Genomic DNA, 52909 nt, shown 5'->3' with positions numbered 1-52909 from the left:
GCCTCAAATACTGATTCGGAATTCAGTATTTGTCTGCCTTTTTCCGCTCTTGCCGACCAAGTATCACTAAGGGTCTGCACACGATCCCCTGTCTTTCTCTAGTTCCGCCGCCCGCCCAGTTTTCCCCTTCTTTCCGGCTGTTGCTTGGCTGGCTGAGGAAAAAAGATTTGGTGGATGGAAGAGTAAGTTTTTACATCAAGGGTGAAGGCATTTTCGGAAAAGCCTTGAGGATTTAATGTAAAGGGTGAGGTCTTTTTGCGAAAATCTTTGACGTTTAAAGTAAAACATGAAGGCATTTTTGAAAAGCCTTTGACGATCTATATAAATGTGGCTCTACGTAAGTACCTAAGCACAAATATTGTTTTTAACCAGGCTAGCGGAAACCAGCAGGGAATGGGGAGGCGGGGCCGAAAGGAAACGGTCTGAGAGGGAATCCGGGCCGGGGAAGGAAGATACAGCCAATTGGGATCGTATGGAACCCCTTTAGAACTACTTAGGCCCGTAAGGACAGAACGAGGCAGGTAAAAACTGATTTCCGTCTCAGTTTTTAAAGCGCCGCTGAGCAGCGAAGTCATCAAGAGTTCACTGCGAATGGCGCTGGCCTGCCTCGATCTGTCCTTACGGGCCTTAGTAGTTCTTAGGGGCGAATCCCGAATCCCAATTGGCTGTATCTTCCTTCCCCGGCCCGGATTCCCTCTCAGACCGTTTCCTTTCGGCCCCGCCTCCCCATTCCCTGCGTACCTCTCGCAACCCCGTTAAATAACAATTTTGGAGCAGGAGATTCGCCTTTGGTTTACTTTAGGTTATCCTTATGTTAGAATACAAACAAAAGGAGAAAGGTATCGGTGAGGGAACTATGAGAGATACAAACGGATTAAAGGCGAGAATACAGGCGGCTGCCGGGGCTTCAAAACCGCAGCTTGTGCTGAAGAATGCCAAAGTGCTGAATGTATTTACGAATGAATTGGAACATGCGGATGTGGCGGTCACGGATGGTTATATAGTTGGAGTGGGGGAATATGAAGGAGTGGAGGAGAAAGATCTTTCCGGTTGTGTGATTTGTCCCGGGTTTATTGACGGGCATATTCATCTGGAAAGCTCCATGATCCCGCCTTCGGAATTTGAAAAGGCGGTTGTGCCCCATGGAACTACAACCGTGGTTACTGATCCCCATGAAATCGCCAATGTGGCGGGGACTCAGGGAATTGAGTATATGCTGGCGGCTACGGAAAAACTGAAGCTGTCGGTTTACTTTATGCTTCCTTCTTGTGTGCCGTCTACCGAGCTGGATGAATCAGGCGCCGTGCTGCTGGCGGAGCAGCTGCGTCCTTATTATAATGAAGAACGGGTGCTTGGGCTGGCGGAACTGATGAATTCGTTCGGTACGGTTCAGGCAGATCCGGATATTCTGGATAAGCTGTATGATGTGGAAAATTTTGGGAAGCTGACGGACGGCCATGCGCCCGGGCTGAACGGAAAAGAACTGAATGCTTATGTGACGGCAGGAGTGATGTCGGACCATGAGTGTTCCGATGCTTCGGAAGCGGTTGAAAAGCTGCGCCGCGGCCAGTGGATAATGATCCGGGAAGGTACGGCTGCTAAGAATCTGGAAGCTTTGATGCCTTTGTTTAATGATCCTTATTATCAGAGGTGTATGCTGGCTACGGATGATAAGCATCCGGGGGATTTAATTCAGGGAGGCCACATTGATTATATTATTCGTAAAGCGGTGAAACTGGGGGCAGATCCGGTGAAGGCGGTCAGGATGGGAACGCTCCATGCCGCCCAATACTTTGGGCTTAAAAAGCTGGGGGCGGTTGCGCCGGGATACCAGGCGGACCTCACCGTCCTTTCCGATTTGGAACAGGTTCAGGTTAAATGTGTTTATAAAAAAGGCAAATTGGTGGCTGACAATGGCAAATTCCTTGGTGAATCGGAGGACAGTCCAAAGGTCTTTCGGGAAGTCCATGACCGGGTGCTGCATTCCTTCCAGCTGGATGAAGTGAAAGAAAGCGATTTTCAGTTGAAAGAGCACGGAAGCCTTCAACGCGTGTTTACTTTGGTTCCGGGAGAAATACTCACCACAGAGCAGATCGTGCCGTGGAAGGAGATGGAAGGCGTTGCGCCGGGAGTGGATCTGGAACACGATATTGTAAAGATGGCAGTATTGGAGCGCCATCTCCATACCGGTCACATTGGAATCGGATTTATCGGGGGATATGGGCTGAAAAAAGGAGCTGTGGCAACCAGCGTGGCACATGATTCCCATAACCTTCTGGTTGCGGGAACCAATGACAGGGATATGGTGATTGCAGCCAATGCGGTCAGGGCCAATGAAGGCGGTCTGGCGATTGCAGCGGACGGGAAACTGATCGGCGAGCTGAAGCTTCCGATTGCCGGGCTTATGAGTCTGGATTCCGCAGAAGAGGTGGAAGAAAAGCTGGAAGAATTAAAAGCCTGTGCGAGAGACTTGGGAATCCCGGAAACGATTGATCCGTTTATGACGCTTGCCTTTACAAGCCTGCCGGTAATTCCAAAACTCAGGCTCAATACATATGGATTAATCGACACCGATATGCAGAAAGTGGTTCCTGTTTTGTGGAACCCGTCAGAAGACTAATATGATTTAGAAAACAGGAGAATTACATCAGATGAGAAAGAGAATTTTGACAGCCGTACTTGCTGTGGCAATCAGCCTTGGAAGTTTTGCAGGAACAGCCTTTGCAGATGAAATGCCGGACCCGGTGGTAGCTGTGTCCGAGGTTGGAAAACTGAAAGCTGCTGAGAATACGGATCAGTTGATCCTGGTGGAGGCAACCGGACTTGACAAGGTGAAGGTGAGCTATTATAAGAAGGCTGCCGCTGAAAAAGGGCCGGGGATGAAAAAAGACTGGGATGAAGTATTTACAACAGCCGGTGTTTACGGAAAAAACGGCGGTACTGCGGATAAAAAAGAAGGGGACGGCAAGACTCCTTTGGGCGTTTACCAGTTTACGATGGCATTTGGCCTGAAAGAAAATCCGGGCAGTATTTTAGATTATCATGAGATAAAAAAAGGGGATTACTGGGTGGATGATTCCCAAAGCCCATATTATAATCAGCTGGTTAATACCGATGTGACAAAAAAATCATGGAACTCCGCAGAGGATATGTCTGCGGCAGCCCCATTTTACAACTATGGTTTGGTATTGAATTATAATACGGAGTGTGTTCCCGGCAAAGGTTCCGCCATTTTCATGCACTGCACGCAGTCAGCCTCAGATACCGGTTCCGCCGGATGCATCAGGGTTCCGGAAGAGCTGATGAAACAGCTGGTTCAGTCTGTTGATGAAAAAACAGCGATTGTTATTGTTTCGGATTTGTCACAATTAGAATATTGAGTATTCCAAAATTCATTGGTAAAAGAGCTGGCTGAACTAACTGCTTCGTTTAGCCAGCTTTTTTGAAAGCATTTTTAAGGTGTCAAGTTTGTTGCGGTCAGCCTGGCTCATATTTGCGCTTAAAATACTGACTAGGAGATCGGTTTCCTGGTCGGTGAACTGAATGCCTTTTTTCCCGGCTTCCATGTTGATTGTCATGAATTTCATGAGAAGCTGGTCTTTTGGAGTGGTCTCCAGCTGCTGCGTGAGTTCGGTCAGAAATCTGATCTTCTCCGGATTCATCATTTTTACTTTTGGATCTTGTTTCCATGAATCGTTCATAGGTTCCTCCATTTTTATGAAATAAATTAATTAAGTAAATTGCTGCATGGTCTGCATCACCATCTGCATGGTTTCCATCCGGGATTGCTGTTCCGGGCTTAACAGGGACTTTAACTGTTCCCACGGCGGTTTTGGCGGCATGGAAGCGCCTGGGGTATCCGGCGGCACATCGCTTTTCTGCGCGGTTTCCTGATAGGAACGGTATAGGCGGAAGCCCTGCATAACGTTGACGATCACATCGATAAAATCCTGTTCATACGTGGAGCCATATGGCTTTATGGTGTTGAGCAGTTCTACCGGTGAGAGCGGTTTTTCCTCCGGCGGTTTTAATCCCATAGCGCTCATTTCCCCGCTGTTAAACAGCTGCATGGTGCGCTGCAGTTCATTTACCTTTACCATAAGGGATAAGAACTTTTGTTCCGGTACGTTCATATATGGCAAGGCGGCCTTTACCATCTGAGAGTGGGGATTTCCGATCAGATAGTCCAGTTCAGTCAACTTAATATCTTGTTTTTGTATCATGTGAGATGTCCTGTTTGGTAGTCTTGTTTGAATATATGCAGGATTCAATGGAATCATGTCTGTTGCATATATTACTATTAGAAAAGAATTTAAGGAGATACTCATGATTTATACCAGACTTGTAATTGAAGGAAATGCGGTTTATGAAATAGATGACGAATGTTTGAAAAAAAGAGAAGAGAGGAACCGGGGAAAGAGTTCGGAAAAGGGGAACCGTCCCTCCAGGCCTTCTAAAGGAAAATAAACGGCAGGAAAAAAGGGCATCTTCGAAAAGATGCCCTTGCCTGTTTTAGCAGAAGCTGTTGCCGCCGCCACAGCAGCAAAGAAGAATGATGATCCAAAGCCAGTCGCATCCGCCGCTGCCGCCGCATCCACAGCTGTTATGTTCACAGCATCCGCCGCCGAATCCGCCGCCGCCGCAGCATAAAAGGATCAAAATTAACCAGATACAGTTAAATCCGCTTCCTCCGCTTTCACATCCGCATCCACAACCACAATTTGTTGCTGCTAAATCACTCATTTTAAATCCTCCGAAATATTTTCTTTACACTCCATCATATGAGGCCCTGCTTGCCACAGTTTCCAACTATTTCAAAAAAAATTAAAATTATTTTGATTGAAGTTACACAAGACTTGTGTATAATCTAAATAATAGAATGATTCATGCGTTCAGATTACCAGGAAAGAAGAGAAAAGATGGAAAAATTATATTACAGTACACCCTATGTCAAACAATTTGAAGGAACGGTTCAGCGATGTTCGGAAGGAAAAAACGGGCAGTTCGAAGTGGTGCTGGATAAAACTGCGTTCTATCCGGAAGGCGGAGGCCAGCCTTCTGACATGGGAACGCTGGTAGAAGCCAATGTTTTGTCGGTGCATGAAAAAGGAGGAGAGATTGTTCATTATACGGACCGCCCTCTGAAAGAAGGTCAGGCTGTAACCGGCATTTTGGATTGGGACAGGCGTTACCGCAATATGCAGCTTCATTCCGGAGAACACATTCTGTCCGGATTAGTAAACCGGAAATATGGGTACGATAATGTGGGCTTTCACATGGGAAGCGAAGAGGTGACCGTGGACTTTAACGGCGTATTAAGTGAAGAGCAGCTAAGAGAGATTGAACTGGAGGCCAATCAGGTGGTATATGACAATGTCCCCGTTCATGTCACTTATCCTGATGCGGAAGCGTTACATAAGCTGGAATACCGGAGCAAAAAAGAGCTGAACGGACAAGTCCGGATTGTGGAGATTCCGGGAGGCGATGTCTGCGCCTGCTGCGGAACCCATGTGGAGCGCACCGGGGAGATCGGGATTATCAAGACTACGGGAATGATAAATTATAAGGGCGGAGTGAGAATTTCCATGCTGTGCGGAAAAGACGCCCTGTTAGATTATGAAAGACGGCTTCAGCAGATTCGCAGCATTTCCCATCTGCTTTCTGCAAAACCGGATTCGCTGGCAGAAGCTGTGGAAAGGCTGAAAAAAGACAGTGAGAGAAAAGACGGACTGCTGATGCAGGTTTATCAACAGCTGTTTTCAGCCAAGACGGCAGCTTTTCCGGCATCAGACCAGCCGCTTTTGGTAGTTGAGCAAAATCTTATGCCGGTTCAGCTGCGCCAGCTCTGCACCATGCTCTATGAGCAGGGAAAGGGAAGTGTTGTGGCAGTATGCTCCGAAGGGGATGGAAAATGGCAGTATGCGATTGGAAGTTCCTGTATGGATATGAGAAAAGCGAGCAAATGGCTGAATCAGAGGTTAAATGGCCGGGGCGGCGGAAGCAGCCTGATGGCACAAGGCACGTGGTCAGCGTCAAAACAAGAGATATTGGAAACATTTAAACAGATAAAAGGCGGAGAATGTGAATGGAATTAAACCAGGAAAATGTTAGAAAAATAAAGGGAATTATCATATTTACAGTTGCAGCCGTGGTGGTTGGCGTCAACTACAGGGGAGTGCTGGGACTGCTGGCGGGACTTATGAAAATGGCGCTGCCGTTTTTGATCGGCATGGTGATTGCATTTATTTTAAATGTACCGATGAGAAAAATTGAAAGCTTTATCTGCCCGGGAAAAGAGAAGAGATGGAAAAGGCCTTTAAGCCTGACTTTATCCATCTTAGGGGTGCTTGGCATTATGCTGATCGTTCTGTTGGTGGTTGTACCGGAACTGTTTCAAACGCTTGTTACACTGCAGGAAAGCGTTCCGGTTTTTCTGGAAGAAGTGCAGAGACAGGCGCAGGAGATATTTGCCACTTACCCGGAAATCGTGAATTATATCAGCCAGATTGAAGTGGATTGGAGACAGACACTGGAAGGAATTTTAAGTTTTCTTGGAAATGGCGCCGGAACCGTACTGTCCACCACATTTTCAGCGGCGATGAGCATCGTCAGCGGGATTGCCACATTTGGCATCGGCTTTATCTTTGCCGTTTACATTTTGCTGCAGAAAGAGACTTTAGCGCGTCAGATTAAAAAGTTTTTACGTGCATTTTTGAAAGATAAGGCTGCCAACAGGATATTTGAAATTGCTGCATTGACGGAAAAGACATTTTCCAATTTCCTGACCGGACAATGCTTGGAAGCTGTTATTTTGGGACTTATGTTTTTTGTGACGCTCAGCATATTCCGGATGCCATATGCGGTGCTGATCGGCGTACTGATCGCATTTACCGCGTTGATTCCTATGTTTGGGGCATTTATCGGGCTGGCTGTGGGGGCGTTTCTCATGCTGATTGTCAATCCGGTACAGGCATTTATCTTCATTATTATGTTTTTTGTGCTGCAGCAGATTGAGGGGAATCTGATCTATCCTCATGTGGTGGGTAATTCCGTAGGTCTTCCATCCATATGGGTGTTGGTGGCGGTTACTGTGGGCGGAAGCGCTATGGGGATTGTAGGTATGCTGATCTTTATTCCTTTGTGTTCCGTCGGATATTCGCTTCTGAGAGAGGAAGTAAATAAAAGAACCAGATTGAAAAATACAAGAGTAAAAAAGGAAGCCCCCCATCCGTCAAATGGTCAGAGGAAGCGATCCTGAATTCCCTGGCGATGGCTCAAACTGTGAGCGGATACCAGGGAACTGTGAGATACAGCCTTACGGATTTGTATTTAAAAGATTTAGATCAGCTTTGATGTCATCTAAGAGCAGGGAAGAAATTCTAAGCCCGCCCCGTCCGCTGCCCAGATCGATATCCGGTTTATTGGTACCGTGAAAATCAGAACCGCCGGTGGGGCGCAGCTGGTACTTGGTACAGATATCTTTCAGCTTCCCGCTTTCATATTGGGTGTTGGAAGAATGATAAACTTCCACGCCGCGAAGCCCCAGAGATTTTAGAAGAAGTATCAGCTCTTCCGTCTTTTCATAGCCCAGTTTATACTGGATGGGATGTGCAAGAACCGGAAACGCATGGCTTAAAGAAAGAATGGACATGGCCTTTTCCGGCGAGATCTTATCCTTTCTAAGACAGTATGGCCCACCGTACTGAAGGTATTTTTTAAAGGCCTGATCCATGGAAGAAGCATAACCTTTATCGAGAAGTACTTTGGCAAAATGGGCCCGGGTGATGACTGTTTCCGGGTGGCCATTTCTTAAATCTTCATAAGAAATCTGAATGCCTCCGTCATTGAAACGCCTTATCATCTCAAAATTGCGCTCCTCGCGTATCGTGCGTATTTTTTCTAACTCTTCCAAAAAAGACGTTTGCGTCCGGTCCAGATAGAGGCCTAAAATATGGATTTCCACTTCCTGATAAACGCAGGACAATTCGATGCCGGGGATGACTTCTATGGGATATTTTTCGGCGGCGGACAGAGCTTCGCCGATTCCGTCTATGGTGTCATGGTCGGTAAGCGCAATCGCCGTTAAATGTTTGGAAGCGGCGTATGTTACAACCTGGGTTGGCGTAAAGGTGCCGTCGGAGGCGGTAGAGTGTACATGAAGGTCAATGAGGTTCATATAAAAATCTCCTTTTCAAAATGAAATTGTGCAATTAGTAATAGTTTGGTAACACTATGGTAACACGATTTATCAATTATGTAAAATGCGAAAAAAACGTCGAAAATTTTTATATAATTTAATAAATATGTAATTCCATTTTCCACAAATTATGGTATACTACCATTTGTAACGCTACATTATAATGTGAATATAGGTGAAACAGATGAGTGCAAACAGCTACAACAGAAAGAATTCAAGCAGAAGAAAAACATCAGGATCCGGCAGGAGCTATTCGTCGAGAGGATCGGCAGGATCATCCAGAAGGGGCGGCAGAAGAAGAAAACCTGCTTATGACTATACAAAGATTGCAATTGGCGGTGTGCTGTTAATTATTGTTATTTTATGTGTGGTATTGGTTGCCAAGACGATGGGGAAGAAGAAGGCGGAAGAGACTTCAGAAACCACGACAACCGTCATAGCCGAAACAGAGCTTCAGAAAGACGTGATAGTGGATGGAATTACGATCACAGGAATGTCCATTAACGAAGCTAAGGATAAGATTCTGAAACAATATCCATGGAATATGAAAGTGATCTATGAAGGAAAAGAGCCGTATGAGGTAAAAGACCTGATGGCTGAAAAGGTGGATATCCTTTTGAACGAGATCTATCACGGAGAACCTAAGGAAACATATACTTTGGACACGACCGGACTGGAAGATGCGGTAAAAGAAGAAGCGAAAGCGGCTGCCAAGGTATTTGATGTACCCGCTAAGAACGGTTCCATCTCCGGTTTCGATAAAGATACGGCCAAGTTCATCTATTCCGGCGAACAGAACGGTCTGGCCATCGATCAGGAAAAGCTGGCTTCCGATATACAGGCTGCTTTGGATAAAAAGGATTTCAGCGCGACGATCAAGGCAGACGGCAAGGTGACAATCCCTGAGATCACAGAAGCTCAGGCCAAAGAGATGTATAAGGTGATCGGCACCTTTACAACAACGACCACATCGAACAAGGACAGAAATACGAATATCAGAATTGCTTGTGAGGCATTAAACGGTTTGATTATTCAGCCGGGTGAGGAATTCTCTTTCAACAATACTACCGGAAACCGTACCACAGATAAAGGCTACCGTCCGGCGGGCGCTTATTCAAATGGTATCCTGGTAGAAGAGCCGGGCGGCGGCGTATGCCAGGTGTCCTCTACCTTATACAATGCGGTTGTATTTTCAGGACTTACCACAACGGAGCGCCATGCCCACAGCTATGAGCCTTCTTATGTAACACCGGGTGAAGACGCGATGGTCAGCTATGACGGTTATGCGGGTCCGGATATGAAGTTCGTTAATAATTCTCCAAGCGCGGTGGCGATCAGAACGAAGTTTGAAAGCCAGAAACTGACGATTTCCATTGTCGGCATTCCAATTCTGGAAGAGGGAGTCGTGCTGTCCATGCATTCTGAAAAGACAGCTGAATTAGATCCTCCGGCTCCTGTTTATGAAGAGGACCAGACGCTTCAGCCTGGTGTAGAAGTGGAAGCGAAGAAGGCGACCAACGGAAGCCGTTGGATTACCAACTTAATTGTCAAGCGAAACGGTGTGGTGGAAAGCGACGAATTTTTCCACAGCAGTACTTATAAAGGCAAGTCGGCAACCATAAAGAGGAATACGTCAGGCGTTGTTATTCCGGCAGAAACCTCGGAAGGCAGTTCTGAATCAGGTTCCAGCGTCCAGTCCAGCGAAAGCGGAACGGCTGAGACCAGTGAAGGAGTTCAGCAGGCGCCGGGAGAACCGGATACACAGCCGTCAACTACGGCTCCTCATGAGACTGCGGCTCCGTCAACCAGCCCGGCAGGTCCGGGACCTGGAACAGAAACGAACAGCCCGTCATCTCCTGTTATAGATCCCAATCCTATGACTCCGGGATCGTCACCATCAGGCCCGGGTGTCTGATTAATTTATAAAATATACGGCGATTATTGCAGTGCAATGCAATAATCGCTGTTTTTTTACGGATTGTTCGTAAAATAATACGTTATTTTGGCGTTTTATCGTTTGCAAATTAGCGAAAAATTGGTATAATGAAATACAGGTCAGTCTTCCCTTGGAAGGCTCAACAAATCCGGTGATGTAATTCATTTCCGGATCATGCAATATTCACATTTGTAGGAGGAAAATCAAATGGCAAGAAAAATGAAAACCATGGATGGTAACCATGCAGCAGCTCATGCTTCATATGCGTTTACTGATGTAGCGGCTATTTATCCAATTACCCCATCTTCACCAATGGCAGAAGCTACTGATGAATGGGCAACAGACGGAAGAACTAATATCTTCGGACAGAAAGTACAGATTACAGAAATGCAGTCTGAAGCCGGTGCAGCAGGTGCTGTACATGGTTCCTTAGCAGCTGGTGCGTTAACAACCACTTATACAGCTTCTCAGGGTCTGTTACTGATGATTCCAAACTTATACAAAATTGCCGGTGAACAGCTTCCAGGCGTGTTCAACGTTTCCGCACGTGCTTTAGCAAGCCATGCATTATCTATTTTCGGAGATCATTCCGACGTATACGCATGCCGTCAGACTGGCTGCGCTATGATGTGTGAATCCAGTGTACAGGAAGTTATGGACTTAACTCCGGTTGCTCATATGGCAGCTCTTGAAGGAAAAGTTCCTTTCATCAACTTCTTTGACGGTTTCCGTACTTCTCATGAGATCCAGAAGATCGAAACATGGGATTATGAAGATTTAAAAGAGATGGTAGATATGGATTCCGTAGATGCTTTCCGTAAGCATGCATTAAATCCAAATCATCCATGCCAGAGAGGTTCTGCACAGAACCCGGATATTTTCTTCCAGGCTAGAGAAGCATGTAACCCATATTACGATGCACTTCCTGCAATCGTACAGAAATATATGGACAAGGTTAATGCTAAGATCGGTACCGATTATAAATTATTCAACTACTACGGTGCAGCTGATGCTGAGCATGTAATCATCTCCATGGGTTCTGTTAATGATACCATTGAAGAGACAATCGACTACATGATCAAGAATTCAGGCGCTAAAGTTGGTGTTGTTAAAGTTCGTCTTTACAGACCATTCAGCGCAGAAGCTCTGATCAATGCTATTCCGGAAACTGTTAAACAGATCTCCGTATTAGACAGAACAAAAGAACCAGGTTCCTTAGGCGAGCCGTTATACTTAGACGTTGTTGCTGCATTAAAGGGAAGCAAATTCAATGACACACCTGTATTCACAGGACGTTATGGTTTAGGTTCCAAAGATACAACTCCGGCTCAGATCGTAGCTGTATTCGGCAACAAAGAAAAACAGAAATTCACAGTTGGTATCGTTGATGATGTTACAAACTTATCTCTTGAACTGGGCGCTCCTCTTGTTACAACACCAGAAGGAACTACAAACTGTAAGTTCTGGGGTCTTGGTGCCGACGGTACTGTAGGTGCTAACAAGAACTCCATCAAGATCATCGGTGACAACACAGATATGTATGCTCAGGCTTACTTTGATTATGACTCAAAGAAATCCGGCGGTGTTACAATGTCCCACTTACGTTTCGGACATACACCAATTAAGTCAACATACTTAATCCGCAGAGCTGACTTCGTGGCTTGCCACAATCCTGCATATGTTCGTAAATACAACATGGCTCAGGAATTAGTTGACGGCGGTACATTCTTATTGAACTGCCCATGGGATATGGATGGACTGAACAAACATCTTCCGGGACAGGTAAAGAAATACATCGCTGATCACAACATTAACCTGTATACAATTGATGGTGTTAAGATCGGTATTGAAACCGGTATGGGACCAACACGTATCAACACAATTCTTCAGTCAGCATTCTTTGAATTAACAGGAATCATTCCTGCTGAAAAAGCAAACGAACTGATGAAAGCAGCAGCAAAAGCTACTTACGGACGTAAGGGTGAAGATGTTGTTATGAAGAACTGGGCAGCTATTGATGCCGGTGCTAAGGGAGTTGTTAAAGTAGAAGTTCCGGAAGACTGGAAGAACTGCGAAGACGAAGGCCTTGACTATAAGACAGTAACTGAGGGAAGAAAAGACGTTGTTGATTTCGTTAACAACATTCAGACCAAAGTAAGCGCTCAGGAAGGTGATTCCTTACCAGTATCCGCATTTACAGAGTATGTAGACGGTTCCACACCATCAGGATCTTCCGCATATGAGAAACGTGGTATCGCTGTTAAAGTTCCTGTATGGAACCCAGACAACTGTATCCAGTGTAACTTCTGTTCATACGTATGTCCTCATGCAGTTATTCGTCCGGTAGCTATGACAGCTGACGAAGCAGCTAATGCACCTGCAGATATGAAGACTCTTGATATGACAGGAATGCCGGGCTACAAGTTCTCCATGACTGTTTCAGCTCTTGACTGTACAGGCTGCGGTTCTTGTGCTAACGTATGTCCTGGAAAGAAGGGCGAGAAAGCTCTTACTATGGGCGGCTTAGAAGAGAACTTAGGCGAGCAGGAAGTATTTGCTTATGGACAGTCTCTGCCATTCAAGACAGAAGTTGTTGCTAAGTTCAAAGAAAACACAGTTAAGGGAAGCCAGTTCAAACAGCCTCTTCTTGAGTTCTCAGGAGCTTGTGCAGGCTGCGGTGAAACACCTTACGCTAAATTAATCACACAGTTATTCGGTGACAGAATGTACATCGCTAACGCTACAGGATGTTCTTCTATCTGGGGTAACTCTTCACCATCCACACCATACACTGTAAATGCAAAAGGACAGGGTCCTGCATGGGATAACTCCTTATTCGAGGATAACGCAGAGTTTGGTTATGGTATGCTTCTTGCTCAGAACGCAATCAGAGACGGCCTGAAAGCTAAAGTTGAAACTGTATTAGCTTCCGATCAGTCTTCCGATGAAATCAAAGCAGCTTGCCAGGAATGGTTAGATACATTCGGATGCGGCGCTACCAACGGTACAGCTACAGATAAACTTGTTGCTGCATTAGAAGGTATTGACTGCGACGTTTGCAAAGATATCGTTAAGAATAAAGACTTCCTTTCCAAGAAATCCCAGTGGATCTTCGGTGGTGACGGATGGGCTTATGATATCGGTTTCGGCGGTGTAGACCACGTATTAGCAAGCGGAAAAGATATCAACATCATGGTATATGATACAGAAGTTTACTCCAACACAGGCGGACAGGCTTCTAAGGCTACCAAGACAGGTGCTGTTGCTCAGTTCGCTGCCGGCGGTAAAGATGTTAAGAAGAAAGACCTTGCAAGCATCGCTATGAGCTATGGTTATGTTTACGTAGCACAGATCGCTATGGGTGCTGATTATGCTCAGACTGTTAAAGCAATTGCAGAAGCAGAAGCTTATCCGGGACCATCATTAATCATCGCTTATGCTCCATGTATCAACCATGGTATTAAGAAAGGTATGGACAAGGCTCAGACAGAAGAGAAACTGGCAGTTGAGACAGGTTACTGGAACAACTTCAGATACAACCCGGCTGCTGAGAACAAGTTCTCCTTAGACAGCAAAGCTCCTAAGTTAGAGGGATATCAGGACTTCTTAAAGGGTGAAGTACGTTACGCATCCTTAGCTATGAAGAATCCTGAAAGAGCAGCTGAATTGTTCGCAAGAAACGAAGCAGATGCGAAAGAAAGATATGAATATCTTCAGAAACTTGTTACATTATACGGTAACAACTAATTCAATATAATAAGTAATTTGTGTCCAAACGGTTGAAAGGCGCCAGGGAGTTTTCCCTGGCGCTTTTTGTATCCCTTCTATGGGATTCTTTGTTGAAAACAGTGGACTTTTCTACATGGCGGGCTTATAATTCCATTAGACCTATTGAGAGAGGAGAAGTGTCACTTTATGACTTATCAGGAAATTTCAGCTCTGGTTTTAGAGGAAAGCAATGACATTGTGTATATTGCGGATCCGGACACTTATGAGATGCTCTATTTAAATCGGGCAGCAAGAGAGGTGCTGGGTAATCCGGTGCCTGAAGACTGGCTGAAAAAGCCCTGTTATAAGGTTCTCCAAAATCAGGAATTGCCGTGTGCATTCTGTACCAATCATCAGATTAAGGAGCAGGATTTTTTTAACTGGACTCATTATAATCAGATGTTGGGGCGATGCTTTTCCATTAAAGACCGATTGATTCATTTTAACGGGAAAAAACTTCGTTTAGAGCTGGCTGTTGATATGACGGAAAAGGAAAATGCAGTCGCTCAATTGAAAAAGAAGCTTCATACGGAAGAAACTTTGGTGGCCTGTATTCAGACCCTAAATCAGAATATTGATATAAAGCAGGCAATTAATCAACTGTTGAAATTAATCGGTGATTACCACTGTGCTGACCGTTCGTATATTTTCGAAATTGATTTTGATGAAAAGGTTGTAAGTAATACTTATGAATGGTGCAAAGAGGGAATAACGCCTCAAATTGATAAACTTCAGGGGGTATCCTTCCGGCTAATGCAGAGCTGGTTTGAGCAATTTGAAAGAACTGGAGAATTTTACATAGATTCTTTGGATAAAAATGCGGTAAAAACTTTGGCAGAATATGAAGTTTTAGAAGCACAGGGAATCCAAAGCCTGATGGCTGCTCCTCTTAGATGGGAAGGGAAGATCGTCGGTTTTTTAGGAGTTGACAATCCTTCTGAAAATACGGATGCCATGACATTGATGCGCTCTGTCGCATCTTTTATTATCAATGATATTAACAAACGGAAACTGATGAATCAACTGACTTATTTAAGCTATACAGACGGCTTAACAGGGTTGGAAAACCGGCATAAATATATGCAGATGGTCAACAGTTTTGAACAGAATCCTCCGGACACGCTGGGCATTGTATTTGTGGATATTAATGGACTGAAAACAGCAAACGATACTCATGGACATCAGTATGGGGATTACTTAATCGTTCACGTGGCGGACTGTCTGAAGCGGCTGTTCCGGGGAAACATCTACAGGATCGGCGGAGACGAGTTTGTTGTGCTGTGCCCTGACGCAGACCAAAAGGAATTTGAGGAACAGGTGCACAGGCTGAGAATGCTGGCAAAAAGCGATGAGGAACTGTGTATTTCAATCGGTGTGAACTGGGGCGGCTGCAATGTGGACGTATCAAAACAGATCACTCATGCCGATGAATTGATGTATATTGATAAGCAGACTTATTACGGAATACAGATAAGTGAAATCAGCAACTATCACGCCAATCTTTCCAAGGAATTGATTCGCGAGATCTCAGAAGGATGTTTTGTGGTTTATCTTCAGCCCAAGATTGAGCTGAAAACCGGAAAGATTACAGGAGCAGAGGCATTGGTGCGCCGGAGAGACGTGTCAGGAAATCTGGTTCCTCCGTCGCGTTTTATTGCGAGATATGAAGCGGAGGGAATTATCCGGCATGTGGACTTTTTTGTGCTGGAAACCGTATGCAAGCTGTTGTCCAGTTGGAGATGTGAAAGGGGTATAGGCCTGAAAATAGGAGTTAACTTATCTCGTGTCACCCTTATGGAACATGATATCGTGGAAAAACTGGTCAATGTCTGCCAACGGTACCAAGTGGAAACAAAATGGATTGATATAGAAGTGACGGAAAGTATAGGAACCATGCAGCAAAGCGAGCTGTTCCATTTGATTCAGGAATTGAAGGGGGTAGGATTTTCCATCTCACTGGATGATTTTGGTTCCGAGTATTCAAATCTGGCCATATTAACTTCTATGGATTTTAATGAAATTAAATTGGATAAGAGTTTAATCGATCATCTGGAAAGCAATAAAAGATCCAGGGTTGTTACAGAGCATGCAATTAAGATGTGTAAAGATCTGAATTTGGATCATTCTGTGGCGGAAGGGATAGAAACGCTTGAGCAGAGAGATCTGTTGGAACAATATCAATGCGACATTGGGCAGGGATATTATTTCGACAGGCCGTTATCGATCGAACACTTCACAAATAAGTATATAAAAGGCGGAGTGGAATAGGATGGATGTGTATGCAAAGCTTCTCAAGCTGACATACAAAATTGAAAATAATAGTATTATTGCTTCGATCAGACGTGGTTTTATCCTGCTGATTCCTATCTTTCTGATCGGAGCATTTTCGGTATTAATCAAGAATTTTCCAATACCGGAATTTCAGAATTGGACTGCGGTCTGGGCAGGTGGAATCATTACCGAGCTTTTAGACTTTCTTTTTGATGCCACTGTGGGATTTATGTCCGTTTATCTGGTTATGAGCATCAGCTATTATTATTCCGGAACAATGAAAATAAAAGACTATTTTTTAAAGGTAATAGCCATGGTGATTTCGATGGCTTGCTTTATGATCCTGTTCCGAGGACCGGACGGCACCATAGAATTTGCCAATTTTGGTTCAATAGGAGTATTTACGGCCATATTTGCAGCCGTTGCGGCTACAAAGCTGTTCTATTATCTGTATTCCGTAATTTCAGAAGGATTCCGCTTTCATGCGAGGGGATCAGACCTGGACTACAGAAATTCCTTTTCAACCATTATACCGTTGTTTCTTTGTATGATCGCTTTTATTGTTTTGAATCTGTTCATTAATAAAGTGTTCCATCAAGACAACCTGAATGAATTGATCACAAATTCTATCGTCAGAGTATTTAACCATTTATCCGGTGAATTACCGGTAGGAGCTCTTTATATTTTTGTTTTAAATTTGCTTTGGGTATTCGGAATTCATGGCGGAAATGCGATGGATACCGTTGCTCAGGCATATTTGGTGCCGGCCGATGCGTCAGCGGCCATCATATCTAAATCATTTTTAGATAATTTTTCATTGATCGGAGGGTGCGGAACCTCTATTTGTCTGGTTTTTGCATTGCTGTTGTTCACAAAGGGGAAAGGAAACAGACAGCTGGCATGTTCGGCCGCACCGGCTATCTTTTTTAACATCAATGAAATTCTGGTTTACGGACTTCCGGTTGTATTGAACCCGGTTATGGTAATCCCCTTTATTTTAACCCCTCTTTGTGCGCTGTTTATCGCATATGGAGCGACCGTGTTGGGGATTATTCCTGTTGTGATGAAAACCGTGACGTGGACGACTCCCGTTTTCTTCAGCGGTTATCTGGCTACCGGCACCATAAACGGTGTTTTGGTGCAGCTGATGATTATCGCTGTAGGGACTGTGATCTATGCGCCGTTTGTGAAGATTTCAGATCAGATACGCCGGAATCAGGCCAAGGTTATTCTGGATGAATTGACCGATGAAGTGAAGGCAAAATTACAGAACGGGGAACCTCTTGATCTGTTGGACCGCCATGACAGTTTAGGTGTGCTGGCAAAAAATCTGGTGGCCCAATTACGAATTGACGTGGAAGAGGAAAAGGTACCGTTAGGATATCAGCCCCAATATTATTATGGAAAAGGCATGGCAGGAGCAGAAGCTTTGATGCGGTGGAAATATATGGACCAAAATGTATACCCGCCCCTGGTTGTAGCCCTGGCTCAGGAAGACGGTTTTTATGACCGCTTAACCTGGTGCATTATGAAAAAAGCCATGGAAGATTGTTCCACCCTTATCCAAGACGGAAAAGCGATAAATATCTCAGTCAATGTCACCGCAGAGCAGCTGAATGATATTCATTTCATCGATATGACCATAAAGATGGCCGCAGATGCAGGTGTTCAGGGGTATTTCTGTCTCGAAGTTACGGAAGAAACATCCATCGACTCCATGATGACCATTACTGCCAATATCAGCCGGTTAAAGAAGAACGGAATTATAGCTGCAGTCGATGATTTCAGCATGGGAAAGACTTCCTTAAAGTATTTAAAAGACAATAGCTTCGACATCGTTAAATTAGACGGAGAACTTGTCAGACAAATTACTGAAAACGAGCGAATCCGGGGAATCATAGCATCCATCATCAATCTGGGGCAAAAACTGGATTTCGAAATCATAGCAGAATTTGTAGAAAATGAAAAAATCCGTGACCAGCTTCACCTTCTTGGCTGCGATCTATACCAAGGCTATCTTTACAGTCCAGCAGTCCCCTTTGAACAATTACGTAAAATGCAGTAAATTGTTATTTAACGGGGGTGGCGGAAGGTACGCCCGGAATCGGGATTCGGAGCCGGAAGACGAAGGTCGGAGGGGCCGTCCGGGCCGGGGAAGGAAGATGCAGACAGATCGGATTCGGGATTCGCCCCTAAGAACAACTAAGGCCCGTAAGGACAGAACAAGGCAGGCCGGCGCCATTCGCAGTGAACTCTTTATGACTTCGCTGCTCAAGGGCGCCTTAGAAACTGACACGGAAATCAGTTTCTACCTGCCTCATTCTGCCCTTACGGGCCTAAGTTGTTCTAAAGGGGTTCCATACGATCCGATCTGTCTGCATCTTCCTTCCCCGGCCCGGACGGCCCCTCCGACCTTCGTCTTCCGGCTCCGAATCCCGATTCCGGGCTGATTTTCGCTGGCCTGGTTAAAAACAATATTGGTGTGTAGGTATTTATATAGCACTACATTTACGTAGATCGTGAAGGGATTTTCTGAAATGCTTTCATGTTTTACTTTAAACGTCAAGGCATTTAGCGTAAAGACCTCACCCTTTACATTAAATCCTCAAGGCATTTCTGAAAATTCCTTCACGGTTGATGTAAAAAACTACTCCATCCACCAAATCTTTTTATCCTTAGCCAGCCAAGCAACAGCCGGAAAGAAGGGGAAGCCCAGGCGGGCGGCGGAAGTAATCAGCGAAATGGGATCGTATGGAACCCCTTAGATGTACTTAGATCCGTAAGGACAAAAAGAGACAGGTAGAAACTGAATTCCGAATCAGGTTCTAAGCGCCCCTTGAGCAGTGAAGTCATAAGGAGTTCACTGCGAATGGGCGCGGTCCTGTCTCTTTTTGTCCTTGCGGGTCTTAGTACATCTTAGGGGCGAATCCCGAATCCCATTTCGCTGATTACTTCCGCCGCCCGCCTGGGCTTCCCCTTCTTTCCGGCGTACCTTAGTTAACTAAATAAAGATTTGCAGTCTAAGGCTGGTGCGGGGGAGAATATTAAGAAATACGTAAGCTGGTGATAATTGACAAGTGGGGTTTGATTTCCTATACTTTGTGTATTAAGAGTATTAATACAGTTGGAAGGAAGATGGGAATGGTTATATTAGATTATAAAGACCGGCGTCCGATATATGAGCAGGTGGTGGAAAAACTGCAGGAATTAATAGTTTGCGGAGTGTTTGAACAGAATACCCAGCTTCCGTCCGTGCGGAGTCTGGCGACTGAGCTGTCCATTAATCCGAACACGATTCAGAGAGCATATGCACAGTTGGAGAGAGACGGGTACATATATCCGGTTAAAGGCAAAGGGAGTTTTGTAGCCGATCAGACTGTAATCCGTGAAAAGAAGCTGATGGAAATCGACAAACAGTTTAAAACGGCTGTACAGAATGCATGTCAGGCAGGAATCACCTGTGAAGAACTGCATAGGAAAGTGGATGAATACTGGTGCGTGGGAGGAATGAAGGATGATAGAAGCGATAAACCTAACCAAGCGGTTTGATGATATTGTGGCTGTGGATAATATCAATGCGACGATTAAGGATGGAAGCGTTCTCGGACTGATCGGGACGAATGGGGCGGGAAAGAGTACATTTTTAAGAATGGCCAGCGGAGTGCTCAAACCGGACGGCGGCCAGATTATGATTGATGGAGTTCCTGTGTATGAAAATGAAGCGGTAAAGGCACGGTTTTTTTACATATCGGATGAACAGTATTTTTTTAACAATTCAACGCCGAAAGATATGATGATTTACTACAGAAACGTATATCCCAAATTTGACGAGATACGGTTTCACAATCTTATGGCGAGTTTTGGATTGGATGAAAAGAGAAAGATTAATACATTTTCAAAGGGAATGAAAAAGCAGGTTTCCGTGATTTGCGGAGTATGCGCCAATACGGACTACCTTTTCTGTGATGAAACATTTGATGGTCTGGATCCGGTAATGCGCCAGGCGGTAAAGAGCATATTTGCAAATGATATGGAGGAACGGAATCTGACGCCGATTATAGCCTCCCATAACCTGAGGGAATTGGAAGATATTTGTGATCATGTGGGGCTTTTGCATAAAGGCGGAATCCTTTTGTCAAAGGATTTGGATGATATGAAAACCAGTATTCATAAGGTACAGTGTGTGCTGCCGGAAGGGATGGAACCGGAAGATTTAATCGCTCTTCATGTGATTAAGATTGAAAAACGGGGGCGTTTGTGCACGTTGACCGTAAGAGGAGCGGCTTTCGAAGTGGAGAATGTTATGGAAGCGGTTAATCCGGTATTTTATGAGATGATCCCACTATCATTGGAGGAAATTTTTATCAGTGAAACGGAGGTAGTCGGATATGACATCAAAAAACTTATTTTTTAAGTTATCTTATGAAGATTTGAAGGGCCGTTTATGGACGTTAGCGCTGGTGATTTTATTTTTCCTTTTTACATTTCCTGTCGCAACGGTATATCTGGTGGGAGAGAATAAAGAATTTTATGATGGGGCGGAGTGGGTCTTAAAGTATCAGGCGGATATTGTTAATTTGATAAGTGCAAAAAATGGTTTTTTGGCTTTTATGACCATAGTTATGGCTATGGTTTGCGGTATGACCAGCTTTTCTTATTTGAATTTTAAAAATAAGGTGGATTTTTATCACAGCATTCCGGTGAAAAGAGAAAAACTTTATTTTGCCAATTATATTAATGGGATTTGGCTTGTAGCTTTGCCCTATGCAGTGTTTTTAGTTGCAGGAATTGGGATAGCGGTTTCCAACGGTGCGGATTTCCTCACGCTGTTTTCAGAAGGAACAAAGGGATATGCCATGCATATGACCTATTATCTTTTGATATACAGCACAGTCGTTGTTGTGATGATGATGACCGGAAACCGGGTGGTAGGATTTATGGGGAGTTTAATATTTTTTTCTGTTGTCCCATTTTTCGTATCGGTTATGGAAAGTTGTTTTTATACCTGGTTTTGGACCTATTCCAGATCAGAAAACTTTCTGAGGGATTTTCTTATTGAGTTTTCTCCGGTTTCCGCATATTTAAATTCCGTAGCAGGATATGAATATTATGGAATTCAGCTCGGACGTATTGCAGCGGCTTTGGGGGCATTTGCAGTGCTGATGGCACTGGGGCTGTTTCTTTATAAAAAGAGGCCGTCGGAAGCGGCGGGGAAGGCCATGGCATTTCCTGTCACAAAGCCTGTAATCCGCATTATTCTTGTAATGCTCTGTTCCATTTTTATGGAAGTATTTGGATGGGGGTTAAGAAATAATCTGGGATGGGCCATATTCTGTATGCTTTGTGGATGTATTATTTCCCATTGCGTAATTGAGATCATCTATAATTTTGATTTTAAGCAGTTGTTTGGACATAAGATTCAGTTATTGGGCTGTATAGCGGCTTCCCTTTTAATATTGCTGGTATTCCGCTTTGATTTATTTGGATATGATAAATATGTTCCTGAGGCGGATAAGGTTTCCAATGTTACGGTGAAATTTTCTAGGCTTAACAGTTGGGTAGATTATGGGAGCATTATTCCCAATGAGGACGGGAGCTATCGTTGGAGTTCTGAGAATTCTAATAGTTACAAAGAGGAACATATGAGAATTACAGATCCGTCGGCGGCGCTCAAACTGGCTCAGGCAGGAATTGAACGGAACAATGAGATAAGAGCGAAGGGCGGCATATCTGTGTACGATATGGACGACGAGAATGAAAGAGACCGCATCTATACGGATGTTTCGATTAAATACTATCTGAAGGGAAACAGGGCGGCAAGCCGTAATTATCATATTTCGTTTGATAAGGCGGAAGAGAGCATTAAAGCGCTCTGCATGTCAGAGGGATATCAAAAAGGAACTTTTCCGGTTTTAAACCAAACAGGGGAAGAAACCGCTTATATTGTATACAGAAAAAATAAAAATATGGGAAAGGAATCCAGACTGCATCAGGATTCACCTGAACTGGTGTCTGAGATATTAAAAACCTATCAGGAGGAGTGGATGAATCGGAGCTGGGAAGAGCTCACGTCGGAGAACCCTGTGGGTGTCATACGTTTTGTAAAAAAAGAAGAAGTACCTGCGCTTGAGTGGGCCCAAAGAGAGCAGATCAGTGATTACCGGTATTATTATGGCTTAATCGGCGACGTGGAGTATTATCCGGTTTATCCGTCTTTTGAAAAGACGCTTGAGCTTTTGACGGAAAATGGAGTGGATACAAAAGATAGTTTAGACGGCTTCCTTGCAGAAAGCATATCGGTGAGGAGCAGAAGGTCCGGGAATGATCCGGTTATTTTCCGTGATCCAAAACAGATAGAAGAAATAATGAAACACGTTGTTTTGGCAGAATATTCGGATTATAATTCGTTTCAGGAGCTGGACTATGACACGGATATGAGCATCCGGTTTGAAAAAAAGGGAATCACCCGGGAATATGAATATTATTTTAAAGCAGGACAGATACCAGAATTTGTGAAGCAGAGAATTGGGGAATAGAGATGGAAGAGATCAAGAAGACAGAAGAATTTGACAAAGAATTAGAACGGTTAATGGAGCCGGGAACAAGTGAGAAAAAGAAGAAAACCAGAAAAAAATGGAGCCGTAAACGAAAAATTCTGACCGGTGCGGCTGCGGTCGTTATTGTGCTGTTTATCGTGATAAAATCCATGAGCAAAGGGCCGGCTGCGCAGGCTTTTGTAAGCACCGTTCCTTTGAGCCGCGGCGATATTGAGGAACAATTGCAGGTAAATGGTCCTGTAGAGGGAACGGACAGTGTGGATGTTGTATCAAACCTGCATGCGGAAATTGTGGAGATGCCGGTAAAAGAGGGAGACAAAGTAAAAGAGGGGCAGATTTTAGCAATTTTAGATCGTACCGATATTCAGAAGGAAGTGGATATTGCGCAGAACTCCTATGATTTGGCTGTGGCAAATTATAACGAACAGCAGATTCTGGCGGAAAATGGTTATGCCAATGCCCTTCAGGCTTTAAAAGATGCCAGAGATAATTATACGCGGTCAGCAGCTCTGTTCCAAAGCGGCGGAGTGTCACAGGTGGATCTGGATGCGGCAAAAGCGGCGATGGAAGAGAGTGAACGGCAGATCCGTACTTACAACTTAAAAGACGGAAAACCGGTTGCAGACGATTCCTATGCGCTTCAGATAAAGAATGCGGAATTTGAACTGGACAGGAAAAAGAAAAACTTGGAAGACACGGAGATTAAGAGTCCCATCGATGGAACCGTTGTCCGCGTGAATACCAAGGTAGGACGTTTTGCGGATACGACGGAAGATGATAAACCGATTTTTATCATCGAAAACCTGGAAGTTCTGGAGATGAAAATTAATATCAGCGAATATTCCATCGGCAAGGTTCAGATCGGGCAGCCGGTTGAGATCAGCGCAGATATTTTGAACGGGGAAAGTGTGCCGGGAGAAGTGGTTAAGATATCGCCTACCGGAGAAGAAAAGGGCGGCGGATCGACGGAGCGGGTGATTCCAACGACCGTGAGAATTAACGATAACAATTCCAGACTGATAGCCGGAATTACGGCGAAAGCCCAGATTTTAATAAATGAATCAAAAGACACCTGGGTCGTTCCTGTTACATCATTGATTCAGAAAGAGGACGGTACTTACATATCGGCTGTAAAAAATGGAATTATACAGATGATTCCGGTGGAAACAGGCGTAGAAAGTGATATTCAGGTAGAGGTGATACCAAAGGATGAAGCTTCACTGGAAGAGAACATGATGATCGTGACCAATCCGAGCGGAAACTTTGAAGACGGTATGGCTGTGGCTGTAATGCCGGGATAAGGAGGGCGTAATGTTTGGCAGTAAGAAAAAACGGATCGCACAGCCTGAAGAAACATCAGAAGAACTGATTAAATTGGAAAATCTGGTAAAGATATATGATACTGGAGCGATAAAGGTATTAGGACTTAAAAAGATCAATCTCACCATAAAGCGGGGAGAATTTGTGGCAATTATGGGTCAGTCCGGTTCCGGAAAATCTACGTTGATGAATATTCTGGGATGTTTGGACCGTCCTACACTCGGTCATTATTATCTGGACGGCATTGATACCGCCTGTATGAATCCGGATGAATTGTCTGAGATCAGGAATAAGAAAATCGGGTTTGTTTTCCAGTCCTTTAACCTGATTTCACGTACGTCGGCTCTGAAAAATGTGGAGCTGCCTATGACTTATGCGAGAAAATCCAGAAAAGAACGGCGGGAACGGGCATTCGAACTTTTGGAACAAGTGGGCTTGGGAAAACGCTGTATGCATATGCCCAATGAACTTTCCGGAGGCCAGAGACAAAGGGTGGCAATCGCCAGGGCATTGGCTAACGAACCGCCTCTAATTCTGGCGGATGAGCCGACCGGTAACTTAGACACCGCATCTTCGGTTGAAATCATGCAGCTGTTCAGCAAACTTCATCAAGCCGGAGCCACTGTAGTCGTGGTAACCCATGAAGAGGATATCGCAGCATTTACGGACCGGATTATACGGTTCCGGGACGGCGAAGTTTTAAGTGATATATTGAATGTTCACGAGGAGGTGACGGAATGATCTTAGAAAATATGAGCATGGCATTTCATGCCATTAAAGCCAATAAGATGCGGTCCTTCCTCACCATGCTGGGAATTATTATCGGCATTGGTTCTGTTATTTCCATCGTTTCCATTGGAGACAGCATGAGGGCTATGTTTGCGGATCTTTATAAAGATGTGGGAATAACAAGGGCTCTCGTCTATGTCAGCTGGTATGTGGATGATTTCAGGCAGACGGATTATTTTACCTTGGATGATTTGGAACGGGTAAAAGAGGTATTTGCAGATGATTTGGATTATGTGGACAGCAACGCTTTTGTGAGTACGGATGCGATAAACGGAAGAAAAAAATTGAAATATGATTTTCAGGGAATTGATTATAATTACCCGGATGTGATGGAAGTGAATATCGTCGCGGGAAGGAACTTAAACAAGTCGGATATTCTGGGACGAAAAAATAATGTGGTGCTGGAGGAAAAGGGTGCCCAGGAATTGTTCGGAATGGAAAATCCGGTGGGACAGAGTTTTCGGGCCACCATCTACGGCAATACTTCGGAATACACGGTCGTGGGTATCTACCGGATTAAACAGACGCCGATTCAGGCCATGATGATGGGAAGCGGAGACACGAAATCAGGTTATATTCCATATACGATTTTAACCTGGCCTAATGATTATTTTTCACAGCTGAACTTCTTTGCAAAAGAAGGAACCAATATGAAGATACTGGAACAGAAGATGAAGGACTATGTGGCTAAACAGAAGGGACGCCCCACCAGTGAGATAACGTTCTATTCTGCCCAGGATGAATTGGGAAACTGGGATAGCATGATGGGAGGTTTGTCCATTGCGGTAGGTGGCATAGCGGCTATTTCCCTGTTGGTAGGCGGTATCGGCATCATGAACATCATGTTGGTGTCTGTTACAGAGCGTACCAGAGAGATCGGTATACGAAAAGCTTTGGGAGCCAGAACAAGGGATGTGCTGATCCAATTCCTGACTGAATCGGCGATTCTGTCAGCTTGCGGTGGAATCATAGGCACGATGATCGGCGTGGGATTGGTGTCCATTGGCGGAGCGGCTCTGCAGGTCAGGGTCGTGATTAAACCATCCGTGGTTTTAATGGCAGTATCTTTTTCTGCCATCGTAGGAATCTTCTTTGGAATATATCCGGCATCAAAGGCAGCTAAGGCGGACCCGATTGATGCGCTGAGATATGAATAAGTATTTTGTTTTAAGATGAAAAAAGGAAGGGAAAACCGGGGCCGTCTGCCGCAGTTTTCCCTTCCTTTTCCTGTATATCATTCTAACTAAAGCGGATAGATATTCAACCGTTTAATTTTACCCTCATCGTCAGTTTCTGTAAGGAAAGCGGTGACCGGGATTACGTGATCCTGATAGGTGATGAAATACCATACCACGTCATCGCCTGTGTATTTGACGCTGCGGATTTTAAATGGGCCGCCGTTGAAACCGAATTTGTGATGAAACATCATTTCCACCGCCATTTTTCCTTCCAGGTGGATGGTGTCCATACCGGCTTTTGTGACGGAGGAATCGTGAAGCACTCCGTATTCGTTGAACAGATCGGCCAGAGCTACCTCGTCGCCTTTTTGCATACAATCAATATATTGCTCTAAAATCGTCATAGAATTGTCCTCCATTTCCTTCTGATTATACCTGCTCGGAGCGGAGCAGTGCATCGATACCGCCGTCTACGAACAGAATGATTCCATTAATGCCGCTTGCGAGAGGGGATGCCAGGAATACGATACCGTTGGCAATTTCTTCCGCATCCAGAAACTCTTTACGTCCATAACGGGTGGGAATCGGAATCAAAAGAGCTTTATCCATCTGAGCTTCTGTCATTCCCTGGGTCATTGGGGTTGTGGTATTGCCGGGGGCTACTGCATTGATGCGCAGGCCGTCCACAGCCCAGGATGGGGAGATACGCCGTACCCAGCGGGCCAAAGCGCGCTTGGAAGAACTGTAGCAGGAAGGCGTCTGTTCCCTTGGTATATCCTGCGCATATTCCAGAACGCGTTCTTCATCCATAACGTTAGAGAGCATATCCACTAAATCCATGCGGACAGTCATATTGGTGATGGAGTTGGAAGAAGTTACAACGCAGTTTCCGTGTTTCTTCTTCAGCAGAGGGCGCAGACCTTCTGCGATTTGAACGCTGGCAAAAAAGTTCAGCGCAAATATAGCTTTTGGTGGCGCTGTAGGGCCGACTCCGGCATTGCAGATTAAAACGTCGATTCCGTCAGGATAACGGCGGAAAACTTCATCAATCGCACCCTGGCGGCCTTCCGGAGTGGAGAGATCCGCCAGATAATCTCCGCCTTTATAATCAATATTAAAAACTTCATGTCCCTGGTCCTGTAAAATCTTTCGGGCGGCCGCGCCAATTCCGGTAGTTCCACCGGTAATTACGTATGTACTCAATGTAATACCTCCTTTTAAAAGTCTGTTTAATAAATAACAGTAATTGTTATTAATGTATGAAAAAATAATAGCATCTATTAAAATGTTTGTCAATTTAAATAAAATATTCACAATCTGCTGGCAGATTAGTAAACCCATGGTAACAGTTTGTCCGTTCCGTGTCTGTGCCGGATATTATAGATTGACTTTCTTTTTCCGAACAAGTAAAATAAACGGTGTGAGGAAAAGGAGGTGCTGAAATGACATTTTTTGAAGAGTTAGGAAAAACGATCGTAGACAAAAGCAAAGTAGTTGTGGATAAAGCAAAAGATATGACTGAAGTAATGCAGTTAAAATCACAGATTTCCTCTGAAAGGTCCATTATTGAAGAAACGTATGCCAAGATTGGAAAAGCATATTATGAGGCACATAAAAATCTGACAGAAGATCCATACATGGAAGAATTCGGCCAGATCAAGAGCCGTATGAAAAAGATTGAATCTTTAGAAGAGATGATCTCGAAGCTGGACGGAACCCGCGTCTGCGCTGAATGCGGCGCAAAAGTCGATAAGGATGCGGTTTTCTGCGGAAAATGCGGAGCCCGTCTGGAAGATGCGGATGCAGAGGAAACAACGGAAGAGCCGGAAGTTATGGCAATTGAAGTGAAAGTGGAAGAAGAAGATCCGGAATAAACCGGATGTTTGAATACTGCAAATGAAAAACACGGACAAGGATGGTAAAACCATCGGTTGTCCGTGTTTTTTATATCATAGGATTAATGTTTTTCGCCTAATGCATATGTGATTACAGCTCCGGCAGCGGCTAACACAAGTCCGCCGATGATTACAAGAATGGAAAGTCCGGAAAGCTGTGCAAATAATCCGGTGTTGTAAAAAATAGCGAATGGTGAAGCCGCGATCAAACCGAGGATTGCACAATAGGTCTGAACGCCATAGCGTTCAAATAAAAATGTGATCAGCTTTGCGATCAGGAAGATGCCCAGAAGTACTCCGATTCCAAATGGAAAGAGAATCAGAAAACCGTTGGTTAAAGCGGGCATGTCCCATGCTTTTAATGCTTCTAAAAAGGATTTGATGGAATCCAGAATTCCGTAATAATAACCGAGTATCATGAGCACCAAAGATCCGCTGACTCCGGGGATTACCATGGTTGCAGAAGCGATGATGCCGACGATAAACAGGATAATCATCGTTGATGGCGTGGCAGTCAGAGATTTTAAAGTCTCGTTTTCAGGATTCAGAAGGGGAAGGCAGACGGAAACCGCAAACAAAAGCAGAAAAGCGATGGTTCCGCTTATACCGATTCGGGAAGAGGTTTCGGACATCTTTGTTTTTAAAGCCCTTACGAGAACCGGAATACCGCCCAGAATTAATCCGACGAAAGTCATACAGGTGAGATACGTATGTTCGCTCAGAAGATAGCCGATTGCATAGGTGAAGCCCAATATGCCGATTCCGCATCCCACTATAATAGGGAGAAGAGTGAAAAGGCTCTTTTTCCAGTCCTTCAGCAGGTTGGAGATGGAGGAAATCAGTTTATCATAAATTCCCAGAGAAACTGCCATTGTACCACCGCTGACGCCGGGAATAACGTTGGCAATGCCGATAAAAATTCCTTTAATCGTATCCATTATAAAAGTCATAATATAAGTCCTTTCTTTGTGAAATTACACAGGGATAATTATATGGTTACGGGGAGAGAAAGTCAAGTTAAGAGTTTGAAAAGATCTTTTTGTAAAAATCAGAAAAAAGATATATAAAATTTAAGAAAAATGTGGTAGACTAAAGCGGATTTAAAATGAAAAATGATTGAGCCCGCAGCCGTAACGAAATTGGATTCAGAATCGGTTTTGGCAAGGGAATGAGAGGAACTATGAAGACAATAGCGAAAGGATATGCAAAATTATTTTTGTTATCCGCCGTAATTAACTTTTTGATTGAATGGTTCAGCCGCAAAAGCATTATGGAGACGCTTTATTATGTGATGGGCAGTCCGGAAGTATTTTTCCTGAATACTCTGATTATTATGGTTCCGTTTACGCTCGTATGGCTGGTAAAGCATAAGATTGCATTGATGGCTTTGGTAAGCATAATGTGGCTGGGGCTTGGTGTGATAAACGGTTTTCTTTTAATTTTCAGGACAACGCCGTTTACGGCCACCGATTTCCGGCTGGCGAAGTATGGACTGAATATGCTCACCGCTTACATGAGCGTGCCGATGATTATTGCGGCAGTTTTGGGAATTGGGGCGGCAGTGGGGCTGTGTGTATTTTTATGGAAAAAAGCTCCGGTATATAAGAAGAAAATTCCGTATGCCAGAGCCTTTGTGATCGCCTTTGGGGGAGCGGCAGTGATCTTGGGGATTACAAAGGTATATATGTGCCAGGGCTGGGTTTCCGTTAAGTTTGGAAATATTGGCCAGGCATATCAGGATTACGGATTTCCCTATTGCTTTACCAATTCGATTTTTAATATAGGAATACCGAAACCGGATGATTACAGCGAGGAGATTGTGGCCACCATTGAACAGAAGGAATTGATACCAACTCATACCTACGGAATTGCGGAGAATAAGACTCCCAATGTGATCATGATCCAGCTGGAATCCTTTTTTGACCCGATGGATTGGGAAAAAAGTCTGGTAAAAGAAGATCCGATTCCATATTTCAGGTATTTGAGAACAAAATTCCCCAGCGGTTATTTAAAGGTTCCTTCAGTAGGCGCGGGAACGGCCAATACGGAATTTGAATGCATTACAGGTATGAATCTGGACTTTTTTGGGCCGGGAGAATATCCTTATAAAACAATTCTTAAAAAAACGGTTTGCGAAAGCACTGCTTTTGATCTGAAGGAACTGGGATATTCCACCCATGCCATTCACAACAACGAAGGCACATTTTATGACCGCAATATGGTGTTTGCACAGTTGGGATTTGATACTTTTACGCCAATCGAGTATATGTATAATATTGAACGCAACCCTACGGGCTGGTGTAAAGATAGGATATTGGTGGGCGAGATCGTGAAAGCGCTGGACTCAACGCCGAATCAGGATTTTATCTATACAATTTCCGTACAGGGCCATGGGGCTTATCCTGATTTTGAATATTACTGCAGCCAGATTCATGAGATGGATCTGTTTATCAGGGAGCTCCTATTGACCTTGAGCATCCGTCCGGAACCCACTGTGGTTGTGATGTACGGAGACCATCTGCCCGGATTTGAATGGGATGAGGATGAAATGAGGAATAAAACTCTGTTTGAAACGCCTTATGTCGTTTGGAATAATATGAATCTTCCTGTGGAAAAGAGAAATGTGGAATCTTACCAGCTGTCCTCTTATGTGCTGAATATGGTCGGTATCCACGAAGGCACCATGATCCGGTACCATCAGAATTTCCTGAGCAAAAAGAATATGGATGAAGAGAAATATTTAACCGATATGCAGGTGCTGGAATACGATATGCTCTATGGCGATCGTGAGATCTATGATAAGGAACTGCCCTATGAGGCAACGGACCTGCAGATGGGAATTGATCCGATTGTGGTGGAAAAGATCATCTATAATAAGCCCAATCTTTTGGTATATGGGAAAAACTTTAACCAGTATTCCAAAGTGTGCATGAATGGAAAAGCGGTGGATACCATGTATGTGTGGCCGGAGCTGATCATAGCCAGGGATCTGCCGGAAAAGAAGGCGGAGGATGATGAAGTGGAGCTGACAGTCATGCAGATAGGAAGAGATAAGGTGGCATTGGGAGAAGCGGAAATGTTGCCGTAACAGAGATGATTTTAAGCCCACCCATTGATTTTTCCCCTTAGTTTGTGATAGACTAATTCAATATGATTGACAAAAGATTTTTTACATAACAGGAGGAAGTAAGGATGAACCAGGAACGTTCAAGAGAAACCATATGTATACAGGGCGGATGGCAGCCTAAGAATGGGGAGCCGAGAGTTCTGCCAATTTATCAGAGCACCACGTTTAAATATGAGACAAGTGAGCAGATGGGCCGTCTGTTCGATTTAGAGGAAAACGGTTATTTTTATACACGTCTTGCCAATCCAACCAATGATGCGGTTGCCAGCAAGATCTGTGAGTTGGAAGGCGGAACAGCGGCTATGCTTACTTCTTCCGGTCAGGCAGCCAATCTGTTTGCAATTATCAATATCTGTTCAGAAGGGGATCATGTGGTGAGCTCCGCAACGATTTACGGCGGCTCTTCCAACCTGTTTACCGTGACATTAAAGCGTTTTGGCATTGATTTTACCCTGGTGGATCCGGATGCTTCCGAAGAAGAGCTGGAAAAGGCGTTCCGGCCGAATACAAAGGCCGTATTTGCTGAAACCATTGCAAACCCGGCTCTTGTTGTGCTGGATATCGAGAAGTTTGCCCGCCTTGCCCATAGCCATGGCGTACCGCTGATTGTGGATAATACCTTTGCCACACCGATCAACTGCAGGCCATTTGAGTGGGGAGCGGATATCGTAACACATTCCACCACAAAATACATGGACGGCCATGCGCTGACGGTTGGAGGCTGTATTGTGGATAGCGGCAATTTTGATTGGGAAGCTCATTCAGAGAAATACCCGGGGCTGACCACACCGGATGAATCCTATCATGGAATCGTTTATACAGAACGTTTTGGAAAATTAGCTTATATTCAAAAGGCGACGGCACAGCTGATGCGTGATTTAGGCTCCATCCAGTCACCGCAGAATGCATTTTTGCTCAACGTAGGACTGGAAACCCTTCATCTTCGCATGCCATGTCATTGCAGCAATGCACAGAAGGTGGCGGAATATTTAAAGAGCAGAGAAGATGTGGCCTGGGTTAACTATCCGGGATTAAAAGGGGATAAGTACTATGATCTGGCACAGAAATATATGCCGGGCGGAACCTGCGGCGTGATCTCTTTCGGTTTGACTGGCGGAAGACAGGCGGCCGGAGAATTTATGGATAAACTGAAGCTGGCGGCGATTGTTACCCATGTGGCCGATGCACGTACTTCCGTGCTTCATCCGGCCAGCCATACGCACAGGCAGCTCAATGACCAGCAGCTGGCAGAAGCTGGAGTCGATCCGTCTCTGATCCGTTTGAGTGTTGGTATTGAAAATGTGGATGATATCATTGCCGATATTGAACAGGCATTGAAATAATTCATTATCGAGAATCCGGGAGGGATTGATTTGGTTAAAAAACTTAGAAAACTGCTTCGGATTATATTTGGAAGAACTACGTTGCTTGTTATCTTCCTGTTGATTCAAATTGGTATTCTGTTTTCCTGTTTCCGGTGGCTGAGACAATATATGTTCTACATCTACGGCAGTTTTACTCTTTTGAGTGCTGCCGTAGTTATTTATATATTGAATAAGAAAGAGAATCCAAGCTACAAGATGTCATGGATAATTCCGATTTTGGTGGTTCCCGTATTCGGATCGCTGTTTTATCTGTTTGTGGAGCTGCAGATCGGCATTAAAGTGATTAACAGGCGTTTAAATGAAGCCATACGTGATACCAGGCCTTATTTGACACAGAATACGGATGTGCTGGAACAGATTGAAGCGGGCAGCCCCAGAGAAGCGACTTTTATCAGATATTTTAATGATTTTGGCAAATATCCTGCTTATACGAATACAAATATTAAATATTATCCATATGGGGAAGATGCGTTTCCCGATATGCTGGAGCAGTTAAAATGCGCCAGACATTTCATCTTCATGGAATACTTTATTGTGGAGCATGGTCTGATGTGGAACAGCATTCTGGAGATTTTAAAAGAGAAAGTAAAAGAAGGGGTGGAAGTGCGGTTTATGTATGACGGCATGTGTTCCATCGCTTTGCTCCCGTATAATTATCCCAAGCAACTGGAAAGCTTCGGTATCCGGTGCAAGCAGTTCGCGCCAATAAAACCGGCTCTGTCCAGTTACCAGAATAACCGGGATCATAGAAAGATTACAGTGATTGACGGTGTGACGGCATTTACAGGCGGCATCAATCTGGCAGATGAATATATCAACCAGAAAGTGAGATTTGGCAGATGGAAGGATACTTCCATTATGGTAAGGGGGGAAGCGGTGGACAGCTTTTCCATGATGTTTCTGCAGATGTGGAGCATCAGCGAGCGGGAAAAAGACGATTATGCGCGTTATCTAAAACCTAAAAATTATCAATATCCGCCTGAGTTAAACTGGGATGGATTCGTGGTTCCCTATGCGGACAGCCCTACAGACCAGGAACCGTTAGGCGCCAATGTGTATAAGGATATACTGGCCCGGGCGACCAGATATGTCCATATTATGACCCCGTATCTGATTCTGGACGACGAGATGGTATCAGCCCTCACCTATGCGGCTAAGAGAGGTGTGGAGACTGTGATTATCATGCCTCATATACCGGATAAGATGTATGCTTATCTGCTGGCCAGGTCTTATTATCAGGAATTGATTGAGGATGGCGTTCAGATTTTTGAATATACGCCCGGATTCGTGCATGCCAAGGTATTTACCAGCGATGACGAAAAGGCTGTGGTGGGAACGATCAATCTGGATTTCAGAAGCTTATATCTGCATTTTGAATGCGGTACTTATATGTATAAAAATGCGGCCGTTATGGCGGTGGAAGAGGATTTCCAGGCTACGCTGAAGATGTGCCAGCCAATTAGTCTGGAGGACTGCAAAAAATATCCGCTGGTTAAGAAAGTGGCGGGAAGCACGCTGAGGTTATTTGCACCGTTAATGTAAAATTAAAACGAGGCAGGCAGAAACTGAGATAAATCAGTTTCCGCCTGCCTCGTTTTGGCGTCTTATTTACCATGGCATGCGTTTCGCAGCCAAACGTCAACGAAACCGCAAGTCTGCATCCGGAAAGACCAGTTTTTCATATTGATCTACGGGCAAAGGCTTTGAGAAATAGTAGCCCTGAATATAATCACAGCCAAGATCCTTTAAAAGCAGATATTGGGCTTCTGTTTCCACTCCTTCTGCAACGATCCGGATATTCAGCTCGTGAGAAAGGTGTATGATATTGCGTATAATGGAGATGCCTTTTTCACTGCTTTCAAAATCGTCGATTAAACCTTTGTCAATCTTTAATATGTCGATCGGTACATCCTTCAGCATCAGAACCGAAGTGTAGCCGGAACCAAAATCATCCATCAATATCTTAATGCCCTTTGCATGCAGGCAGTTCAGAAGTTCCAGCATGATCTCTTTATTTTCAAAAAGCGTAGTTTCCGTCAGTTCCAGCTGAATCAGTTCCGTAGGAATATTATATTGCTCCATGGTGATCAGATACTGGTCAATGAAATCCGTTTGATACAGATGGAGCCTGGAAAGATTGACGGAAACAGGGGTTACCGGCAGGCCTGCATCCAGCCACTGCCGGATCTTTATGCACACTTCTTTAAAAATGTAGAGATCCAATTCCAGGATCGCTCCGTTGCGTTCAAAGACAGGAATGAATTCAGCTGGAGAAATCATTCCCAAGTCCGGAAAATACCATCTTACAAGGGCTTCTGAACCGTCAAAACACTGGCGTTTAATATTGTACTTGGGCTGATACCATACGATAAATTCATGGTTTCTAATTGCCTTTTCAAAACGGTTTTCCAGTGTTTTGAAACGATTCTGCTCCATGCGGAGCTGTTCATTATAAAAGGCGTAGTCATGAAATACGTCGTGTTTAATGCTGTTAAGCGCCAGCTTAGCCAGATCGGCCATAAAATCCACACTTTTATTCTCTGTAATTTCATAGATGCCAAAGTTGGGCTTTAACACATAATATTTTCCCTGAAAATCTTTGTGCTCTGCCAACATTTTTAATATCTCATCCAGCCGCTCACAGATTGCCTGATTGTCCTTTCCGCAAAGAAGCAGAATAAAGTGGTCGGCAGTCTGGCGGGTGAGCAGTTCCTGGTTCTTTAAGGATGCATTCAGGGTATTCCAGATATACTGGAGAGCGCGGTCGCCTTCATCATATCCATACTGGGCATTGATATCCCGGAAACGTTCAATGTTCAAACATACAAGGTAATATCCTTCCGTTCCCGAAGAAAGAAGGGACTGAGTATCCATCTTAAACTTATCGTAAGTGGAGCCGCCGGTAAGAGGGTCCACAAAAGCAATCTGTTCCAATGCTTTACGGCTGACTTCGCGGGTTTTGATCAGCTGGTACAAAAGAAAGAGGAATGCAATGACACATAGAATCGTAAATACATAGGAAAGGGCCAAAGTCCCGTTTAAATCTCTCTGTATTACGGAAACAGGGACAACAGTCAGAAGATACCAGTCATTAATGGACAGGGGCTGGTAGTACAGATATTTTTCTTCTGTATTCCGATAGATCATGCTTCCGCTTCTTCCGTTTGCCATATTTTTTTTCAGCTGAGTGAGGGCCTCTTCCGGGCAGGAATGTTCCTGCGATAATTTGACAAACAGATTATCCAAAGCTTTTAAGCCGCTTGCATGGGGGGAATCCACGATACAGGTGCCATCCGCTTTCACCACATAGGAATATCCATTGCCGTTGAACGTGCTGGTGGAGAGGGCTTTTTCATACCAAAGGGTAGAGTAAGTCGCAAATAAAACGCCCTTTATCTCCTCCTTAAAATATAAAGGAGAGCTGTAAACCGTGATAAACTGATCATCCGCCTTATCATACAGGGTATCGGATACGGCTGAGATACCGGAAAGGGACTCAGAAAAATAGGCTCTGCCGCTTAAATCCATGCTGACCGAGTCGGTAGTGCATGCGGTACCATCAGGAAGGATGATTCCCATGCGCTTGAACGAATTCTTCTGGTTTACATAGGATAAACGAGCGATAATTTTCTCGATGTTAAATTCGTCTCCCTGGCTGATATAGCTGGAAAGATTGGTTAAAATTTTCTGTTCCTTATCCACTTCCTTTTGAAGGACTAATACGCTTTGATTCGAAAGTTCCGATAGTGTATTCAGGACCTTTTGCTGGGAATAATGGTTCATCATTCGGGTAAAAAGAATGGAACAGGAGAGGACGAGAACAAGAGTTGCTGCTATTCTAAAAGAAAAAAAGGTCTTTTTGCCAGATCGCATATGTTACCTCGGTATTGTTTGATGTAATATAGAAAGAATACCATAAATCCGGAGGCAAGTAAATTAAATTATTGTTTTTCATAAGCTTTTGGGTTATAGTATGTAATTATTGGAAAAAATGAATACGATAGTGTTTTTGCCGCTCAGGGCGGCAGATTGTGAGGGAAAGATGACAGAAGGTGCATTAGTTTTAGAAGGCGGCTCACTGCGGTGTCTGTTCACTTCGGGAGTGTTGGACGTGCTGGTGGAACAGGGCATTGAACTGTCTTATGTGAACGGTGTTTCAGCCGGCTCCATGTGCGGAATGAATTACATCAGCAAGCAGGTGGGAAGAACGCTGAAAATCAACACACAATTCGTACACGATAAGCGGTATTTGAGCTTTCGGAATATGCTGAAAAACAGGGCTATATTTAATTTCGATTTTTTGTTTGGAGAGTTGAGCACTGAACTGGTTCCGTTTGACTATGAGACATTTTATAAGTCCGCACAGAGGTATGTGGCGGTTGCCACCAGATGTAAAACCGGCAAGCCGGAATACTTTGAAAAAGGAGTCTGCAAAGACCTGATTGCAGCGATCCAGGCATCCAGCAGCATGCCGGTTCTATCCAGAATGATCCTGGTAGACGGAAAAAATTATCTGGACGGAGGCGTATCCATGCCCATCGCTTATCAGAAGGCGCTGGACGAAGGCTATGAAAAAGTTGTGCTGGTTCTCACCAGAGAACACGGATACAGAAAAAAGGAGCCCGGAAGATGGATGAGACGAGGATATGACCGGTATTTCGGCCCGCTGCCTGAACTTAGGGCCGCTTTGGAAGAAATTCCGGAACGCTACAACCGCATGCAGGAAGAGATCGACCGCCTTGAAGAGGCAGGCCGCATCTTTGTAATCCGGCCAAAACATAAAGTCACAGTCTCCAGAGTGGAACAGGATGTGAAAAAACTGGAGGCGCTTTACTCTGAGGGCAGGGAATTAATGAAAGAAACCCTGCCCCATCTAAAGCAATACCTGGAAATCTAATACGTTAAACTTGTTATTTAACGGGGTTGGCGAAAGGGGGACGCCCGGAATCAGGAGGCGGAGCCGGAAGACGAAGGTCGGAGGGGCCGTTCGGGCCGGGGAAGGAAAATGCAGCCGGATCGGATTCGGGATTCGCCCCTAAGAACTACTAAGACCCGTAAGAACAGAACGAGGCAGGCCAGCGCCATTCGCAGTGAACTCTTTATGACTTCGCTGCTCAGCGGCGCTTTAGAACCTGACACCGAAATCAGGTTCTACCTGCCTCGTTCTGTTCTTACGGGCCTAAGTAGTTCTAAAGGGGTTCCATACGATCCGATCTGTCTGCATCTTCCTTCCCCGGCCCGGACGGCCCCTCCGACCTTCGTCTTCCGGCTCCGCCTCCCGATTCCGGGCTGGTTTTCGCTAGCCTGGTTAAAAACAATAGATGTGCCTAGGTAGTTGTATAGAACCGCATTTACATAGATCTTCAAGGGATTTTCAGAAATGCCTTCACGGTTGATGTAAAAACTTACTCACTACTCCACCAAATCTTTTTTACCCTCAGCTAGCCAAGTAACAGCCGGAAAGAAGGGGAAGCCCAGGCGGGCGGAGGAAATGATCGGCGAAATGGGATCGTATGGAACCCCTTAGATGTTCTTAGATCCGCAAGGATAAAAAGAGACAGGTAGAAACTGAATTCCGAATCAGGTTCTAAGCGCCCCTTGAGCAGTGAAGTCATAAGGAGTTCACTGCGAATGGGCGCGGTCCTGTCTCTTTTTGTCCTTGTGGGTCTTAGTACATCTTAGGGGCGAATCCCGAATCCCATTTCGCCGATCACTTCCGCCGTCCGCCTGGGCTTCCCCTTCTTTCCGGCGTACCTTAGCCAGTTAAATAAAGATTTGAAAGAAACCTTAAAGGATTTTCAGGTTTAATACACAAAATGAACACATTCGGTTGATAGAGTAAAATAAAGAAAATAGATGATTATGAGAGGAGCAAAATGATGTACAAACGAGGTATGGCAGCTGTATTGACAATTGTTACAGCCGCAACTGCGGTATTTCCAATAACAGCAGAAGCTTCATCTGATTTTGATATGAGAAAAAAAGTGATTGGCATCGCCGGTATTATGAATGTGACTAATGTCAGCGAACAGGTAACAAGAGGCGAGTTCGCATATATGCTGGTCAATGCCACAACATATAAAAGTACTGTATCCCAAATGAGCAATGTTGCAGTATTTGCTGATGTTCCTAGGGATCACCGTTATGCGGCGCAGATCAGGATTGCGGCGGAGCAGGGATGGATGAACGGATATTTGGGCGGGTTATTTAAACCGGACAGTTACATAACCATGCAGGAGGCGGCAAAAGGGCTTCTTGCTCTTTTGGGATATACCAATGAAGATTTTACAGGGGATCAGTTAAACTCCAGACTTTCCAAGTTTTACTATTTGGAGATGAATGAAAATGTGGAACGCGACAGCAATGAAATACTAAATAAGTCGGACTGCATTAATCTGTTTTATAATCTGCTGAAGACAGACACAAAGAATGGGACTTTTTATGGAAAAGTGCTGGATTTGGAGCTCAACTCCGATGGAGAGATTAATCCTTTGGCACTAGCAGATAACAATTTAAAGGGCCCTAAATTGGTCAGAAGAAGCTATGATCTGGAAGATTGGGTGCCTTTCAGCCTGAGTGAAGCCAATTTATTCTTAAACGGTGCGGGCAGTTCCATTGCTGAAATTAAAAGCAAGATGTCTGAATACGGTTATGTGGTTATCTATTATAGTACGGCAACTAAGAGCGTATGGGCTTACAGTGAGGATAACGAAGATGCCAGCCACACGGTTGTCAGGGGCGAGGTTACCAATATCTATTATAATGCGGCCGATGTTATGACTCCTAATTCCATTACTTTGGATACTTATGGAGATGATGAAAAATTCAATCTGGAATCCTCACAGGTTCAGTTTGCATTTTCTATGTATGGGACAGTTGGAATTGGGGATGATGTGGCTCTGATTTGTGAGACTACTGAAAAATCAGACGGCACGAAGGTCTATACGGTAATCGACTATATCGAATATTAATGGAAGCCAGGAGCTATGAGAATGAAAATAGGATTAAAAAAAGAAGATGCGCTGTCAAAGGAAGAGAAAAAGGAAGGCCTTTCAGCATCAGAAGGCCCCGGCGGTACCAATAAGAAACAGGAAAAGAAAACTGGTTTTCTGAAAAAAAGTAATAAAAGGGATGGTAAAAGACGTAATGGGGGCAGTAAAAAGGCCGTTATTATTATTTTGGTAATTTTGGCTGCTGCAGCTGTGTTTGGAGTTCCCAAGATTCTTGCAAAATCGAAAAAGGCCAGTGCTAAAACAACTGCCGTTAGGACGGCAACTGTGACAAAGGGAGATATCACTTCAGAACTTTCCTCTTCCGGAACCATTTCTCCAAAGGATACTTACGAGATCACTTCTTTAGTGGAGGGGGAGATTATTTCGGCTGATTTTGAAGAAGGCGATCAGGTGGAAAAGGGCCAGATTCTGTATCAGATTGACGTTTCATCCATGGAGACGGACTTGAAGTCAGCGGTGAATTCCTTGGAACGCGCCCAGACTAATTATGAAATTGCGGTGGATGACTATAACGAGGCGTTGGAAAAATACAGTGGTAACACATATAAATCGACCCGGAGCGGATTTATCACGAAGCTGAATATTCAGGAAGGGGATAAAGTGGGTTCCGATAAGGAGATTGCGTCCATTTACAATGATCAGACCATGAAACTGAAGGTACCGTTTCTCTCTACAGAAGCCGTTTTAATCCCAGTCGGAAGCCAGGGGATCGTCACATTGACCGATACCATGGAACAGCTGGCCGGTGTGGTGACATCGGTCAGCAATATGGATGAGACTCTGACCGGCGGCCGTTTGGTACGGTATGTGACGGTGGAAGTGGCCAATCCTGGCGGTTTATCTTCAGAATATTCGGCAACTTTGGCGGTGGGAGATTTTTTGAGCGCGGCCGAAGGCAAGTTTGAAGCGGTTTTGGATACCAGTTTAAAAAGCGACCTTTCTTCCAGTGTGGAAGTGGAAGCGCTGCTGGTTCATGAGGGGGATTATGTCACTGTGGGGACACCTATTTTCCGCATTGCATCCAAGGATGCGGATAAACTGATCAGAAGTTATAAGGATACCATGGATAAAGCGGAAGAGACGTTGGAGTCTTCCCAAAGCAAGCTGGATGCAACCCAGAATTCTTATGAAGATTACACGATTACGGCGCCGATTTCCGGACAGGTAATTACTAAGACCAGCAAGGTGGGCGACAATATCAGCAGAAGCAGCAGTAACTCCACTGTTATGGCCGTTATTTATGATTTGTCGGAAGTGACGTTTGAGATGTCCATTGATGAACTGGATGTGCAGAAAGTGAAGGTGGGACAAAAGGTAGAAGTCACTGCGGATGCTATTGAAAATAAAACATTTACAGGCACAGTTACTAATGTCAGCCTGCAAAGCTCTTACTCCAATGGAGTAACCAATTATCCGGTCACAGTCACCTTGGATGAGGTGGGAAATCTCCTGCCGGGAATGAATGTGGACGGCCGGATTATTTTGGAAGAAGCATCCGATGTGCTGCTGATTCCTGTGGGAGCCTTAATGCGCGGAAACCGGGTCTATATAAAGGACGATTCGGTTACAGAAGCACAAGGCACTGTTCCGGCGGGATTCCGTTCCATAGAAGTGGAGACTGGTTTGGTTAATGATGATTATGTGCAGGTTATAAGCGGAATCTCAGAAGGAGATACGGTTTATATGTCTGAGTCTTCCGGCAGTTCCACCAGCTTTATGATGCCTGCAATGCAGGGAGGAATGCCCCAGGGCGGAGGAGGCCAGCGCCGGGACAATTACCAGCGACAGGGCGGCAGCCAGCGTCAAGGCAGCGGAAGATAATAAAGGAGAGTTCTAAATGGCGGAAACACTAATTGAACTTAGAGAGATCTATAAAGTTTATCAGATGGGATCAGAAGAGGTACGTGCCAATGACGGCATCGATTTAACCATAAACCGAGGCGAATTTGTGGCCATCGTAGGAAAATCAGGAAGCGGAAAATCAACGCTCATGAATATCATAGGAGCGCTTGATGTGCCGTCGTCGGGGCGCTATCTGCTGGGCGGCGAGGATGTGGATCAGATGAGTGATAACCAGCTGGCCCGGATCAGAAACCGTATGATCGGCTTTATCTTTCAGCAGTACAATCTGCTGCCCAAACTGAATCTTTTAGAAAATGTGGAGCTTCCCCTGCTTTATGCAAAAGTAGGAAGGGAGGAGCGCCGTGAGCGGGCTATGCGCTCTTTGGAACGGGTCGGTTTGGCAGAAAAATGGAAAAATCTGCCCAACCAGCTGTCCGGCGGCCAGCAGCAGAGAGTGTCGATCGCACGGGCGCTTGCAGGGGACCCGTCTTTGATCTTAGCGGACGAACCCACAGGCGCTCTGGATTCCAGAACCAGCCGTGATGTGCTGGACTTTTTGAAGCAGCTGAACGATGAGGGCAATACGATCGTCATGATCACTCATGACAGCTCCATTGCGATGGAAGCGAGACGGGTGGTCCGGATTCACGATGGGAAAATTAATTTTGATGGAGATGTGAATAAATATGCTGCAATCATTTAAACTGGCATTAAAGAGCATATGGAGCAATAAAATGCGGTCCTTTCTGACCATGCTGGGAATAATTATCGGCGTTGCCTCTGTTATCATATTGGTCAGCTTAGTAAATGCCTATATGTCCTATATGACGGAAAGCTTTGCAAGCATGGGTACAAACCAGATTTCGGTGAGGGTGACCAATCTGTCCTCCCGGTCCGTTTCCGAGGATGATATGTATTCATTTTTTGAGAAAAATACAGACGTATTTGATCACATGACCCCTATGGTTTCCGTATCTACCACAATCAAACACGGCAGCGATTCCCTTACTTCCACCAGCATAAGCGGTGTGAGTGAGGAGTATTTGGATATTAAAGACTATGAGCTGAACTTGGGACGAAATATACAGTATTCCGATATCCTTTCCCGTCAAAAGGTGTGTGTAATCGGTTATTATACGGCCAGTGAGCTCTATGGAAGTCCTGAGAAAGCATTGGATCAGACGTTAAAAATCGGCGGTTATGCATACCGGATTATTGGAATCATAGAACGTCAGGATGAGGACAGTTTAAAAGAGGGCGGTACGGATGACTTTGTATGGATGCCTTACAGCTGTGCGGTAAAACTGAGCCGGAATGCGGTGATCAATAATTATACTTTTACAATTGCGGAGATTAAAGACGCGGATACAGCGAAAAAAAAGCTGGAAGATTATCTTTATGAAGTATTTAAAGATGATGACTTATATACCGTAACCGCCATGAGTGAGCTTTTGGATTCGTTAAATTCCATGATAGCCATGGTTTCAGCGGGACTTGGCGGGATTGCAGGAATTTCTCTTTTAGTGGCCGGCGTGGGGGTAATGAACATTATGCTTGTATCCGTAACAGAACGGACCAGGGAAATCGGCATACGAAAGGCCCTTGGGGCTGAAACGGGCGTGATTATGCAGCAATTTGTTATAGAAGCGGCGGTGACCAGTTCCATCGGTGGACTGATCGGCATTGTGTTAGGCAGCATAGCGACCACGGCCGTGGGGGCGGCAGCCGGGTTAAATGCGACGCCTACCACATCGGCTGTACTGGTATCGTTCAGCGTGTCGGTGGGGATCGGGCTTTTGTTCGGGTATATGCCGGCGAAGAGGGCGGCCAGGTTGAATCCGATTGATGCATTGAGAAGTGAATAAAGATGGAAAGATAATAAGGGATTTCTGGCTTTTTCAGAAATCCCTTCATGTTTCATATAAATCAGTCATTTTCCTGTTTATCAAGAGCGGATACAAAGAGGAACTTACGGATCAGGAACAAAACGGCGATAGCGATGATGCCGATCAAAGTTTCCAAAATCGGCATATGCTCAATTATAATGCTTCGGGCCACTGCGAAGAGCAAAACCTCCACTACGGAATCCAAGTCATGACGGCAAAGCATTTTCAGCAGCTCAATTCCAATGATAATGTTAAATGTCATTTTCAGGAAATCGTTAAAACCGCCGCTTATGTAGAGATTCAGCATTTCGCGAGGCACGGTGGTCAGCGTGATAATAAGCCCGATAATCACAATAAATGCGATTAAAATCTCAAAATATTGAGCTGTCTGAAATATGAGCTGATGCAGTTTGTAGATTTTGCCATCTTGTGAAGGTTTCATAGTATCCTCTCATTCCGCCGCCTAAAACGGCCGTTTATTCATATTGCTCCAGCAGCCATAAGAAAATGGTAACAGCTAAAAGATCCGCGCAGCCGCCGGGGCTTATATTCCTTGTTATAAAATCCTGGTTTAATTCTCTGATCTCAGAAATCCCATCCGGTGTAAATGCACCGCCAATTTCCAGTATGCGGACCGCTTCCCGTTTCACATAAGAAAGCGTTTCAGGATTCGACCGGGTCAGAATATTGGTGTCCTCCACTTGTGACATCAGGGTTAAAAGAACCTGGATATACACCAGATTGGAGTCATTTTCAGCGGCCATCCATCTGCGGATACAGGGAAGTCCAATGGTTCTCAGCGATGGAAAGCCCTCTTGTGCTTCACCACGAATTCCTTTGCAGCCATAACGGATGTACAGCTTTTCTCCATGGGTTTTCGGATTATCCGGATCAATGCGGACGAAATCCTGCTCCAAAGCCGCATAGGTCATATCCCGGCAGGAGAGCAGAATCGCTTCTGAATCGAATCGTTTGTGCTGGCTGTAATAAAACCCGGCCGCCGCCGCTATGATGCCGAGAGAAAAGATAATTCCCTTATGGGTGTTAATGCCTCCGGTGGCCGAAAACATAGCCTGTTCCGCCTCTATCCCAATGGAGCGGATCTCCTGAAAGAGGCCGGGAAGGGAACCCTCCCACATCAGACCGGCCTGGGCCATGGCGGTGAGATAAGGGACCACGGCCTGAGTGCTGAGTTCAAATGTATGATAGCACATATCTTTGTGGGCTCCGTTATCAAAACGGTCCACCAATCCCGGCTTTGGCGTAGTTCCGACTTCGCCCATAAGGGCCTGTTTTGCGATGGCATCAATATAAGTGAGGACGGGCTTCATAGGTCACAGCCTTTCATTTAAGATTTTTTGGATCTGTTTTGTCAATTCAGGCACTGAGTGTGCACGGCTCCGGCTGCATTCATGAGCGGGACGGTCACAGATCAGGCAGAGACGCGGTGTCAGTCCAAATTCTTCTCTGGACAGTTTCCTTCCGTCCGTATCCAGCACATCGATATCAAAAAGACGGCCCAGCCGGTCCTGGTCTTCAATGGTTACCATTGCTTTTTTTAGGTCGGAGGCCGAAGCATTTACGGAAAAAAATGCTTCATAGCCTGTTTTATCTTTGGTCTCAATAAAGTCAATGACAGGGAACTTCTGTTGAGTCAACAGGAAATGGATGCGTCTGCATCCTTCATCATAGGCGTCCGGAATTTGAGAAAATACCTTTACCGGTCCCGGGATGTTAAGGGTAAGACAGATGATCGGCAACTTGTGCTGCTTCAGAAGATGGGTTTGTATGGACACCCTCCGCTCTCTGGCATCCAGCATTTCGGTCAGGGTTACTTCTTCCATAAGCGTTCTCCTCATTCCGGAATGAAACATAAACTGCTATCCGGTATAAAATTAATTAATTGGCAGTAAATTAGATTTATTGATGATAGCAGTTCTTGTTCATTCACAATATAAATAATTGTTTTACATAGGTTATTATAGTGCGGAATTACAGAATTTACAAATACAATATAGGTTATATCCTATATAGACTCCATCTTATTGTCAACGCAAATTGGTGATTTTGCAGCAGTGTATCACATAAAAAACACTTTATTGCGTTGATTTTATGGGAATTTAAAGTAATAAAATTGACTGTGATAAACTTTTGTAGTATGATACCAATTAGTTCGGTAAATAAGAACGAATTTGTATTAAAGAGGAGAGCTGTATTATGAGAAAAACATCAAAAGTATTATCAATTGTACTTGCAGGTGCCCTGGCCCTTTCCCTGACAGCATGCGGCGGTAATAAGCCGGCTGACAGCACCAAAGCGGCAGCAGAAACATCAGCGGAAACCACGGAAGCAAAAGCGGAAGAGTCCAAAGAAGAGACAAAAGCAGAAGAAACAAAGGCAGAGGAGACAAAAGCAGGAGAAGCAGCAGCCAGCGACAAAACATTTAAGATCGGCGTGCTTCAGTTAACACAGCATGCGGCGCTCGATTCGGCTAACGAGGGATTTTTTGCAGCGCTTGACGAGGCTGGCGTGAAGTATACGGCAGATCAGCAGAATGCTTCCGGCGAACAGTCCAACTGCCAGACAATTGCAGAAAAGCTTGTTAACGACGGCAGCGACCTGATCCTTGCAATTGCAACACCGGCAGCACAGACCGTAGCAGGTTTAACTTCCGATATTCCGGTTATCTTAACCGCAGTTACTGATCCGGCCGAATCCGGTTTGGTAGCAGACAATGCGGCGCCGGGCGGCAATGTTACCGGTACTTCTGATTTAACACCTGTAAAAGAGCAGATCGATCTGCTTCAGCAGCTGATTCCGGATGTTAAGACCGTCGGCATCTTATTCTGTTCCGCAGAGTCTAACTCAGAGATTCAGGCACAGATGGCAAGAGAGGCTTTGGACAAGGCAGGAATCGCACATAAAGATTACACGGTTTCTAATTCCAATGAAATTCAGACCGTTGTAGAATCCATGATCGGTAAAGTGGATGCAGTTTATGCTCCTACCGACAACGTAATTGCAGCAGGTATGGCTACTGTAGGAATGGTTGCCAATGACAATAACATCCCTGTAATCTGCGGTGAAGGCGGTATGGTAGAAGCAGGCGGTTTAGCTACATATGGTATTGATTACTATCAGTTAGGATATCTTGCAGGCCAGCAGGCAATTCAGATCCTGGTTGACGGCGTTTCACCTGCGGAGATTCCGATCGGTTATCTTCCGGCTGATAAATGCGAGTTAAAGATTAACGACGAAACAGCAAATGCATTAGGCATTGATACTTCTGCTGTAAAATAAACAGAGATTTGATCTGATCATTCAGATGGATGTCCCGTTAAGGGGCATTCATCTGGTTTTTTAGATGTTTTACATAAGGGATGGCGGAACGTTCATCCCTTATGTAAGACATTTACAATGGAAAATGGAGGAAGTTTTTATGAGCGGTTTAATGCTGGCGCTTCAGGGCGCCGTAGCACAAGGGGTTTTATGGGGAATTATGGTATTAGGTGTTTATATCACCTATCGCCTTTTGGACATTGCCGATCTTACTGTAGATGGAAGTTTCGCATTGGGCGGATGCGTATGCGCGGTCATGATATTGAATCACAATGTGGACCCGGCTGTTGCGCTGCTGTTTGCGACCATAGCCGGCGCACTGGCAGGAGCGGTGACAGGAGCTTTACATACGGTGTTTGAGATCCCTGCAATTTTGGCCGGAATTTTAACCCAGATTGCTCTTTGGTCCGTGAATTTAAGGGTTATGGGCGGAAAAAGCAATATGCCTCTGTTAAAGACCAACACTGTGATCAGCAGAATGGTGGATATGACAGGTTTGAGCCAGTCCCAGGCATCTTTAGCCGTTGGCATTGTGGTGGCACTCATCATGGTGGCGCTTTTATATTGGTTTTTCGGCACAGAGATCGGAAGTGCACTCCGAGCTACGGGCAATAATGAAGATATGATACGCGCTCTCGGCGTGAATACCAAGATGACTAAAATGATCGCCCTGATGCTGAGCAACGCACTGGTTGGTTTAGCAGGCGGATTAGTCTGCCAAAGCCAGAAATATGCGGATATCAATATGGGTACGGGAGCGATTGTTATCGGTTTGGCGGCCATCGTAATCGGAGAAGTTTTAATGGGCCGTTTCCATTGGTTTGCAAGCCGTCTGGCTTCTGCCGTGGTAGGCGCAGTTGTTTATTTCCTGATCCGCGCCATTGTTCTTCAGCTTGGCATGAATGCCAATGATATGAAACTTCTGTCAGCTGTTATCGTGGCCCTGGCTCTCTGCTTCCCGGTTGCCGCAGGAAAATGGCGGATCAGAAAATCTTATTCTGAAGACGGAGGGGATGAATAATGCTGACCATAACAAATGTGAGAAAAACATTTAATAAAGGAACTGTAAATGAGAAAAAAGCGCTGAACGGAATTAATCTTCATCTGAAACCAGGCGATTTCTGTACGATTATCGGAGGAAATGGAGCCGGTAAATCGACCATGCTCAACATGATAGCCGGCGTTTATCCGATCGATTCCGGCAAGATTGAAATCGACGGTGTCAACATATCCAGAGATCCGGAGTATAAACGGGCAAAATATATCGGCCGTGTGTTCCAGGATCCTATGCGCGGAACCGCAGCCGGAATGGAGATCCAGGAAAATCTGGCTCTGGCCCTTAGAAGAGGCCAGAAGAGAGGTCTTGGATGGGGAATCAAAGCCAATGAAAAAGATTTTTACCACGATTCCCTGACTCGTTTGGGCTTAGGACTTCAAAGCCGCATGTCCAGCAAGGTAGGACTTCTTTCAGGCGGCCAGAGACAGGCGTTAACGCTTTTGATGGCGACTCTTGAAAAGCCGAAACTGCTTCTTTTAGATGAACATACGGCGGCTCTGGACCCTAAAACAGCAAAAAAGGTTCTGGAACTGACGGAAGAGATCGTATCGGAACAGAAATTAACCGCTCTTATGGTAACCCATAATATGAAAGACGCGATCCAGATGGGCAACCGTCTGATCATGATGCACGAAGGGCGCATCATCTATGACGTGGAAGGCGAAGTGAAGAAAAAGCTGCAGGTAGAAGACCTGCTCCGCAAGTTCGAAGAGGCCAGCGGAGAAGAGTTTGCAAATGACCGTATGATGCTGGCAAAATAGTCATTGTTATGTTATAATGAAGGCGTGGTAAGGACGATATATTTTTAACAGGAGGGCGCACCATTATGGCTAATAACAATCTGGTAATTACGATAGAAAGACAATACGGCAGCGGCGGACGAATTGTGGGAAAGAAGCTGGCCGAAGACCTGGGCATTCATTTTTATGACGAAGAGATTTTAAAGATGACTTCGGAAGTGAGCGCTATCGGAGAACAGTATTTCCGTCTGGCCGATGAAAAGGCGGGCAATAAGCTTCTTTATAAGATCGTAGGCGGTTTGAAGAACAGTTTGGCAGAGCCGAAGCTGGGAGACAACATCACATCACCGGACAATCTGTTCCGTTTCCAGTCATCCGTCATTCGTAAGCTGGCGTTGGAGGAACCGTGTGTTATCATGGGACGCTGTGCGGATTATGTGCTGGAATCAGAAGGGCTGGAAAAGCTGGTTTCGATCTTTGTCTGTGCGGATATGCCGACCAGAATCCGCCGCGTTATGGAAGTAGACGGGGTGGATACAAAAGAAGCGTTGAAACGCATTTCCCGTATTAATAAAGAGCGGACGGAATACCATAAGTATTTCAGCAACCGTGAATGGGAAGATTTGAATAATTACGACCTTACGATCAATGCCAGCAAGCTGGAATATGACGAGGTTGTTCAGATGATTAAAGAATATTTAAAAATTAAAGGCTTTTAATTATAGCCCTTGAACAATCGGCTGAAGTCGGTTTCGTAAGATTTTGGTACCTGATGTGGGGATAGTACCTTGTAGTATGTTTTTGGGATTTGGTTGACCTTCTTTCGATTTCGTATTATGATTGATAAAATACGAACCTAAGAAGGTCTTTTCTATGAAATGCCGCGGATGCGGAGGAATGTGAGGAGCTAATGAAGAATGACTTATTGACGATCGGTCCTCTTACCATACACGGATATGGACTGATGATTGCAATTGGATTTTTTGCCGCATATGTGGCGGCAGAACAGAGAGCGAAGAAGATGGGGATGAATCCCGACCAACTTTTCAATCTGACCATCTATACCATGGTGTTCGGGCTTTTAAGCGCAAAACTGCTGTACTATATCACGATTATAAAAGACATTATCGCCAATCCCAGGCTGCTGTTAAACGTCGCTGACGGGTTTGTGGTATACGGCGGAATTATAGGCGGAATTTTGGCGGGATATGTATTCGCCCGGGTGAAAAAGATGGATTTTTGGAAATATTTTGATCTGGTTGTGCCGTCCATCGCGTTAGCCCAGGGATTTGGCCGGATTGGTTGTTTTCTGGCCGGCTGCTGTTATGGAACGGAGACCACATCTCCCATAGGGATTGTATTCCACGAGTCGCAGTTTGCGCCGAACGGGGTTCCTTTGGTGCCGACCCAGACCATTTCCAGCATTTTGAATTTTCTTCACTTTTTTGTGCTGATTATCTTTGCAAAGCATAAAAAGGCGGACGGACAGGTGGCTGCGTTGTATCTGATCTTATACAGCATCGGCCGGTTTATTCTTGAATTTTACCGGGGAGATTTGATTCGCGGGACAGTAGGACAGTTATCCACTTCCCAGTTCATTTCGATCTTTGTATGCATTGCCGGGGTGATTTTATTCATTATCTCAGGCAAACGAAATCCGATAATAAAAGAAACAAAAGAAACGGACAGCGGCAATTAAGCCGGCTGCCCGTTTTTCGCTTTTATGGCAAAATGAATGAACTCAAATTATTTTTCTACATTGGTTACAGCGATTACTTTTGCTGTCAAAGGACCTGCGTAGGTGATGAGAACGGTATCACCTTTGTTAAAGGAAGATAAATCAACGCCTTCCTCGGCAGTACAGCTGAAGTAATTGCCATCAGCAGTTTCAGCGGTGAAATCATTGCCGGTTAACTGATCGATGGTTCCTTTAAATGCATTGATCTTGGCATCTTCGGAATCGAAAGAATCTTCAGTTACGACTTTGATTGCCATAGGAATCGGATCGGTATCTTCTAAATCGCCTAAATAAGTGATTTCAGCATTAACGCCTGCTTTCATTCCGTCTTTACTCACCACATAGGAATTAGCTGTAGAGAATGTATAAGTTTCGCCATCCTCTGTTTTCAGAGATAAGGTATCATTTTCTGATTTCTCGATGGAACCGGAAACCTTAGGATCGGAGTTTTCTTCGATTACAGAAGTATAAACTTCCAGGCTGATTGCGGAAATTACATCTCCGGCAGAACCTTCTGCGAAAGTAACTTCAACTTCATCGCCTACGCTTAATTCGTAATCACCGATAACTTCCGCTTTGCTGATATCATAGGAAGCTTCTGTGTCGTCTTCAGAATTTTTAATCGTTACCACATCTGCTTCAATTTTTGTGATCACACCATCTACAGAAACCTCTTCCACTTCTTCTTCACTGGTTTCCGTCTCGGCAGCTGTCGTTGTTTCAGCAGCAGCTGAAGTAGTAGTTTCTGCCGGCGTAGTTTCCGCAGGAGCTTTTGGTGAACATGCGGATAAGCCAAGTGCCATAATAAGTAAAGATGTTGCTAACATTTGTTTTTTCATAATTTACCCTCTTTTCTGTTACTGAACTTTTGCCATACCAAAGTGTACTATATTATGCGGAGAAATACCATATCTTTTTTATTAAATTAAGTTAATTTCTTATGAAGAATTGGAGAAAAAATCACTATGCGCGCAGGAGGTATTAGGAAAAATATCCTGAAATTGGGAGAATTGGCGGGGAAATTAATAAATTTTTAATGATTCCATTCTCGCAATTCCCTATAACATATGGTATAATATGGTGCGATATTGTTTAGAGCCGGACTTCTCCGGCGAATAGGAGTTATGATGAATTGGAGAATAATATGTTAGATGATAAAGACTATCTTGCACGCCTTAACAGGGCAAAAAAGAAACGCAATAAGGATGACAACCAAAAGTATCTGGTGATAGCGGCTGTTGTTCTTTTAATTTTGACTGTTACAGTTTCCATTGCTGCAGTGGTGAAAAACCACAAGGCCGGAACGGCAGGGGGACCGGGATCAGAACTTGAAAATGCAACCTCTTCCGATGCCGGAATAGCTACCGCATCCAATGCAGATGAAGAGGCGAAAAAGATTGAAGCAGAGAAGAGAAGCGTAGTGGATTCCTTCAATAATATGGGCCTTGTAACGGTGGAAGGATATTTGAACGTAAGAAAGGCCCCGAGTACGGACGGAGATATTATCGGAAAGATGCTGGGAGGCAGCGCCTGCGAGATCATATCGGAAGAAGGCGGCTGGTACCAGATTAAGTCCGGAGAAGTGGAAGGATATATCAGCGGAGAATTCGTGCTCACCGGAGCGGAAGCCAAGGAAGAGGCGGTTGCTTACGTAAAAGAGATGGCAATTGTAAAGACCGATAACCTGAACATCAGAAAAGAACCGGTTCTGGACTCTTCCAATATAGTGGGACAAGCTCTGACCAATGAACGGTATGAAGTGTTAGGTGTTACCGACGGCTGGGTTCAGATTAAAGAAGGTTATATGTCTTCTGAATATGTGGATATAAAATATGCCTTGGATGAAGCCAGAAAGATGGATTTGAAGTCAATGGCAGTAAACCAGTACAGAAATCTGGTTATTTCCAAAGTGAAAAACTATCTGAATGTCCGCAGCTCGCCTGAGGATAAAGGAACCAGCAATGTAATCGGTAAATTCCCCGGTAACGCGGCCGGAGAGATTCTGGAAACCGTTGATGGCTGGTATAAGATCCAGTCAGGCAATATAACCGGATATGTAACGACAGACCCGCAATACACTGCCATCGGACAGGAAGCAAAAGATCTGGCAATGTCATCCGCATCTCTGATGGCCATTGTTAGAACGGACCGGCTGAACGTAAGAAACCAGCCGACTACAGAAGGAAAGCTTTGGACCCAGATTTCCAAAGAAGAACGCTATCCGGTTGTGACACAGTTGGACGGCTGGGTTCAGATTGAACTGGATTCCGGTGAAGAAAATGCCGATGCGGCTTATATCTCCACACGCGACAACAATGTGGAAGTAAGATATGCGCTTCCGGAAGCGATTAAATTCTCACCGCTGGAAGAAAAAGAAAACCAGCAGGCATCCAGAAGAACCCAGATTGTAAATTATGCCCTTCAGTTTGTGGGCAACCCATACGTATGGGGAGGCACCAGCCTTACAAAAGGAGCTGACTGTTCCGGTTTCGTTATGTCGGTTCTGGGCCATTTCGGCATCAGTCTTCCTCATTATTCCGGTTCACAGGCACAGATGGGACGCAAGATCAGTTCCAGCGAGATGAAACCGGGCGATTTGATCTTCTATGCAAACAGCTCCGGAACGATCAACCACGTAGCCATGTATATCGGAAACGGCCAGATCGTACACGCAGCCAGCCGCCGAAGCGGCATCAAAATCTCCACCTGGAACTACCGCACACCAAAGACAATCAGAAATGTAATTGATTAATAAATTGTTATTTAACGGGGGTGGCGGAAGGTACGCCCGGAATCGGGATTCGGAGCCGGAAGACGAAGGTCGGAGGGGCCGTCCGGGCCGGGGAAGGAAGATGCAGACAGATCGGATTC

At 44.8% G+C, this 52909-nt stretch carries 43 protein-coding genes; 31 read left to right on the top strand and 12 right to left on the bottom strand.

From position 1 onward, the window contains the following. Window positions 1-856: 856 nt before the first annotated feature. Entirely contained in the window at window positions 857-2620 is a 1764-nt protein-coding gene (gene ade, locus C0033_RS24695; RefSeq protein ID WP_103230519.1) for an adenine deaminase, read from the top strand. Window positions 2621-2651: 31 nt separating this feature from the next. After that, complete coding sequence (locus C0033_RS24690) at window positions 2652-3380, top strand: L,D-transpeptidase family protein (RefSeq protein WP_103230516.1); 729 nt, start codon at window positions 2652-2654, stop codon at window positions 3378-3380. Between the two features lie 36 nt (window positions 3381-3416). On the opposite strand, the gene C0033_RS24685 is transcribed toward C0033_RS24690, so the two are convergent. Both C0033_RS24685 and C0033_RS24680 read right to left on the bottom strand, forming a co-directional pair. Next, window positions 3417-3701, bottom strand: a complete 285-nt coding sequence (locus C0033_RS24685; RefSeq protein WP_103230515.1) for a hypothetical protein — start codon at window positions 3699-3701, stop codon at window positions 3417-3419. A gap of 30 nt (window positions 3702-3731) precedes the next feature. Then, a complete protein-coding gene (locus C0033_RS24680; protein ID WP_103230514.1) occupies window positions 3732-4223 on the bottom strand; it encodes a hypothetical protein in 492 nt (163 codons plus the stop codon). 103 nt (window positions 4224-4326) lie between these two features. On the opposite strand from C0033_RS24680, the gene C0033_RS27260 reads away from it, so the two are divergent. Continuing rightward, window positions 4327-4467: a hypothetical protein gene (locus tag C0033_RS27260; RefSeq protein WP_180994888.1), complete on the top strand. Its 141-nt coding sequence runs from the start codon at window positions 4327-4329 to the stop codon at window positions 4465-4467. 45 nt (window positions 4468-4512) lie between these two features. Here C0033_RS27260 and C0033_RS24675 read toward each other — a convergent pair whose 3' ends face one another. Continuing rightward, window positions 4513-4743 (bottom strand): hypothetical protein, encoded by a 231-nt coding sequence (locus C0033_RS24675; RefSeq protein WP_103230513.1) that lies wholly within the window; start codon window positions 4741-4743, stop codon window positions 4513-4515. A gap of 176 nt (window positions 4744-4919) precedes the next feature. Here C0033_RS24675 and C0033_RS24670 point away from each other — a divergent pair, with 176 nt between their 5' ends. Next, window positions 4920-6095 carry an alanyl-tRNA editing protein gene (locus tag C0033_RS24670; RefSeq protein ID WP_103230512.1) on the top strand — a complete coding sequence of 392 codons (1176 nt, stop codon included), beginning with the start codon at window positions 4920-4922 and terminating at the stop codon, window positions 6093-6095. Continuing rightward, on the top strand, window positions 6086-7258 hold the full coding sequence (locus C0033_RS24665) for an AI-2E family transporter (protein WP_103230511.1): 1173 nt from the start codon (window positions 6086-6088) through the stop codon (window positions 7256-7258). Before C0033_RS24670 ends, C0033_RS24665 begins: the two co-directional genes overlap by 10 nt. A gap of 57 nt (window positions 7259-7315) precedes the next feature. On the opposite strand, the gene C0033_RS24660 is transcribed toward C0033_RS24665, so the two are convergent. Then, window positions 7316-8176 (bottom strand): PHP domain-containing protein, encoded by an 861-nt coding sequence (locus C0033_RS24660; protein WP_103230510.1) that lies wholly within the window; start codon window positions 8174-8176, stop codon window positions 7316-7318. A 205-nt stretch (window positions 8177-8381) separates the two neighbouring features. Between C0033_RS24660 and C0033_RS24655 the strand changes: the two genes are divergently transcribed. The 10 genes from C0033_RS24655 to C0033_RS24605 all read left to right on the top strand — a co-directional run bounded on the left by C0033_RS24655 (window position 8382) and on the right by C0033_RS24605 (window position 25995). Next, complete coding sequence (locus C0033_RS24655) at window positions 8382-10112, top strand: VanW family protein (protein WP_103230509.1); 1731 nt, start codon at window positions 8382-8384, stop codon at window positions 10110-10112. A 228-nt stretch (window positions 10113-10340) separates the two neighbouring features. Beyond that, window positions 10341-13880: a pyruvate:ferredoxin (flavodoxin) oxidoreductase gene (gene nifJ / locus C0033_RS24650; protein WP_103230508.1), complete on the top strand. Its 3540-nt coding sequence runs from the start codon at window positions 10341-10343 to the stop codon at window positions 13878-13880. 168 nt (window positions 13881-14048) lie between these two features. Further along, the gene (locus C0033_RS24645) at window positions 14049-16169 is read left to right on the top strand and encodes a GGDEF domain-containing protein (RefSeq protein ID WP_103230507.1); all 2121 of its coding nucleotides are present in this window, start codon (window positions 14049-14051) and stop codon (window positions 16167-16169) included. 1 nt (window position 16170) lies between these two features. After that, window positions 16171-18237: an EAL domain-containing protein gene (locus C0033_RS24640; RefSeq protein WP_103230506.1), complete on the top strand. Its 2067-nt coding sequence runs from the start codon at window positions 16171-16173 to the stop codon at window positions 18235-18237. Between the two features lie 1076 nt (window positions 18238-19313). Further along, window positions 19314-19721 (top strand): GntR family transcriptional regulator, encoded by a 408-nt coding sequence (locus C0033_RS24630; RefSeq protein WP_103230504.1) that lies wholly within the window; start codon window positions 19314-19316, stop codon window positions 19719-19721. After that, complete coding sequence (locus tag C0033_RS24625; protein WP_103230503.1) at window positions 19687-20586, top strand: ABC transporter ATP-binding protein; 900 nt, start codon at window positions 19687-19689, stop codon at window positions 20584-20586. Before C0033_RS24630 ends, C0033_RS24625 begins: the two co-directional genes overlap by 35 nt. Beyond that, window positions 20561-22708: a DUF6449 domain-containing protein gene (locus C0033_RS24620; protein ID WP_103230502.1), complete on the top strand. Its 2148-nt coding sequence runs from the start codon at window positions 20561-20563 to the stop codon at window positions 22706-22708. Before C0033_RS24625 ends, C0033_RS24620 begins: the two co-directional genes overlap by 26 nt. 2 nt (window positions 22709-22710) lie before the next feature. Beyond that, window positions 22711-24030 (top strand): efflux RND transporter periplasmic adaptor subunit, encoded by a 1320-nt coding sequence (locus C0033_RS24615; RefSeq protein WP_103230501.1) that lies wholly within the window; start codon window positions 22711-22713, stop codon window positions 24028-24030. A gap of 10 nt (window positions 24031-24040) precedes the next feature. Next, on the top strand, window positions 24041-24790 hold the full coding sequence (locus C0033_RS24610; RefSeq protein WP_103230500.1) for an ABC transporter ATP-binding protein: 750 nt from the start codon (window positions 24041-24043) through the stop codon (window positions 24788-24790). Continuing rightward, the gene (locus C0033_RS24605) at window positions 24787-25995 is read left to right on the top strand and encodes an ABC transporter permease (RefSeq protein ID WP_103230499.1); all 1209 of its coding nucleotides are present in this window, start codon (window positions 24787-24789) and stop codon (window positions 25993-25995) included. The genes C0033_RS24610 and C0033_RS24605 overlap by 4 nt, the downstream gene beginning before the upstream one ends. Window positions 25996-26081: 86 nt before the next feature. On the opposite strand, the gene C0033_RS24600 is transcribed toward C0033_RS24605, so the two are convergent. Both C0033_RS24600 and C0033_RS24595 read right to left on the bottom strand, forming a co-directional pair. Continuing rightward, window positions 26082-26420: a hypothetical protein gene (locus C0033_RS24600; RefSeq protein WP_103230498.1), complete on the bottom strand. Its 339-nt coding sequence runs from the start codon at window positions 26418-26420 to the stop codon at window positions 26082-26084. Between the two features lie 25 nt (window positions 26421-26445). After that, the gene (locus C0033_RS24595) at window positions 26446-27219 is read right to left on the bottom strand and encodes an SDR family oxidoreductase (RefSeq protein WP_103230518.1); all 774 of its coding nucleotides are present in this window, start codon (window positions 27217-27219) and stop codon (window positions 26446-26448) included. A 239-nt stretch (window positions 27220-27458) separates the two neighbouring features. Here C0033_RS24595 and C0033_RS24590 point away from each other — a divergent pair, with 239 nt between their 5' ends. Further along, complete coding sequence (locus C0033_RS24590; RefSeq protein ID WP_103230497.1) at window positions 27459-27890, top strand: zinc-ribbon domain-containing protein; 432 nt, start codon at window positions 27459-27461, stop codon at window positions 27888-27890. An 83-nt stretch (window positions 27891-27973) separates the two neighbouring features. Here C0033_RS24590 and C0033_RS24585 read toward each other — a convergent pair whose 3' ends face one another. Continuing rightward, window positions 27974-28849 carry a DUF368 domain-containing protein gene (locus tag C0033_RS24585; RefSeq protein ID WP_242984589.1) on the bottom strand — a complete coding sequence of 292 codons (876 nt, stop codon included), beginning with the start codon at window positions 28847-28849 and terminating at the stop codon, window positions 27974-27976. A 242-nt stretch (window positions 28850-29091) separates the two neighbouring features. On the opposite strand from C0033_RS24585, the gene C0033_RS24580 reads away from it, so the two are divergent. From C0033_RS24580 to cls, 3 genes are all read left to right on the top strand, one after another. Then, on the top strand, window positions 29092-30999 hold the full coding sequence (locus tag C0033_RS24580; protein ID WP_103230495.1) for an alkaline phosphatase family protein: 1908 nt from the start codon (window positions 29092-29094) through the stop codon (window positions 30997-30999). Between the two features lie 104 nt (window positions 31000-31103). After that, window positions 31104-32381 carry an aminotransferase class I/II-fold pyridoxal phosphate-dependent enzyme gene (locus C0033_RS24575; protein WP_103230494.1) on the top strand — a complete coding sequence of 426 codons (1278 nt, stop codon included), beginning with the start codon at window positions 31104-31106 and terminating at the stop codon, window positions 32379-32381. Window positions 32382-32411: 30 nt separating this feature from the next. Continuing rightward, the gene (gene cls / locus C0033_RS24570; RefSeq protein WP_103230493.1) at window positions 32412-33965 is read left to right on the top strand and encodes a cardiolipin synthase; all 1554 of its coding nucleotides are present in this window, start codon (window positions 32412-32414) and stop codon (window positions 33963-33965) included. 96 nt (window positions 33966-34061) lie between these two features. Here the strand turns inward: cls and C0033_RS24565 are convergent, their stop codons facing one another. After that, window positions 34062-36125 (bottom strand): EAL domain-containing protein, encoded by a 2064-nt coding sequence (locus C0033_RS24565; protein ID WP_180994887.1) that lies wholly within the window; start codon window positions 36123-36125, stop codon window positions 34062-34064. Window positions 36126-36465: 340 nt separating this feature from the next. Between C0033_RS24565 and C0033_RS24560 the strand changes: the two genes are divergently transcribed. The 6 genes from C0033_RS24560 (at window position 36466) to C0033_RS24540 (ending at window position 43143) form a co-directional block, all read left to right on the top strand. Further along, window positions 36466-37320 carry a patatin family protein gene (locus C0033_RS24560; protein ID WP_103230517.1) on the top strand — a complete coding sequence of 285 codons (855 nt, stop codon included), beginning with the start codon at window positions 36466-36468 and terminating at the stop codon, window positions 37318-37320. Window positions 37321-37346: 26 nt separating this feature from the next. Further along, window positions 37347-37472 carry a hypothetical protein gene (locus tag C0033_RS27725; RefSeq protein WP_278320780.1) on the top strand — a complete coding sequence of 42 codons (126 nt, stop codon included), beginning with the start codon at window positions 37347-37349 and terminating at the stop codon, window positions 37470-37472. An 827-nt stretch (window positions 37473-38299) separates the two neighbouring features. Further along, entirely contained in the window at window positions 38300-39394 is a 1095-nt protein-coding gene (locus C0033_RS24555; RefSeq protein WP_347501223.1) for an S-layer homology domain-containing protein, read from the top strand. Window positions 39395-39415: 21 nt separating this feature from the next. Then, entirely contained in the window at window positions 39416-41257 is a 1842-nt protein-coding gene (locus C0033_RS24550; protein WP_103230490.1) for an HlyD family efflux transporter periplasmic adaptor subunit, read from the top strand. Window positions 41258-41273: 16 nt separating this feature from the next. Further along, entirely contained in the window at window positions 41274-41981 is a 708-nt protein-coding gene (locus tag C0033_RS24545; RefSeq protein ID WP_103230489.1) for an ABC transporter ATP-binding protein, read from the top strand. Next, on the top strand, window positions 41965-43143 hold the full coding sequence (locus C0033_RS24540) for an ABC transporter permease (RefSeq protein ID WP_103230488.1): 1179 nt from the start codon (window positions 41965-41967) through the stop codon (window positions 43141-43143). The genes C0033_RS24545 and C0033_RS24540 overlap by 17 nt, the downstream gene beginning before the upstream one ends. A 61-nt stretch (window positions 43144-43204) precedes the next feature. On the opposite strand, the gene C0033_RS24535 is transcribed toward C0033_RS24540, so the two are convergent. Genes C0033_RS24535 through citX form a run of 3 tightly spaced genes read right to left on the bottom strand, consistent with a single transcriptional unit; the run spans window position 43205 to window position 45008 of the window. Continuing rightward, entirely contained in the window at window positions 43205-43606 is a 402-nt protein-coding gene (locus C0033_RS24535) for a transporter (RefSeq protein WP_103230487.1), read from the bottom strand. Window positions 43607-43640: 34 nt separating this feature from the next. Then, window positions 43641-44495: a triphosphoribosyl-dephospho-CoA synthase CitG gene (citG, locus tag C0033_RS24530; protein ID WP_103230486.1), complete on the bottom strand. Its 855-nt coding sequence runs from the start codon at window positions 44493-44495 to the stop codon at window positions 43641-43643. 3 nt (window positions 44496-44498) lie between these two features. After that, window positions 44499-45008 (bottom strand): citrate lyase holo-[acyl-carrier protein] synthase, encoded by a 510-nt coding sequence (gene citX, locus C0033_RS24525; RefSeq protein WP_242984588.1) that lies wholly within the window; start codon window positions 45006-45008, stop codon window positions 44499-44501. A 373-nt stretch (window positions 45009-45381) separates the two neighbouring features. Between citX and C0033_RS24520 the strand changes: the two genes are divergently transcribed. From C0033_RS24520 to C0033_RS24500, 5 genes are all read left to right on the top strand, one after another. Continuing rightward, window positions 45382-46464: an ABC transporter substrate-binding protein gene (locus C0033_RS24520; RefSeq protein WP_103230484.1), complete on the top strand. Its 1083-nt coding sequence runs from the start codon at window positions 45382-45384 to the stop codon at window positions 46462-46464. Window positions 46465-46603: 139 nt separating this feature from the next. Further along, window positions 46604-47524 (top strand): ABC transporter permease, encoded by a 921-nt coding sequence (locus C0033_RS24515; RefSeq protein ID WP_103230483.1) that lies wholly within the window; start codon window positions 46604-46606, stop codon window positions 47522-47524. Beyond that, the gene (locus C0033_RS24510) at window positions 47524-48321 is read left to right on the top strand and encodes an ABC transporter ATP-binding protein (RefSeq protein WP_103230482.1); all 798 of its coding nucleotides are present in this window, start codon (window positions 47524-47526) and stop codon (window positions 48319-48321) included. Before C0033_RS24515 ends, C0033_RS24510 begins: the two co-directional genes overlap by 1 nt. 65 nt (window positions 48322-48386) lie before the next feature. After that, the gene (locus C0033_RS24505; RefSeq protein ID WP_103230481.1) at window positions 48387-49019 is read left to right on the top strand and encodes a cytidylate kinase-like family protein; all 633 of its coding nucleotides are present in this window, start codon (window positions 48387-48389) and stop codon (window positions 49017-49019) included. Window positions 49020-49210: 191 nt separating this feature from the next. Continuing rightward, on the top strand, window positions 49211-49999 hold the full coding sequence (locus C0033_RS24500; protein WP_103230480.1) for a prolipoprotein diacylglyceryl transferase: 789 nt from the start codon (window positions 49211-49213) through the stop codon (window positions 49997-49999). Between the two features lie 47 nt (window positions 50000-50046). Here the strand turns inward: C0033_RS24500 and C0033_RS24495 are convergent, their stop codons facing one another. Next, window positions 50047-50877 (bottom strand): hypothetical protein, encoded by an 831-nt coding sequence (locus C0033_RS24495; RefSeq protein WP_103230479.1) that lies wholly within the window; start codon window positions 50875-50877, stop codon window positions 50047-50049. A gap of 305 nt (window positions 50878-51182) precedes the next feature. Here C0033_RS24495 and C0033_RS24490 point away from each other — a divergent pair, with 305 nt between their 5' ends. Further along, complete coding sequence (locus C0033_RS24490; protein ID WP_103230478.1) at window positions 51183-52790, top strand: C40 family peptidase; 1608 nt, start codon at window positions 51183-51185, stop codon at window positions 52788-52790. The last annotated feature ends 119 nt before the right edge of the window (window positions 52791-52909 follow it).

The sequence above is a fragment of the Clostridium sp. chh4-2 genome, assembly GCF_002899675.1.
In the GTDB taxonomy this organism is placed as follows: Bacteria; Bacillota; Clostridia; order Lachnospirales; family Lachnospiraceae; genus CHH4-2.
The sequence above is the reverse complement of the archived record's forward strand: the minus strand, read 5'-3'. Positions and strand labels throughout refer to the sequence as shown.

Excerpts from the sequence above, each read along its gene's own strand:
- ade (WP_103230519.1), top strand. The coding sequence starts at position 857 with ATGAGAGATACAAACGGATTAAAGGCGAGAATACAGGCGGCTGCCGGG.
- C0033_RS24690 (WP_103230516.1), top strand. The coding sequence starts at position 2,652 with ATGAGAAAGAGAATTTTGACAGCCGTACTTGCTGTGGCAATCAGCCTT.
- C0033_RS24685 (WP_103230515.1), bottom strand. The coding sequence starts at position 3,701 with ATGAACGATTCATGGAAACAAGATCCAAAAGTAAAAATGATGAATCCG.
- C0033_RS24680 (WP_103230514.1), bottom strand. The coding sequence starts at position 4,223 with ATGATACAAAAACAAGATATTAAGTTGACTGAACTGGACTATCTGATC.
- C0033_RS27260 (WP_180994888.1), top strand. The coding sequence starts at position 4,327 with ATGATTTATACCAGACTTGTAATTGAAGGAAATGCGGTTTATGAAATA.
- C0033_RS24675 (WP_103230513.1), bottom strand. The coding sequence starts at position 4,743 with ATGAGTGATTTAGCAGCAACAAATTGTGGTTGTGGATGCGGATGTGAA.
- C0033_RS24670 (WP_103230512.1), top strand. The coding sequence starts at position 4,920 with ATGGAAAAATTATATTACAGTACACCCTATGTCAAACAATTTGAAGGA.
- C0033_RS24665 (WP_103230511.1), top strand. The coding sequence starts at position 6,086 with ATGGAATTAAACCAGGAAAATGTTAGAAAAATAAAGGGAATTATCATA.
- C0033_RS24660 (WP_103230510.1), bottom strand. The coding sequence starts at position 8,176 with ATGAACCTCATTGACCTTCATGTACACTCTACCGCCTCCGACGGCACC.
- C0033_RS24655 (WP_103230509.1), top strand. The coding sequence starts at position 8,382 with ATGAGTGCAAACAGCTACAACAGAAAGAATTCAAGCAGAAGAAAAACA.
- nifJ (WP_103230508.1), top strand. The coding sequence starts at position 10,341 with ATGGCAAGAAAAATGAAAACCATGGATGGTAACCATGCAGCAGCTCAT.
- C0033_RS24645 (WP_103230507.1), top strand. The coding sequence starts at position 14,049 with ATGACTTATCAGGAAATTTCAGCTCTGGTTTTAGAGGAAAGCAATGAC.
- C0033_RS24640 (WP_103230506.1), top strand. The coding sequence starts at position 16,171 with ATGGATGTGTATGCAAAGCTTCTCAAGCTGACATACAAAATTGAAAAT.
- C0033_RS24630 (WP_103230504.1), top strand. The coding sequence starts at position 19,314 with ATGGTTATATTAGATTATAAAGACCGGCGTCCGATATATGAGCAGGTG.
- C0033_RS24625 (WP_103230503.1), top strand. The coding sequence starts at position 19,687 with ATGATAGAAGCGATAAACCTAACCAAGCGGTTTGATGATATTGTGGCT.
- C0033_RS24620 (WP_103230502.1), top strand. The coding sequence starts at position 20,561 with ATGACATCAAAAAACTTATTTTTTAAGTTATCTTATGAAGATTTGAAG.
- C0033_RS24615 (WP_103230501.1), top strand. The coding sequence starts at position 22,711 with ATGGAAGAGATCAAGAAGACAGAAGAATTTGACAAAGAATTAGAACGG.
- C0033_RS24610 (WP_103230500.1), top strand. The coding sequence starts at position 24,041 with ATGTTTGGCAGTAAGAAAAAACGGATCGCACAGCCTGAAGAAACATCA.
- C0033_RS24605 (WP_103230499.1), top strand. The coding sequence starts at position 24,787 with ATGATCTTAGAAAATATGAGCATGGCATTTCATGCCATTAAAGCCAAT.
- C0033_RS24600 (WP_103230498.1), bottom strand. The coding sequence starts at position 26,420 with ATGACGATTTTAGAGCAATATATTGATTGTATGCAAAAAGGCGACGAG.
- C0033_RS24590 (WP_103230497.1), top strand. The coding sequence starts at position 27,459 with ATGACATTTTTTGAAGAGTTAGGAAAAACGATCGTAGACAAAAGCAAA.
- C0033_RS24585 (WP_242984589.1), bottom strand. The coding sequence starts at position 28,849 with ATGGATACGATTAAAGGAATTTTTATCGGCATTGCCAACGTTATTCCC.
- C0033_RS24580 (WP_103230495.1), top strand. The coding sequence starts at position 29,092 with ATGAAGACAATAGCGAAAGGATATGCAAAATTATTTTTGTTATCCGCC.
- C0033_RS24575 (WP_103230494.1), top strand. The coding sequence starts at position 31,104 with ATGAACCAGGAACGTTCAAGAGAAACCATATGTATACAGGGCGGATGG.
- C0033_RS24560 (WP_103230517.1), top strand. The coding sequence starts at position 36,466 with ATGACAGAAGGTGCATTAGTTTTAGAAGGCGGCTCACTGCGGTGTCTG.
- C0033_RS24555 (WP_347501223.1), top strand. The coding sequence starts at position 38,300 with ATGATGTACAAACGAGGTATGGCAGCTGTATTGACAATTGTTACAGCC.
- C0033_RS24550 (WP_103230490.1), top strand. The coding sequence starts at position 39,416 with ATGAAAATAGGATTAAAAAAAGAAGATGCGCTGTCAAAGGAAGAGAAA.
- C0033_RS24545 (WP_103230489.1), top strand. The coding sequence starts at position 41,274 with ATGGCGGAAACACTAATTGAACTTAGAGAGATCTATAAAGTTTATCAG.
- C0033_RS24540 (WP_103230488.1), top strand. The coding sequence starts at position 41,965 with ATGCTGCAATCATTTAAACTGGCATTAAAGAGCATATGGAGCAATAAA.
- C0033_RS24535 (WP_103230487.1), bottom strand. The coding sequence starts at position 43,606 with ATGAAACCTTCACAAGATGGCAAAATCTACAAACTGCATCAGCTCATA.
- citG (WP_103230486.1), bottom strand. The coding sequence starts at position 44,495 with ATGAAGCCCGTCCTCACTTATATTGATGCCATCGCAAAACAGGCCCTT.
- citX (WP_242984588.1), bottom strand. The coding sequence starts at position 45,008 with ATGGAAGAAGTAACCCTGACCGAAATGCTGGATGCCAGAGAGCGGAGG.
- C0033_RS24520 (WP_103230484.1), top strand. The coding sequence starts at position 45,382 with ATGAGAAAAACATCAAAAGTATTATCAATTGTACTTGCAGGTGCCCTG.
- C0033_RS24515 (WP_103230483.1), top strand. The coding sequence starts at position 46,604 with ATGAGCGGTTTAATGCTGGCGCTTCAGGGCGCCGTAGCACAAGGGGTT.
- C0033_RS24510 (WP_103230482.1), top strand. The coding sequence starts at position 47,524 with ATGCTGACCATAACAAATGTGAGAAAAACATTTAATAAAGGAACTGTA.
- C0033_RS24505 (WP_103230481.1), top strand. The coding sequence starts at position 48,387 with ATGGCTAATAACAATCTGGTAATTACGATAGAAAGACAATACGGCAGC.
- C0033_RS24500 (WP_103230480.1), top strand. The coding sequence starts at position 49,211 with ATGAAGAATGACTTATTGACGATCGGTCCTCTTACCATACACGGATAT.
- C0033_RS24495 (WP_103230479.1), bottom strand. The coding sequence starts at position 50,877 with ATGAAAAAACAAATGTTAGCAACATCTTTACTTATTATGGCACTTGGC.
- C0033_RS24490 (WP_103230478.1), top strand. The coding sequence starts at position 51,183 with ATGTTAGATGATAAAGACTATCTTGCACGCCTTAACAGGGCAAAAAAG.